A 57,671-nucleotide genomic window follows, 5' to 3' on the forward strand; every position below is an offset into this window, starting at 1 on the left:
GGTCGCCATAGCGTTGTGGAACCACCTGATTCCATGCCGAACTCAGCCGTGAAACGCAGCAGCGCCGATGATAGTGTGGGGTTTCCCCATGTGAAAGTAGGTCACGGCCAGGCTTCTTATTTAGAACCCAGCTTCTTTGCTGGGTTTTTTTTTGCCTGCGATTTAGGGTTCATGGACAGGCCATTTCCCGCACGTTCCCTGTGATGATTGAGCGCTCAGTGCAGCTGTTTATACCGCCCCATCTTGCCATCCTGTTTTCAAGCTTACCTTCTCGGATGATGTTTCCGGGAGAAGATACCAATCCTATGGACTGCACAATTTGCACTGCAACTCTGTCGGTATCAAATAGATCTTCGCTTATGAATTATTTCCCGATGGGTTACTTTGCATTGAGGCGATTAATCATTGATTATACTGATGGTTGAAAAGGTATAGCGGCAGGTGAACGAGATAAAAAGCTGTATCATTTCATACGCACTTCAGCTTTCGATAATGTTCTTAGAATCATCTCATTCTAATGCTGCGTTTAATATTACTGCATCGGATATTAAAAACACCGATACGGGTAGCGTGTCATCACAAACGGATCTCACCTTAAAGGCGACAGGTGGGGATATTGATAATGATGGCGCACTGTATGCCAGCCATGCTTTAGCGCTGCTGGTCATGCTATTTTAAATCTCGGGTAGGCACTGGAACCATTGACAGTGATGGGAGTATTACCAGCAACAGTGCGGATTTCACAAATAACACTACCGTTGCGCGCCTAGTTCTAAAATAACCGCAATTTGAATGGGCATCCGTATGTATAGAGCTGGGCTAAATTTTTCAGCCTAGCTCCTTGTTTATCAAACAGGGTTGCTATTGCTCATCTGCTAAAAAATAACCGTAGTTTATGGCAAGATTGCGTTACTTTGCTTGGTTAATTCTCAATTTTCAGATCGCCCGGTTTAATCCAACCTTTATGGCGCATCCATTCACTGATTAAAAGCGCGATAAGTGCAGGGAGAATAAAGTGGGTAAGCAAAATCGGTAGTAACGCTTGTGAGCCCATCACTTCCAATGTGGCAAATTGCCCAACAAAACCGCTTGAACCCATGCCTGCACCAATCCGATTACTCACCATATGAAACCCAAGTGTCCCAATGGGACCGACGATGGCGCTGGCAATGATCGCTGGTAGCCAAATTTTTGGGTTTTTAACAATATTAGGCACCTGTAGCATACTGGTGCCCAGCCCTTGACTAATTAACCCTCCCCAGCCATTTTCACGAAAACTAATGACGGCAAATCCGACCATTTGACAGCAGCAGCCAATGACGCTCGCTCCCGCTGCCAGCCCTGATAAGCCAAGGCTGATAGCAATCGCCGCGCTAGATATTGGTAAGGTGAGAATGATCCCCATAGTCATTGCGATCAAAATACTCATCGGGAATGGATATAAAGTGGTCAGTAGATTGATGAAGGCACCTAGTGTACTCATCAGCTCAGCGACAAACGGCGCTACAAACGACCCGATCAATCCGCCCACAATAATAGTGCCAGCAGGCACCAGAAGAATATTGAGTTGGGTTTTATCTTGGATGAACTTGCTGCACAATGCGCCGCCCCAAGCTGCGAGTAGGGCACCGACAGGCTCCCCAATATGCAGTGTTGGCTGTGCTCCACTGATTGATACACTGCCAGCGCCCAGCGCACCCACAATGAGGCAAGCAATAATGCCAAGCGGGCTGGCTTTGAGTGAATAGGCGACACCGACACCGATGGTTGGCCCCATCATGTATTGAGCGATTTGACCAAATTGTATCAGTGCTATGAGATGGGTATAGACTCCGATCTGTTTGAGGATCAGACCAATAATTAAGCTGGCAAATAACCCTAAGGCCATGCCATTGAGTATATCGATCAAGTATTGTTTGGATTGTGCAAATGATAAACGCATAGATCATTCCGTGATTGCGAATAAGGATGAAGGTTTAGCTATCGTACGAAATCCAGACATAATAACAATAGGGTTTTGGCTAAACAGCGGGAAAAGATAAACAGGATCAATAAACCCAGCCTTCAGATAAGAAGGCTGGAATTGTTCTTTACTTCATTGAATCAGTAAGATGAGGACGAAGTTTCGATAACATCACTTTTAACACGTGGGAATTGGCAACTACGATATTACCGGTTTTGAAAAAGTTATAACCGCCAGCAACATCAGTGACTAATGCGCCAGCTTCGCGAGCAATCAGTTCACCTGCGGCTAAATCCCAAGGTTTTAACCCGAGTTCAAAATAGCCATCGTGACGCCCTGCGGCAACATATACTAGATCAAGTGCAGCAGATCCTGCACGGCGAATATCTCCACATTCGCTAAAAATAGCGTTGAGCATTCCGAAGTAATTTTCAGATAGGTGTTTTTGTTTAAATGGTAATCCGGTTGCAATAATAGCGCTGTCTAGATCGTGTAATTTATTGACGCGTAAACGATAGCCATTTAGTTGAGCACCTTGACCGCGACTGGCAGTGAATAGTTCGTTGCGCAGGGGATCATAGACAACACCATGTTCAGTCTTACCTTTCACTCGAAGGGCAACAGAAACAGCAAAATGAGGGATACCTTTGATAAAATTGGTGGTGCCATCAAGTGGATCGATCACCCATTGATAGTCATTATTTTGACCATCAGTGATCCCACTTTCTTCAGCGATAATGCCATGCTCTGGATATGATTTTTGGATGGTGTCGATAATAGCGCGTTCAGCGGCTTTATCGACATTAGTTACATAATCATTTGCGCCTTTGCTCTGGGTCTCGACTTTATCGAGATTCTCATAAGCTTTAATAATAATATTCCCAGCATTACGCGCAGCGCGAATGCCTATGTTGAGCATAGGATGCATAGTTTATCCACCAAATTTGAAAAAGAACGGTTTAAAAGCAGGGGGATTATAGGTGAAAGCGCACCAATCGGCAAGTCAGGGCTGGGCAATAATGCCGTTGGATCAACCAACGGCATTAAGATTATCGTGCAAACAATAAATGGGGTAATCCCATGGTGATGCCTGGGAAGATAACGAGCAACACGACAAAAGCAAAGAAAGCGATGAGATAGGGAACCGAGGCTTTGACAAAAGCAATAGAGCTACAGTTAAGAATACCACAAACCGTATACATGCAAATTCCCACCGGTGGTGTATTGGCACCAAGCAGTGTTAAGACAACGAAAATTATGCCGAAATGAACAGGGTCAAAGCCAAATTGGCGAATAATTGGCAATAATATTGGCGTTAATAGCAAAATAATCACGCTACCATCAAATAACATGCCCGCAAAGGCAATAAATACCAGCAGTAAAGACAGAATACCGTAACGATTGGTGGTGATATGGGTGATCATATTTGCTAGATGTTGCGGTACTTGATCAAGGATAGTGATGTGCCCTAATATGGCAGCAGCCATAATCAGAATCATCACTACTCCAATATCGCTGACTGTTTCACCCAGCACTTCCCAGATTGCCTGATTAGTGAGTTCTTTGTAGATATAACGGCCAATGATAAAGGCATACAGAATAATAAAGGCACCAGCCTCTGTTGTTGTGAAAAAGCCGAGTCGAATCACAAAAATCAATACGATCGGAAACATCAATGCCCAAAAACTGCGTTTAAAACTCTGTCCTAGTTCATGCCTGGTGGGTAGATGTTTCATCTCAGGCTCGATCTGCATTCGCCGCGCCATAATGGAGTTGGTAAACATCAAAATTGCGGTTAACAGAATGCCTGGGACAATGCCTGCAATGAACAGTTTGCCAATAGAAACGTTGCCGACAAATCCATAAAGTATCAGTAAAATACTGGGTGGAATGGTTGCAGTTATGAGTGAACTAAAGGCAATTACTACTGCTGTGAATGCTCGAGGGTAACCTCGTTCGATCATCGAAACCCCTAACACTCGCGATTGCATCGCAGCATCTGCTGTTGCCGAACCTGATACGCCGCCTAATAGCGTTGCAAGAAGTACATTAATCTGAGCAAGTCCTCCTATCATCCAACCTGAGACCATCTGGGAAAAATCCAATAGTCGGTACGTGACCCCTGTTTTATTCAGCATATTCCCCACGAGTAAAAACAGTGGTGTTGCAAGGATCGGAAATGATTGTGTCGGTGCAGCAAATTTTTGAAAAGCGATACCAATCGGCAAAAAGTGTGCGGTGAAAAAATAAGCTAGACTAGAGATGCCGATAACAAACCCAATTGGCATACCGATGAGCATTAGAATGACAAATAATATAACGGTAATAGTCATAGTTTAATCCAACGATTCTGATGCGCGCTCAATGCGGCATGAATGAATAATATGTTCAATGGTTGTTATAGCCATGAGTACGCAGCCAGTGGGGACCGCAGCGTTGAGAATATAAAGAGGAAGCTGAGTGACTGGCAAAACTTGATTGCCGGTGGTGATGGTAAAACTATAGCCATACCAAATACCGCAGATTAAAAAACCTAGGATGATAAGTTGATTCATCAGATTCAGTCGGCGCTGGGTTCTCTGAGATAAGTGTATGGTTAATATATCGATACCAATATGCCGCTGCTTTTGTAATGCTTGATCAATCGCTAACATACTGACCCATGCAAAAATCACCATCGAAATTTCAAGTGACCAGATCACTGGATGATCTAGCGTTCTTGCGATCCCCCCAATTAGAATGAGCAAGGCCATTGCTGCCAGGCTTATTTTCGCTAATGCCAGTTCTAGTTGTCTTAGTTTGCCAATCATTATCTTCTCCTTTTACCTCAAAGGAACATCGAAAAGAACATGCTTGAGGTTCCCTTGAGATACGATGGACTAATGCAATTTTTTCCCGAGCGCTAGAGTTATGAATGAATAACGCGTTCGACATCTTGAGCGGCTTTAGTCAGCCCCATTTGATTGACAACATTCGCACAAGCTTTCGCAAAGGGTTTAGTATTGACGCTTTCAATCACAACCCCTTTTTGTTGCATTTGAGCTAATCGCTTCAAGCCGATTTTAATGGTGGCTTGAGAGGCTGATTCTCCGGCTTTTTCAGATTGATCAATGAGGATTTGTTGATATTTGTCTGGCAGGCTGGCAAACCACTTGTGTGAAACGACGATGCCTGTTTCTAAATAAAAGTGTCTCGTTTTGGTGATGTATTTGGATATCTCATAGAGTTTAGATCCGTAAATTGCCGTTGGCTGCGCTTCGGCTGCATCAACGACTCCAGTTTGCATTGACGAATAGATTTCTGACCAAGCTAACGGTGTCGGTGAGCCACCCATACAACTGATCGTTTTGATTGTCATCGGTGCTTCAAGCGCTCGCACACGAACACCATGGAGATCAGCTGGAGATTTAATCGGCTTTTTAGTCACCAGCATGCGAGCCCCTTGAAACCAGTTAAAAGAGAGGACATTCAGATTGGCTTTTTTCGGTAACTCGCCGATCCACTGGTGAAACACCGGACTGCCCACAAACTTTTTGATAGAAGCATAAGAAGGAAACAAAAATGGTGCAGTGAGCACCCCTAACTGTGGGACAAATTGGGCAAGACGCGCGCCATCAACGATAATGCCAACATTACTGCCTGCTTGGGCGTATTGCAGAATGTCATTATCTGCACCCAGTTGGCCACTAGGGAACAATTTGATCTCAACGTGGTGGTCAGTCGCTTGCTCCACTCCTTTTTTAAATGCTTCAAAGCCTTGGTAACTCGGATCATTTGGCGTCAGAGAGGTACTTAGATTTAAAGAGTACTCAGCGGCTAGCACATTAGAGGCTAATGCGAATGATACACCTGTCGCGATGAGTGATGTTTTGAGCAGGGTTTTGACTGCGTTGAACGTCTTTGTAGGTAACATAGATTGAGTCCTATTATAGAATTTTTTGTATCGATGGACGATGGGCATAATTAACAATTCAATGCCATGTATGACTACCATACAAGTGATGATGCATCATGAATACAAGCAAACAATTTTTTTATGATTCAGTTCACGCTGTTTATTCATTAACCAATTCGTTGGCTGTTGTCTCCATTATTTTGGCCAGTCAAGGTCCGTCACCGGTTTATGGTGTTGAAATTGACTCTTGTTTAAGGCATCTCGACGACTAACAGTGGGGATGTTTTTATGCTTAAAAACCTGAGTTATTTTGTAATTTGCAGTTCAATGTTAGCCATGATCAATCAGTTAAGTGTGTGAGTAAGCTGTGATATCATGTGACGGTTTTTTTAAAGGAGATGACGATGCTAAATAATGTACGTGTGGTTTTGGTTGGAACCAGTCACAGCGGCAATATTGGTTCGGCGGCACGTGCGATGAAAACAATGGGAATTTCTCAGCTGGTGCTGGTTACTCCTGATGCTGAAATTGACGGTAAATCGGTTGCTTTAGCCGCAGGTGCCAGTGATGTATTGGCGAATGTGATCATTGTAGATACGCTAGAAGAAGCGATTGCTCCCTGTGAATTAGTGATCGGTACCAGTGCACGCAGCCGCACGCTTGAGTGGCCACTAATGAGTGCTCGCCAAGCCGGTGAGCGTGTTGTTAAAGAAGGGGGGCAAGGACAGGTCGCGATGGTATTTGGCCGTGAGCGTACCGGACTGACCAACGATGAGCTCAAGCACTGTCATTATCATGTGAATGTAGCAACCAACCCCGACTATAGTTCATTGAATCTTGCTATGGCAGTGCAGATCCTTTGTTATGAAGTTCGCATGGCTTATCTGGATAGCCCAGAACCTGAAATGCGCGCGTATCCGGAGAATCAAGATATGGAGAACTTTTATAGCCATTTTGAAAGAGTGCTTCATCAAATTGGTTTTATTGTCCCTAAGCATCCTGGTAAGGTGATGGACAAATTACGACGCATGTTTAATCGGATTCGAATGGAGCAAAACGAGCTCAATACCATGCGCGGTATTTTGTCGGCGATTGAACGAACCGCCCGAGGCGAAACAATTCAGGAAAACGACAAAGTGTCTAAACTTGACTAAAATAGTCGGGTAAATACTTGACCAAAATACTCGGGTATGTAATTATTTATCTCAGGTTTAGGCTAGAGAGATATATTTATGCGCTTGACATCAAAAAGTCGTTATGCGGTGACCGCCATGTTAGATGTGGCGCTCCATGCGGGCAATGGGCCAGTGCCTCTGGCGGATATTTCAGAACGTCAGGGAATTTCCCTATCTTATCTTGAGCAACTATTTTCGCGCTTGCGCAAACATGGGTTAGTTTCCAGTGTTCGAGGCCCCGGTGGAGGGTATCGGCTTGGTTTGAACGCCAATGAAATTGCAGTGAGTATGGTCATCCATGCGGTTGATGAATCGCTCGATGCAACTCGCTGTAAAGGCAAAGGGGATTGCCAAGATGGTGACCGTTGTTTGACCCACTCGTTATGGGAAAACTTAAGTAATCGTATTGCTCATTTTTTAGATGGAATTACGCTTGGCGAGTTGATGAATGAACGCTTCGCTGAGCAGTCGAGCCACACACATAGTCAGCCGCGTGTCAGTGGAATGAGCAAATCACATGGCTCATTAAATATCGACGTAAGATTATAAATCTGTCACGGAATAGCCGATGACAGGAAAAGTGCTTTGGAGAACATAATGAAATTGCCGATTTATTTTGACTATTCGGCAACCACACCGGTTGATCCGCGGGTTGCTGAAAAAATGATGGGATATCTGACTGCTGATGGTGTATTCGGCAACCCTGCCTCCCGTTCGCACCGCTTTGGTTGGCAAGCTGAAGAAGCTGTGGACATTGCGCGTAATCAAATCGCTGATTTGATTGGGGCCGATCCACGGGAAATTGTATTTACTTCAGGGGCGACTGAATCAGATAATTTAGCGATTAAAGGCGCTGCCCATTTTTATGGTAAAAAAGGCAAACATGTCATTACTTGTAAAACTGAGCATAAAGCCGTACTTGATACCTGTCGTCAGCTTGAGCGTGAAGGTTATGAAGTCACCTATTTAGACCCTCGGGCTGATGGATTAATTGATTTAGGCGTACTTGCCGATGCCATGCGTGAGGATACTGTACTGGTTTCTCTGATGCATGTGAACAATGAAATTGGCGTGATTCAAGATATCGAAACCATTGGCAATATGTGTCGTGAACGTAAGATCATTTTTCACGTTGATGCAGCGCAAAGCGCTGGGAAACTGCCGATTAATTTGAGTCAATTGAATGTCGATTTGATGTCTCTATCAGCTCATAAAATGTACGGCCCTAAAGGGATTGGTGCATTGTATGTGCAGCGCAAACCACGAGTACGTTTAGAAGCACAAATGCATGGTGGTGGCCATGAACGCGGAATGCGCAGCGGAACATTACCAACTCATCAAATTGTCGGAATGGGTGAAGCCTGTCGACTAGCCAAAGAAGAGCTGGAAAGTGAAGCGAGCCATATTTTAGCGCTACGTAATCGTTTTTGGGCTGGGATTCAAGACATTGAAGAAGTTTATGTCAATGGCGATCTAGAACGGCGGGTACCAGGCAACTTTAACGTCAGTTTTAATTATGTTGAAGGTGAATCGTTGATGATGGCGTTGAAAGATTTGGCTGTTTCATCTGGATCAGCGTGTACTTCAGCAAGCCTAGAACCCTCATATGTACTTCGTGCACTAGGGCGTAATGATGAATTAGCTCATAGCTCGATTCGTTTCTCATTTGGTCGTTTTACCACTGAAGAAGAGATTGATTATGCGATTAAAGTCATCCACCAGTCGATTGGTCGCTTGCGAGAAATGTCACCGCTTTGGGATATGTTCAAAGCTGGAGTAAACCTTAGCGAAGTCGAATGGTCAGAACATTAATTACGCGGTAAAATTTGGAGAAATAGAATGGCTTACAGCGAAAAAGTAATCGATCATTATGAAAACCCGCGTAATGTGGGAGCTTTCGAAGGCGATGATGCGTCTATTGGGACCGGCATGGTTGGTGCGCCAGCTTGTGGGGATGTGATGCGTCTGCAGCTTAAAGTAGGTAAAAATGGTTTAATCGAAGATGCCCGTTTTAAAACTTATGGATGTGGGAGTGCTATTGCGTCCAGTTCGTTGGTCACCGAATGGGTCAAAGGCAAGACTCTCGATGAAGCATCTAAGATTAAAAATACTGTCATTGCTGAAGAGTTGGCGTTGCCACCAGTTAAAATTCACTGTTCAATTTTAGCTGAAGATGCGATCAAAGCCGCAATTGCCGATTACAAAAAGAAAAACGCGCAGTAATTGTTAAGGAGTTGTTATGGGCATAACAGTAACACCAGCCGCTGCGGACCATATTGGACATTTTTTACAAAACCGAGGCAAAGGCGTTGGCATTCGACTTGGTGTGAAAACATCAGGTTGTTCGGGTATGGCATATGTGCTTGAATTTGTTGATGATTTAACCGAGGAAGATATCGTTTTTCCGAGCCACGGTGTCAAAGTGATCGTTGACGAAAAAAGTTTAGTCTATCTCGATGGTACTGAACTGGATTTTGTCAAAGAGGGATTGAATGAAGGTTTTGAATTTAACAATCCCAACATTAAAGGTGAATGCGGTTGTGGTGAAAGCTTCAGCGTTTAATCACTTTTCACAATCCGGGATATTATCATGAGTTATTTTGAACTTTTCTCGCTTGCGCCCGGTTTTGCCATTGATAAAAACGCGCTTTCAGCGCGTTTTCGTCAACTGCAAAGTCAATATCATCCAGATAATTTTGCCAGCGAAGACGACCGTCAAAAGGCACAGGCATTACACAAAGCATCAGAAGTGAATGATGCCTATCAAACACTATTGCATCCTGAACGTCGCGCTCAGTATTTGTTAAAACTGGCGGGGATAGATATTGCCGATGAGCAACAAACCATGCATGACATGGATTTTTTGACGACGCAGATGACCCTGCGTGAAGAACTCGAAGCGATTTCATCACAGGATGATCCTGAAGCCGCAATTGACGCATTTTCTGCAACGCTCAAGTCAGCACAACAGCAACTTGAAGAGATTTTCGTGGCGAACTATCAGCATTCGCAATTTGATGTTGCAGCTGATAGTGTGCGAAAAATGAAGTTTTATATCCGCTTGCGTCAGCAATTACGGCAATTAGAAGACAACCTTCTCGATTTATAGGGCACTATGGCGTTACTTCAAATTGCGGAGCCCGGTCAGGCGGCCGCACCTCATCAACATAAACTCGCTGTCGGTATCGACTTGGGAACAACCAATTCGCTTGTTGCATCGGTTCAAAGTGGTAAAGTTGATACACTTGCCGATGAGCAAGATCGGCATATTTTACCCTCTGTGGTCCGTTATCAGCATGATCAAATTGATGTTGGTTATGCTGCACGTGAGCATGCAGTCGATGATGCGGCTAACACAATTGTTTCAGTGAAGCGTATGTTGGGTAAAAGTATTCAAGAATTTGACCCTAACTACTATCCGTATCAGTTTGACCTTACTCGTGATCTACCGACAATTCGCACGGAATATGGTTTCGTCAATTCGGTACAAGTGTCATCACAGATCTTAAAAACGCTAGCTGATCGAGCGACACAACGCTTAGGTGGTGAGCTCGATGGCGTGGTGATTACCGTTCCTGCCTATTTTGATGATGCACAGCGTCAAGGTACCAAAGATGCAGCACAGCTCGCTGGTCTACATGTTTTACGACTATTAAATGAACCGACCGCAGCAGCAATTGCGTACGGTTTAGATAGCCAAGAAGAAGGCATTATTGCGGTCTATGATTTAGGCGGCGGAACCTTTGATATTTCTATTTTACGACTGAGTCGCGGTGTGTTCGAAGTGTTAGCCACTGGCGGTGACTCTTCATTAGGTGGTGATGATTTTGACGGCGTCATTGTCGATTGGGTCACAGAGCAAGCTGGGATTGCCGACTTAACTCAGATAGGGCTGCGCCGAGAACTGCAGCGTATCGCCACGCAAGCTAAAATAGCACTCTCTAGTGCGGATGAAACTGAGATTGATCTGCGCTATGGTGATTGGCACTGGCAAGGTGTGCTCACCCGAGCCCAGTTTGAAGCACTGATTGCTCCATGGGTTAAACGTACGATGAGTGCGTGTCGGCGCGCAATTCGCGATGCTGATATTGAAGTGGACGATATCGCCAATGTGGTGATGGTGGGGGGTTCAACGCGCGTCCCTCTCGTGCGCCAGCGTGTCAGTGAATTCTTTGGGTTACAGCCATTAACGAGTATTGATCCTGATCGCGTTGTTGCGCTTGGCGCTGCACTACAAGCTGATATCCTAGTCGGCAACAAAAAAGATAGTGAGCTGCTGTTGCTCGATGTGATCCCTTTATCACTTGGGATTGAAACCATGGGTGGTTTGGTGGAAAAAATTATTCCTCGCAACACCACCATTCCGATTGCACGAGCGCAAGAGTTTACGACCTTTAAAGATGGGCAGACTGCTATGGCCATTCATGTGATGCAAGGTGAGCGAGAGCTGGTGGATGCTTGCCGCTCGCTGGGCCGCTTTGTACTCACTGATATGCCACCGATGGCTGCAGGTGCAGCCCATATTCGGGTTACTTTCCAAGTAGATGCCGATGGCTTGTTATCGGTGAGTGCAATGGAAAAAACCACTGGGGTGAATGCCTCTATTCAGGTAAAACCATCCTACGGACTAGGGGATGCTGACATCGCAGATATGCTCAAAGATTCGATCTCGCATGCGCAAGCCGATGTGCAAGCGCGTATGCTAAAAGAGCAGCAGGTTGATGCCGCCCGTATTCTAGAAAATATGCGCTCGGCTTTAAATGCTGATAGACATTTGCTCAGTGAGCAGTCGCGCCAGCAGATAGAGCAAGCGATGCAACAGCTTGCGAGTACTGCAGCAGGCAGTGATGCTCAGTTGATTGAAACGGCAATTAAACAATTAGATAAAGTGTCGGCTGATTTTGCTGCCAAGCGAATGGATCATTCGATTCGTGAAGCCCTTAAAGGGCAAAATATTGATAGGATATAAGCATGCCTAAAGTTATTTTTCTTCCTCATGAAGAGCTCTGTCCAGATGGGGCTGTGGTTGAAGCAAAAGCAGGGGAAACAGTCTTAGATGTTGCATTGCGTGACGGCATTGGTATTGAGCATGCGTGTGAAAAATCGTGTGCGTGTACTACCTGTCACGTGCTGATCCGTGAGGGATTTGACTCGTTAGAACCCGGTGATGATCTCGAGGATGATATGCTCGATAAAGCCTGGGGGCTTGAGCCTGAATCACGGCTTGGGTGTCAGGCCGTGATCCGTGATGACGATCTAGTCGTTGAGATCCCTCGTTATACTGTCAATCAAGTATCTGAAAATCATTAAGCGTCAGCTAAGGAGAGAATAATGCAACTTACATGGACGGATGTTCAAGATATTGCGATCGAGTTGTATGAAAAATTTCCGCAGCAAGATCCACTTAAAGTACGATTTACCGACCTACATCGCTGGATCTGCGAGCTCGATGAATTTGATGATGACCCGCAGGGCAGTAACGAAGCGATCCTTGAAGCAATCCAGCAAGCTTGGATTGACGAGACACAATAATAACCTGGGCCAATACCCATGAACGCAACATGGCAGCTAATCAAAATAAGTGTTCTAACAGATATGCTCAGTTGCATTGCGTGTTTGTTCGTGACGGATTGGCGAAGGTTGAGTTAACATTATGTATAAAGCCACAGTTTACTGTGGCTTTGTTGTATCTATCGATTAAGGAATAACTATGTCACAAATGTATGTGTCACTTTCTCATCAAGCTGCTGCCTCTAAATGGGGTGAAGGCGCGACGCTGTCGTTCACCAGCGATGGCGCAATTATCCATTTGCTGAGTGAACATTTAGGTGATCAACTTAGAACTGTGCAAAAAATGGCCCGTAAGCTAAGTAATCAGGGGATTAGCGCTATTCAATTAGCCGGTGGTTCTTGGGATCTAGAGTTCTGCTGGTCATTTCAGCAAGGCTATTTCACCGCCAAACAAACTGGCCAAGTGGACTTTCCAGTGCTTGATGATAGTGCTCAAAAAGAGTTTGATGCTCGGCTGAAAACGGTTAATTGGGCACGTCAGATCATCAATCAAGGGCCTGCGCAACTTTACCCACAACGCTTGTGTCAGCAAGCGGCTGAACTATTGCAATCACTGGCCCCAGAACATGTGACTTACCAAGTGATTGAGGGAGATGCACTATTAGAACATCAGTATGTTGGGATCTATGAAGTAGGGCGCGGTAGTGATAAGGCCCCCGCGATGTTACAACTCGATTATAACCCAACGAGTAATGCTGATGAACCAGTTGCTGCAGCACTAGTAGGTAAAGGGATCACCTTTGACTCTGGCGGATATAGCCTCAAACCAAGTAGTGGTATGGATACGATGAAAAGTGATATGGGGGGCGCCGCTACATTAACTGCCGCATTAGGGTTAGCGATTAGCCGAGGCTTAAACAAACGAGTTAAACTGTTTTTGTGTTGTGCTGAAAACTTAGTATCAGGCAATGCTTTTAAACTGGGTGATGTGATTACTTACCGTAATGGTAAAACAGTTGAAATTTTAAATACCGATGCCGAAGGGCGACTGGTCTTAGCGGACGGATTATTGTGCGCTAGTGATACCCAAGCGCCTCTAATTATTGATGCTGCAACGCTGACGGGCGCCGCCAAAGTTGCGTTAGGTCGTGATTTTAACGCTGTTCTTGGTTTTGACCAAGAATTGGTTCATCAAGCTCTCAGTGCAGCCACTGCTGAGCATGAATTAGCATGGTCGCTCCCGCTAGAGCACTGGCATAAAGATCGTCTCAGTTCTGCATTTGCAGATATGGCCAATGTGCATGCAGGGGAAGGAAACCCAGGAGCCAGTACTGCAGCAGCATTTTTATCGAATTTTGTGCGGACTCCAGAACAAGGTTGGTTGCATTTCGATCTCTCTGGTTCTTATCAAAAATCAGCGTCAGATTTATGGTCTACTGGCGGGAAAGGCCATGGCGTACGTACAATTAGCCGTTTGTTAACAGAGCTGGCATAATTATCTAACAAGAGGGTGGATGACCACCCTATTCATGTTGGTTTTGAAAGGACATTTTATGGCATTAGAACGTACATTTTCGATGTTAAAACCGGATGCGGTCAAAGCAGCTCACATTGGTGATATTTATCAACAGATTGAGGCAACAGGTTTAAAAATTGTTGCGGTTAAGATGTTGCAGCTATCGCGCGAACAAGCTGAAGGCTTCTATGCGGAACATCATGGTAAATCATTTTATGAACCGCTGATCGCATTTATGACCGAAGGACCCATTATGGTTCAGGTGCTTGAAGGTGAACATGCCATTGAAACTTATCGCAACCTCATGGGTGCGACTGACCCAAGCCAAGCTGCGCCAAATACGCTGCGTGCTAATTATGGGTCAGGAATGCCAGCTAATGCAACGCATGGCTCGGATTCACCTGAGTCAGCATCACGAGAGATCGCCTTTTTCTTTAGTGATGATGAGATCTGTGGATAAGCTGCTAGTATTCTGTTTTGCTAACCCCCCGCATGATGTGCGGCGGGGTTTGTTTATAAGGCCTGCAGATAGAGCGCTCTAATTTGCTCGGCAGTTGCGCTTCGCGGCGCGCTCCCCCCACATGGATCGCCCAGAGCAGGTGCAATCCAGCGTTCAATATCTGTTTCCTTGATAGCTAGTGCGCCCAGTCCACTAGGAATACCCACTTGCTCAGATAGATGTCGAATCGCTGCTATAGCTGCCTTTGATGCTTGTTGTTCGTCCATTTTTTGGGTATCAACGCCCATTGCCTGCGCAATATCAGCAAATCGCTGAGTGCGAACCTCACGGTTAAACTCACATAAAATCGGAAGCAAAATTGCGTTACAGACGCCATGGGGGAGGTTATGTGTTGCCCCTGGTTGATGAGCCAGTGAATGAACTAGGCCTAATCCTGCGCTATTAAAAGCCATACCGGCTAAAAACTGACCATTGGTCATCTGTTCGCGAGCAGCTAAGTCTTGGCCATTTTGCACTGCTTTAGGCAGTGCTTTGGTAATTATCTTAATCGCTGCAAGTGCGCTGTGATCGGTTAGTGGATGCGCGGCAGTTGACACATAAGCTTCAATAGCGTGGGTGAGCGCATCCATGCCCGTTGCTGCGGTAACATCTGCTGGCAATCCCAGTAGTAATGTTGGGTCATTAACCGCAATATCTGGAATGATCGCGCTGTCTATAATCACCATCTTCACGTGTCGGCGCGTATCGGTTATCACCGCATTACTGGTGACTTCAGCCGCGGTGCCTGAAGTAGTACTGATACAAACTAAAAGTGGCCCAATCTTTTGCACATGACCAATGCCTTCGAGATCATGAACCTGTTTATCAGGATTTGCGATCAGTGCGCGCACCACTTTCGCTGTATCCATTGCGCTGCCACCCCCAAAACCGATGATGCAATCACAATAGTGCTGTTGATAACATGCTAATGCGTGAGCAACCACATGATCGGTTGGGTTGGCAATTACTCCGTCGAAGATCACCGGATCAAATCCTTGCATTTGTAGTTGGCTGATAAGCGTGTCGTGCAGCCCTAGCTGCATAAGCGCTTTTTCGGTCACAATTAAGGGGTTACGGGCGGGCTGTAAGCGTAATTGCTCGACTAATGCGCAGAGTGCATCGGTTCCACTTAAGCTTATTTGAGGTAAACATAATGCAAAAGCCATATAAAGTATCCTTATATGATGAAATTATTTTAATTCATCATAGATAGAGGTATATATATGGCCTTAGTAAATAAGACATTAAATTGTAAATGTGGCGAAATATTAAAGATGTTTAAATTTATTTCGATATTGCACGGGAGTTAGGTTAAATAACTGATGAAATTTATTTGAAAAATAATTACCATCATTGAATCCCGATTGGTAAGCAATATCTGTAATGCTTTTTTTGGTATTTGTTAATAACTTTGATGCCTGGCAAAGGCGGATTCTATTTAAATAGTGGTTAGGTGTTAATCCTACAGTTTCTTGCATTTTTCGATTAAGTGTTCTTAACGATAACTGATATTTCGAACACAACTCATCCCAGTCTATCTTGGTTTCATATTTTTCATTAATTTCATTTAATAACATAATCATAGCGTGGTTGGATTTTTCATTCGCATAACTTGATTCATGCTGAACTCGCCAAAATAAAATGGCCAATTGTGAGAGCAAATTCTCAATCATCAATTCGCTGTGGTTATCTACATACTGATTTTCTTGATGAATTTGTTGAAGGATCTGTTCTGAATAATGAAGCACATCTTCTGGAATGAGAAGCTGCTTGACAGGGGAACGACATGATTCACAAAGAATATTTAGAAATATGTGATGCTTCAAGCGCTCAGGATTGAAAATAACATTTACAAGGCAAAGCCGCTCCATGTGAGTAAAATTGTGATGAAACTCTGGATTGTTAATGAAAAATACACTGCCCCGACCGATCGGGGTCGCTTCACCATCTTTGATATGAATAGCGCATCCTGATTTGACCAATACCAACTCATAAAAGTCATGGCTATGTTCAGGGAAAGGCAACTGCGGTTCCCGAGGTAATATATTGATCATTTGATTAGCAGTAAAAAAGTCATCACAACTAAGATGTTGGCTAAACATATTATATTATCTCTCAGTTAAGATAACGAATGATAATTGCTTTCCCTCATAATTAAGTCAATTCAAATAACATATTTTTGTGATGTCACTCACTTAGGTGAAAAAGTAAATAGAATAAATGCTATTAATAAGTGATCTAATTCACACATCAATGTAAATAAGCTAACTTCTTCGATTTTTTGCCATTCATAAACATCTGCTGACCAATTTTCCAAGGTTTCAAATTCATAGACTCGATAGTTTTAATAGCACAATAAGTGTTTAGGGAATCAATTATGTATCAAGTGGTAGCTGTTGATCTAGGTGCGACAAGTGCACGCGTGATGCTGGCTCAATTTGACCCATTAAACCAAAGCCTAAAGCTGCAGCAGATTCATCGATTTGCCAACCATTTGGTTAAGCGACATGGACAACTATGTTGGGATATTGAGCATCTTGAAAACGAGATTTTTACAACCCTAAAAGCTCTGGTGGTAAAAGGGAAACAAATTGATGCCATTGGTGTTGATTCTTGGGGCGTTGATTTTATCTGTCTCGATAAGTTAGGGCATCGATTAGGGGAAGCGGTGTCTTATCGTGATGCTCGTACTCATCAGAGCAGCCGAGAGTTTTGTGAGCAGCTTGGGTTTGAAAAGCTCTATCAGCAAACTGGCATTCAGTTTCAGCCGTTTAACACATTGTTTCAGCTCAAAGCCTTAAGCCAAGAGTCAACAGAGTGGTTTGATCAAATCGATAAGGTCTTGATGCTGCCCGATTACTTCCACTATCGTTTAACTGGGCAATACCATTGGGACTACACCAATGCCAGTACGACTGGCATGTTGAATTGCCATAGCGGTCAATGGCTTGATGAACTGGTGCGCGCTGCGGGTGCAAACCCTAACTGGTTCGCAACCACCGAGCTTCCTGGCACTGTGATCGGCCGCTGGGATGTGGATGACGAACACTCGATTGCGGTGATCTCACCCCCGACGCATGATACGGCCGCTGCAATTGCCGCCGCGCCACTGATGAATGACTCAACCGCTTATATTAGTTCAGGAACATGGTCGCTGATAGGCATCGAAAGTCCTGAACCGTTGACCTCGTCGATAGCACAACTTGCTAATTTGACTAATGAAGGGGGAGCGAATCGGCAGTTTCGAGTGCTCAAAAATGTGATGGGTATGTGGCTAATTGAAGGCATCTTAGTTCATTGGCCTGCGCTTGATATTTGCCAGTTGTGTCAGCAGTCCAGCGAGGAAAAGGGCTTTGTCAGCTTGATTGATCCTAATGATCCCTGTTTTATCAACCCTCACTCAATGGTCGAAGCCATTGAGGACTACTGTGTGAGTCATGGACAACCAGTGCCCCAGAGCGCTAGCGCTCTGGCTCGGTGTGTCTTTGACAGCCTAGCGCTGAGCTACCGTGATAGCTTGCAACAACTCGAGCAGGCCAGTGGTCGGCGTTTCAATGCGATTCGAATTGTCGGTGGCGGCTCGCAAAATCATCTATTGAATCAGCTTTGTGCTGACGTTTGTCAGCTTCCTGTGACCAGCGGGCCTGTAGAGGCGTCCGCGCTTGGCAATATTGGTTATCAATTGATTGGTCTTGGCGCGATTAAAGATGCTCAGACGTTGCGCCATATCATTGCCAATAGCTTTGCAGAAAAATCATTTTTCCCTCGTCTAACCCCAAAACTGAACTCGGCGATCACGCGTTTTCATCAGCTATCGCAAGTTTCCCCCAACAATTTGCAATCTCAAATGAAGGAATATGTATGAATACTCAGATTGAAAGTGCCTTTGCGCTGGCTAAACAGCGCTATGGCGAGCTCGGTGTCGATGTCAGTGAAGCGATTGTTGCGATGCAGCAGATCCCCGTCTCGATGCATTGTTGGCAAGGCGATGATGTGGTTGGCTTTGAACAAGGCGCAGGCGCGCTAAGTGGTGGGATTCAAGCGACTGGAAACTATCCAGGCAAAGCGGTCAATGCCGCGCAGCTGCGCCAAGACTTAGAAGTTGCGATGCATTTAATTCCGGGCGCTAAGCGATTGAACTTGCATGCTATTTATCTTGAAACTGAGCAAGCTATCGCACGCGATAAGATCCAACCAGAACACTTTCAAGGTTGGGTGAAATGGGCTCAGCAGCAACAGATTGGGCTTGATTTTAACCCAACGTGTTTCTCTCATCCCAATAGTGGGGATGGTTTTACCCTTGCGCATCAAGATGACCATATCCGTCAGTTTTGGATTGACCATTGTAAAGCTTGCCGACACATTTCAGCCTATTTTGGGCAAGCGCTAGGCCGTGCATCGGTGATGAATATCTGGGTGCCTGATGGGATGAAAGATCTTCCCGTTGACCGTTTGGCGCCTCGCCGCCGATTGATGGAATCACTCGATGAAGTCATCTCCGAAAAATTAGATGAGCGTTATCACATGGATGCGGTAGAAAGCAAACTCTTTGGGGTTGGACTTGAGTCGTATACCGCCGGTTCCAATGAATTTTATCTGGGTTATGCCGCCAGCCGCGACATTATGTTGTGTCTTGATGCGGGTCACTTCCATCCTACAGAAGTGATTAGCGACAAAATATCATCTGCTTCGTTGTATGTGCGCCAACTATTACTGCATGTCAGTCGACCCGTGCGTTGGGATAGCGACCATGTGGTGCTGCTTGATGAGGAGACCCAAGCGATCGCTCATGAAATTGTCCGTAATCAGCTTTTAGATCGCGTCCATATCGGGCTGGATTTTTTTGATGCATCCATTAACCGAGTGGCAGCTTGGGTGATTGGAACGCGCAATATGAAAAAAGCGCTCTTAAAAGCCTTACTTGAGCCAACAGAGCAGTTGCGGCAAATGGAACAGAGCCAGGATTACACCAGCCGATTAGCGTTGATGGAAGAGGGAAAAAGTTTGCCGTGGCAAGCTGTGTGGGATTATGCCTGCGCGCTTGAAGATGTTCCAGTGGGCAGCCATTGGCTTGCTAATGTCAAACAATATGAACAGCAAGTCTTAGCGCTGCGAGGTTAATCATGACTATTCAATTAAGTATGAATGAAGCGCCCTTTGTTAAGGCGATGTGTAAGGCAACTCATGATGCTTGGCTAAAAGGATGGGATGAGCGAAACGGCGGCAATATCAGCTTATTGCTGGATGATGAAGTGGTTGCTCCCTATATCGATTTACTGACAGGTCAGCGAGAGTTGCAACTCCCCGAATCAATGCCTGAATTGGCCAATCGCTACTTTTTGGTGACCGGGTCAGGAAAGTTCTTTCGTAATGTACTCATTGAGCCAGAGGCGAATTTAGGTTTACTGCAGATTGCTGCCGATGGCTGTCGTTATCGCATCTTATGGGGGCTGACTGATGAGGCGGTTCCAACCTCTGAAATGTCGGCACACTTTCTCTCGCATGTCGCCCGTCTAAAAGCAAGCCAAGGGCGTAACCGCGTGATCATGCACTGCCATGCGACCAATTTAATTGCTTTGAGTTATGTGTTGGAGCCGAGCTCAGCGGTCATGACCCGCACCCTCTGGGAAGGGTCAACCGAGTGTTTGGTGGTCTTCCCGGAAGGTGTCGCTTTGTTGCCGTGGCTGGTACCGGGAACCGATGAAATTGGGCAAGCAACCGCCGAAATGATGTTAAACCATCAATTAGTCTTATGGCCCTTCCATGGCGTGTTTGGTAGTGGATCAACCCTTGATGAGGCATTTGGGCTGATTGATACGGCGGAAAAATCAGCGCAAGTCATGGTGAAAGTTCGCTCAATGGGAGGCGCTCATCAACGTATCACGCGAGATCAGCTTTTGGCATTGGCGGATCGCTTTGGCGTAACTGCGAATCCAGAAGCGCTCTACCAATAATTATAACAATAATGTGGGCACCGCCCATTCACCTCTATCACTACAAAAAGGCTGACTATTATGATAGGAACAATTATCTCAGGCATTGGCTGGCATACTGTCGGTGCTGCATCGGCTGCTTCTTTTTATGCGCCAATTAGTAAGGTAAAACAATGGTCATGGGAAACGACCTGGGCCATTGCAGGTTTATTCTCGTGGATCCTTCTACCATGGGTTGTTACTTGGTTTTTAGTTCCTGATTTTGCAAGTTTTTATGGTGGAATTACCGTCAAGGCGTATCTTGCAATGTTCTTTTTTGGAGCGATGTGGGGGATCGGCAATGTGAACTACGGGTTGACCATGCGCTACTTAGGCATGTCGCTGGGGATCGGCGTTGCTATCGGCGTTACCTTAGTGGTAGGCACATTGTTACCGGTGATTGTGAATGGCACTTTTGGCCATCTGGTGACGACTCAAAGCGGTCAAATTACGATGCTGGGTATTATGATTGCGTTGGTCGGTATAGCGGTAGTGACCTATGCGGGCCATCAAAAAGATAAAGTTCTTGGACAGACTGCTTCAGAATTTAATCTCAAAAAAGGTCTGATTCTGGCGGTTTTTTGCGGAATTTTTTCGGCGGGGTTTGCTTTTGGCCTCAACGCAGCTGAACCGGTTAAAGAGGCATCGCTACAGATCGGTATTAACCCACTTTATGCGATGTTGCCTAGCTATGGCATTATTATGGGTGGCGGCGCATTGATTAACTTCTCCTATTGCCTTATTCGATTAGCCGTTAAGTCGGATTTATCGATTCGCCATGACTTTTCATTTCCTGTTAAAAGCCTATGCATTAATGGATTGTTGGCCGCAACAGGCGGTGTCATGTGGTATCTGCAGTTCTTTTTCTATGCATGGGGTGAAGCGAGTATCCCGCAGAGTTTATCGTTTGTGAATTGGATGCTCCACATGAGTATCTATGTTTTATGTGGTGGGTTAGTCGGGTTAGCGCTAGCTGAATGGCGTGGCGTTGGGTCTCGACCGGTCCGTATTTTGTGTCTAGGTATGATGATTATCGTCATTGCGGCTAATGTTGTTGGTTTGGGAATGGCGACGGCTTAAATGGAGATCGAATAATGATTCGTAAAGCGAGTGTGATGTCTGTGAATGTTGATTGTCATGATGAGTATCGTCGTCGCCATGACGAAATTTGGCCCGAAATGGCGCAACAACTAAAAGCCCACGGGGCACATCATTATAGTATTTACTTGAATGAAGCCACAAGCGAGCTTTTCGCCTATGTTGAAATTGAAGATGAACAGCGCTGGCTGGCAATGGCTGATACTGAGGTCTGTCAGCGCTGGTGGGCGATGATGTGTGACATTATGGCGAGTGATCCTGAAGATCACAGTCCGATTGCACATGAGTTGCAGCCGATTTTTTATTTGGACTGATAAGCAGTTTCAATAGGTTGAGTGAGTCATCATGAGCCGGTGGATGCCGGCTTTTTTTATTTTTTCATCCCTAAGAGCATATCCACTGCGCGACCTATTGAGATGTGTAGCCACGTGATTTGTGCCTCTATCAATGCTGCTGGTAGCTTACTTAGGTACGTTGGATCCAACAGGGATAGTGGTTGAGCTTAAAATCTCATGATCACCTATTCAATGCTGTTCGGTGAGGTATTTGTCATAATAGATTTGAATCCGAGCTTTCATTTAATGTCTTATCGCATGCGTTGCCATAGAGAATCTTGTTTAAACATTTACTCATAATAATCTTAAATGTTGTTTTTAAGTCGGATCATAAATCCAACCAATCGCGAGTTCGTACTTTTAGACAGGATAGAATGATTGAAAAGTCCTCAAGAGTGAGTGGTTCAAGCCGGTTGTGAAATGGCTCGACCCCTTGCTTTTCTGTATCAATCCAAATGATTTGTCCATACTATCTTCATCATGTCTATTTTGAACCTGTTGTCAGGTCGGGCGTGGCAAGGTTGCATATCAGGTCGTCTGGTTTCTATTTGCCAATGTTGACTTATCTGAACCTAGATGACCGCGAAGATATGTAAATTGAGGGCGATGCCAGAGTGCCTATGAATAGGATAAACTGTCTGCATTGACGTCACGAATTGGTTACTGGTTGACGGTCAATATGACATGCTACAAAGCGCTAAAATCTACGCTGGGCAGGTGCTCAAATCCCGGTTTAGCGAACAGATAGCCTTGCATAAGTTCAATGCCTGCATCTTGTAACCAGCGAAACTCTTCATTGCTTTCAACCCCTTCGGCAAGGGCTGTGATGTTGAGATCGTCAAACATCGCTAAGCAGTGGGTCACGATGATTTGGCGGGTGGGATGAATATGGATATCGCGAATTAGGTCCATATCTATTTTAACGATATCGGGTTGAAACTCGGCTAATAAATTTAGCCCAGAGTTTCCAGAGCCAAAATCATCGGTGGCCGTTTTAAAGCCAAGTGACTGATAATATTTAGTGATATTCTTAATATGATCGGTGTTGTTAAATTTTTCTACCTCGGTAAATTCAAACATAATCTGCTCGATGGGGAAATCACATTGACGGGCTGTCGCCAGTGTCGTGTGAATGCAGCGTTCAGGTTGATAAATCGCATTTGGTAAAAAATTAATACTCAACATTGTCTTGAGCCCTAGTTGAGCGGCCAGCCTAATGGCTTTCACTCGACATTGTTGATCAAAGGCATAACGATTATGTGCAGCAACGTTCGTCAAAATTGAATGAGCCGATTCATTGTGTAAACCACGAACAAGGGCTTCATAGCCAAAAATACGCCGAGTCTTGCAATTAATAATGGGTTGAAAAGCCATGGTAAAGTCGAATGATAGCTGATCTGCATCACAGCAGTGTTGGCACTGCAACTTAGAAGTAGTTCCCACTATATTCTCCATATACTTAGCTCGTCGCTCTTATCTACGTGCAAGACTAGTCGCTCTGGAGCACGAACGCAACGATCTCGAAATAAACTGCTTAAGACGTTAAGACTCAATGAGTATGGTTAGATTGGGCCATTGCTTTAACCATTGTTTGTGTTTGATCCGCTGTTCAAAAATTGCTTTTGCACGCTTGGGGTTGTGGGTCACCGTTAGCGCAAACAAGGCATCAAAGCCAAAAGCACTGGCACACTCAAATTGCCCACTAGCAACTTGACGGATGGCAACTGCTGTTTCTTGTTCAGGCCAATAGCGCATTGCATCGAGTGAGCTGAGGTAGGGCTGATCGCCATTACGCTGATGCATCAATGCTTGGTTGCGAACTTGCCAATTAAGTTGTGGCATGGCTTCGCGCAGTTTCGCCTCGTAATAAAGATAACGGGTTGGCTGTGTTTCATGGCGATTAAAGTAGATCAGATCAACATCGTTTAACGGTGTCGGGGAGGCCTTATGGTGAAGGTGATCCCACACCATATTACGTACAAAGCCAGCAGCTAAATAATGATCGGGCAATTGCAACTGGTTAGCACATGCCAGTGCTTCAAGACGGAGTGGGTCATTTTGAACTAATTCGATAACTCGGTGCATAGGCAGAGATTTTGATAAGTGAGAGATGATTTCAGATTTGATACTAACGGACTCGTTCTTTTATGCCAAATAGTATTTGTTAATCGATCTGAGTGGTATTTTTTACACGAAAAGGTTTCTATTAAATAAAACAGCAATATAAAATGAATATTTCCATAGTTATCTGTAAGATACAAAAATATAGAATATCATTCTCATAGTTTTTATAAATTGAATTGTAAATTTAGGATGGCTGCTTTATTGGAACGATAATCAGTGATTTTTCATTCCGCTATTTCTTTACTCACGTACCTGCCTAATATAGCTATTCTATAACTAATATTAAAGATTAAGTACAATCGGTATCGGGTTGTTAGACAAATTTTTAAACAGAGCTGAGTGCATGGAAACCAAGGGTGTTTAGCGCCTCAATGGATATATGATGAAAAGACGAGTTATTCAGACTAGAAAAATAACCACTGATGAAGCTGAGCGGTGTGCAACAGAGGCGCTTCAAGTCATTGGAACGATCCAATCGCACGGATTTCAATTAGTGTTCGATCCCGACACGCTGTGTATTGTGCAACACTCTGATAATTTGCTTGATTTACTCAAATTGACCACAGCTCAACATCCATCCAATAACATTCCTGTTATAGGAACTTCTCTCGAACAATGGCTCTGTTTGGTGGATGAGCATAGTTTGTGCGCATTATCATCTAAGCGTACAACTACGATTGCTCTGCAAGAGTCAGGGGTGATTAAAGGTTCTCAGTGGAGCTGCCGTGGGCACATAAGTGATAGATGGATCAGTTTAGAGTTTTGTCCTAATACGCATGAGATCTATGATCCAAAGGTGTTAACATCCCAATTAGATCGATTGCTCGAACTACTTAAAGCAGCTCACGATGAGACGGAGCTCTTTAAAACGCTGGTATGTCAGATGCAACATTATACGCATTATGATCGTGTGATGATGTATCGTTTCTTACCGGATTGGTCGGGTGAGGTGGTTGCTGAGTCCGTTTCTGAACGTGAACGGGCCAAATATCTCGGTCTGAGATTTCCCGCTGAAGATATCCCCAAGCAAGCGCGTCAGTTGTATACATTAAACCCCATCCGTCTGTTTGCCGATATTAATGCCCCTGCTTCAACGTTAGTGCCCGCATTTTTGCCCAGTGGAGAGCCGTTTAACCAAAGCTTTTCTATTTTGCGCAGCATGTCAGATATGCATCGCTGTTATTTGAATAATATGGGGGTTCAATCGTCGTTATCATTGTCTATCAAACAAGGCGAGAAACTCTGGGGGATGATCGTATTTCATCATAATGAAGCCAAGATCCCGCCCAATGATATGTTGGTACAGTTACAGACATCGGGTGAGTTGTTTAGCGAAATGATTACATCTTATTTGCTTCCCGCAGCTGATATTAAACGGCTCACTTATTTGATGAATGTCAAATCGCATATTGATGCAACATTTGCTCAAGCGAAAATGGCCGATGTGTCAAATGCTTTATTTGAGTCTGTGTTGCTCAGATTGTATGAAGTGACAAGCTATAGCTTCATTGGAATTATTTATGGTAGACAGTGTTATTGCATTCATAACGGCACATTTTTAACGCCAAGGATTGAGACTATTCAGGCATTGCAAGAGCTGTTAGCGGATTCGAAAAGTAGTACGTTTCGCTCCGATAATCTATACAAAAGCGTTGGTATCATTCCAGGCCTTGATAATATGGCTGGGATCTATCTTCTTCGTTCTCAAATTCCGAATGACTTTTATGTTTTTATCGGTAAAGAAGAAATCGTCAAAAGTATTAAGTGGGGTGGGGTGCCTCAAACCGTCGATATTGTGATTAAAAATAATCAACGCTATTTAGAACCACGCAGCTCATTTGCACTGTGGCGCCAGCAGGTCACTGGAGAATGTTCGGCCTGGGAGGAGAAGGATACGCTCCTTTTAGAGATGATTTTTAGCGCAGTCAAAGACTTTTTAAGCGCCAAACACAGCCAAATGCGTATGGAGCAACTGGAAAAAAGTGTTTATTTTGATCCACTTACGGGGCTTGCGAACCGTATGCATTTAAAATATTTTATTGAAAACTTTAAAGAGCAGTCTTCAGTTCAATATATCTCGGTTCTCTTTATCGATTTAGATAATTTTAAAGATATCAATGATTTTATGGGCCATGAGACGGGCGATCGGATCTTGATGACCGTGGCTCATCGCTTAAGCGAGAACGTTAAACCCAGCGATCTGGTCGTTCGTTTAGGGGGCGATGAATTTGTCGTGGTTTTAACGCATCCAGTCCTGCCAGAACCCTCATTGGCGAGATTAGTGGCTGAACGAATCACCCATCGTATCAGTCAACCCATACTTGATAATGCCCATACAATAGTGATCACTCCGAGCATGGGAATTATCACTGAAGATGTGACCCAGTTAGATTTTAATGAAACGTTAAAACAAGCCGATATTGCCATGTATTCGGCAAAAAATAAGGGTAAAAATTGTTTTCATGTTTTTGATTCTCGTGATCAGGATCTATTTAATAAAAAAGCAATTTTAACCATGGATCTCAGAGAGTGTATTGCGCAAAATGGAATTGAATTGAGCTACCAACCACAGGTGAATAGTCAAAAAATGCTCTGTGGTATTGAGGTGTTGGCGCGTTGGTTCCATCCTAAATTTGGGAACGTAGGACCTGATACTTTTATTGAAATTGCGGAAAAGAACAGTTTAATCTACTCACTGGGGCTACAGATTTTTGAAAAAGCATGTCAGCAATTAGCGCTGTGGCAAGATAACGATAAACTGCCGGATAGCTATACACTGTCAATCAATATCAGCCCTATTCAATTGATTGAACCGGCTTTCGAACGGGATATCTTACAGCTATTACGTCAATATAATGTGCCTAAGCACTCGATTCGCCTTGAGATCACCGAATCTGTTTTTATGAATAATTATCAAACTGCGATAGGGGCATTAAGTCGATTAAGAAAACATGGTATGACTATTTCTTTAGATGATTTTGGTACGGGGTTTTCCTCACTGAATTCCTTATGGAAACTGCCCATCGATGAATTAAAAATTGATAAATCTTTTGTTTCTAATATGAACATAGATGATAATTTATTTACGATGGTTGAAAGTGTGATGTCGTTGTGCAAAAAATTGCAGCTAGAAGTGGTCGCAGAAGGCGTTGAGCGGAAAATCGAGTACAGCATCCTCAAAGGATTAGGATGTGATATCTATCAAGGCTATTTTTTCAGTAAACCGTTATCTGCAGAAGATTTTGCAAAGGAATATCTCAATGGATAAGCAACTACTAAGTGAACAACTAAAAACTCGGACTTGGCACTTACATAATCAGTTGGATCATCAGCCGATTTTAAAATGTTTAATTGCTAAAGATATTGATGTGGTCGCTTATCAAAAGGCAATGCGTTGTTTTCATAATTGCTTTGTACGATGGCAGCTTGATTTTGAGCAAGCTGCAACATTATTCTTGCCACCAGAATTTGCGCGTATTGATTGCCAAATTAACAGCCTTAAACAAGATGTTGCCTACAGCCCTAATGCATCACCAGAGGAAGCCTTGCGGCCTTCGGCGTTAAAACTGCAACGATTAGAAGATTACTTGGGATACAGTTATGTCATGCATGGTTCGCATATGGGTGGGAAGATGATCTATAAACGCCTTAGCCAAGCGAGTGCTTTGCAGGGACTTCCATTGGCTTATTTTTCGGCTTTGGCTCATTCTCGTCCAGCCATAGAAGGCTGGGATGTATGGAAACATCAGTTTGATCAATATGTTGAAGAACACACACTTGATCCCAGCGCCATTATTGATGCTGCTATTGACTGTTTTACCCAGTTAGTTGCTTGGTTTGCTGATGAGCACCAGTTTGAGCCAATCTCCTAGTCAATACAATTGGTGACAAAGTTTTTAATACCCTTTTGCCTGGCATCATGTTATTGGCTTTTTGCTGGGATGATTTGTGGCTATTGATCGTTATGTTGTCTACCTAACCAAGCGGCTCCGCGGATTCCACTACTATCACCATGCACCGCCGTACGTATGGGGGTGTTATGGTAGTGACCGAATGTATATTGGCCAATCCGCTGATTAATCCCATCGAATAGTTGCGGAACATTTGATAAACCACCGCCAATGACAATCACATCCGGGTCGAGTAGATTAATGAGCATGGCAAAACAGCGGGCGAGTTGATCTTGGAAGCGTTCGAAACACTGACTGGCTAGCTTGTTTTGGTTTTGCAGTAACTGGTTAAAAAAAGTAACACTATCTACGGGATAACCATAGTGATAGGTGAGCTGGCGGTTGATACCTGTTCCAGATATAAACGATTCAATACAGTTCAATTGGCCGCAATAACAAGATACACTTGGTCCATCCACAGATTCGCGGTAATGTGGTAGAGGAATGTGTCCCCATTCACCGCAGTTGCCATTTTTCCCTTGTTGTAGTTGGTGGTTGACAACATAGCCACCCCCACATCCTGTTCCAAGAATGACGCCAAATACACTATGTGCATCTTGCCCCGCACCATCGACTGCTTCAGATAGTGTGAAACAGTTAGCATCATTACTAATACTAACCGGGCGCTGGAAGATCTCTTCTAAATCATGCTGAAAGGGGTGCTGGTTGATGACTAAAATATTGGAATTTTTGATAAGTCCTGTTGATGGGTCGATACTACCGGGTAAACAGATACCCAGATTACAGGGATGATCAAGGGTTGATTCCGCTGAGTGAATCATTGCAACGATATGCTGAGTGAACTCATCATAACTGGTTTTACAAGTTGCTTCACGGCGCTTGTAGATACCCAGTCCTGATGAATCAAAAACTTGGATTTCTGTTTTGGTCCCGCCTATATCTAATCCAATATTGAACATTTTTCGCCCTTACGTATTGATTAAATGTGTTATTTTTTCCACAAAAATAGCAGATTATATGCTGTTAAATCATTCAAGTTTAGGTCAGCTTTTGCAATAGCTGGAAATGTGGTTTGCGAGAGTGCTCACAGTTGCACTGACAGCCGTGTTATGAACACTTAAAAATGAAAAATGTAAACAACCACTGAAAATAGGGCTGTTAGGGTATGATGGATCAAGGTGATTATTTATTAGCTTATAGGGAGCTGCCTCGCATCATGCCGAGCTGAAATGTGCTTGTAAGCGTTGCGGGGAAAGGCTAGAGCGATCGGTGGTGGCATGTTTATCATCTTAATTGATCATTGGTTTTGCCTGCTATTTTTATACGAATAATAAACCTGCTTATCGCTAGGTTGCCTCATCAACAGTAAGGGAAATAATGAGTTTGTTTAAGTCAGTGATGACTAAGGCCAACATGGATTAAAAAGCCCTTGTGCCAGTTTTTCACTGACTAAAGTCCTATTTTTTGTAAGCGGCTAAAATGGCGATAGCAGCTTTATCTATATTCTTGATAGTTAGAGTTTCCTATTAGCCATTCATTTTTGAGAAAATAGTTTCTTCAGTATGGTAATTTAATGTAAGAAGCAACGTTGATTTCACATACATGACGTCACATAAAGAGACCTACTACTTAAATCAGGAAAGGATTTTCAGTTGATGCCCCTCCCTTCATTGAACGACATTAACCCTGTAGCCGCATCACTCGAAGCGTCGTCGATTCGTGCTATTGCCAATTTCGGTATGACACAAGAAGGGGTGATCCCTTTGTGGTTCGGTGAATCAGATATCGTCACACCGGAATTTATTTGTCAGGCTGCATTTGATAGTTTGGCAGCAGGCCAAACACGCTATACCCCCAACAATGGCATACTGGCGTTACGTCAGGCATTATCTTCTTATCAAACAACGCTTTTTAATCAATCGTTTGATGAAGACAATATTGTAGTGACGGTCTCTGGCACCAATGCGGTGATGTTAGCCGCACAAACAATCATTAGTCCTACCGATAAAGTCGTGGTGATAACGCCAGCATTTCCGACACTGATGGCAATTCCTCGCTTACTTGGTGCACAAGTCATTGAATTTCCTCTCACGCAAATGCAAGGACGCTTCGAATTAGATCTCAATGGTTTATTCAAAATCCTTAAAGGGGCTCGGGCATTGGTGATTAATTCCCCAGCGAACCCGACAGGTTGGGTTGCCAGTTTTGCTCAACTTTGTGCGATTGCAGAGTTTTCTCGTCAAATGGGAATTTGGGTGATTTCTGATGAGGTATACAACCGTCATGTCTATCAAGGTCAATGTGCGCCATCTTTTGCTCAGATTATGAATGAAGATGATAGAATTATTATTTGTAACAGTTTTTCTAAGGCGTGGTGTATGACCGGATGGCGCTTAGGTTGGTTAACACTGCCCAAAGTATTAAGGCCAACGATCACTAAACTCATTGAATTCAATGTTTCTTGTGCACCAGCGTTTGTACAAGCGGCTGGATTGGCCGCAATTACTCAAGGTGAGGTATTTTTACAGCAAACATTGGTGCGCTTTCGCCAATCCCGCACTATGGTTTATGATGCTTTGAATGATGTGGACGGTATTACATTATATGACATGCCTGCTACTTTTTATGCTTTTATAAAAGTGGATGGGCTGGCGGATGACAGTCAAGCTTATATTCTTAACATGATCCGAAATGAAAAAGTGGGCGTTGCACCAGGCGAAGCTTTTGGTGAAGCAGGAAAGGGGCATCTACGCATCTGTTATGGTCAAAATCATCAATCATTGGCGCTTGCATTGCAACGTTTGAGACGATACTTATCCTGTTACCATAATTAGCCAGTTTGTGGATGTTCGATTATCTATTTGTATTTTCAGACGAGAAAATACTGGTATCGCCTAGGTGATTACTGCCATTATCGAATATTTATAAGACTTGTTTAAACCGAACCGCTTTATAGTTTATCCGTCTATTTACGGCGATAGCCTCTTGGCCTCATTTTCATTGTTAAAGCGGGTTCTTCGTGACCGGGCGTTAACTGGAATTGCACGGCGTCCGTCATGAGAAATCCCAATCGCTCATAAAAATGAACGGCATCCTTGCTGACTTGAAGTGCCGTGACTTGAAGTGTGTTTTGGTTCAATCCTCTGCCTATAATCAATTCGACTATATTGCGGCCAATGCCCATGTGCTGTAGCGCCTGAAGCACATAGAAAGCCCAAATATACGTAATGTCATGTCGTGTGGCGTACACGCAACATGCAACAATATGCTGGTCTTCCATGACCACAATAACTTTTTCTTCAACCTTTTCTTTGTTGCACGAGAGTATACCGCCCAAACTTTCGTCACCGAGCCCTGCTATTATCGAGGATGTCACCTCGTCGCCTATTTGAGCCCGATAAGTTTCGGCCCAACTCTTCTCGAGAAAGTGTCGCAATAGGTCTTTATTTGAAGGATTGCTCACATCAAAATCGCTAATATAATTTATCAGTTGTTACCCACTTTTTATGCATTCCGAAGTCGTTAAAACGGATCATACTGCAAAATGAGGTTTAACTAAAACGGATATGGAGGCTGCTGTATACTAGATCTGCCGTTAAAGTGCTCGTTTGTAATGTATTTCGTATTTGATTCGGATAAATTTAGATCACGGCAATCGCTTTATCTCATTATCGTCAAGATCACATTATTCAATGATGGCCGTTATATGTGCGCTCATATGGATTGAATCTAAGCTTTCATCGTCATGGATTCAAAAGCACAATGATTGGTCTTGAATATAAAGTGATTTCCAAGCGACTAAGGCTTCATTATGATTTTTTCTTGGTAATCCAATAAAAAGTGTTTAATGTAGGTGAATCTCACTGAATAGGATTTCTTTTGGATTTCTCATCACCGTATCAACCTTTTCAACCGACTTTAACGTGTGTGGGTCAAGATCGATTTGGATTGAATCTACAAATTCAAAAGCCCAGTCCGTCATTATCTGAGACGATCTATGCCTTTGTTGAAGTAAAAACTGACCATCCTACGATGTATCCTATTGTGCCAGATGGAACCAATATTCTGTTTTTCTCTGTGTGTTCTGAATTATTTGGAGGCACACAATCATCTATTTTAGATGTTCCTCTGAATGAAGAACGAAGGCCTTATTTTGGTATTTGGTTTCAGCCTGGAAAGGTACGTAGTTTCTTTGATGTTGATGTTTCAGAGGTAACTAACAAATTAATAAATTTAGATTTTTTGGAAAATAGCGCGTTTTTATCATTACAAGAAAATTTGTATGAAAAGAGCTCATTTAAGGAGCGTGTTGCTTATAGTGAAGCACTACTGCTAAAGCATGTTGCACCTAGAAGCCTGCCTGCCCAATTGAAATATGCATTGCTTCTAATTTATCGTGAGAGCGGTATGACCAGCATGACTCAATTAGCAAGCGAAGTAGGCTTGAGCACTCGTCATATGAATCGCCAGTTTTTACTATATACGGGGCTGACCAGTAAAGCGTTTGCTCAGACCATTCGTATGAACCAATATTTAAAACGATGTTACCAGGATGTCGGCTCATATCTACATCATGGGTTGGATCTTGGATTTTTTGATCAGTCCCATCTCCTTAAAACCATCGCTCAACATGGCATTTATTCGCTTTCTGCAATTTCGCAGCAATTCATGTCCAATTTTTACAAGCCTCGTGGCTAAGTTACTCGCATACTCGTTAACTGTTATTTACTAAACGAACGTGAGGGAAGTATGAAATTTTCTAAATCGGATATTGTCACTATGTCGCAAGGCGGCTTTTTTGGTGAAGGCAATGCGCAATTGCCCAGTGATCAAATGTTGATGATTGACGAAATTTCACATATTGATACCATCGGTGGTCAATACAACAGGGGCTTATTAACCGCAGGTCTAGTGATTAGACCTGATGATTGGTTCTTTGCTTGCCACTTTCAAGGCGACCCTGTGATGCCAGGTTGTTTAGGGTTGGATGCACTTTGGCAACTATTAGGTGTGTTTTTAGGGTGGTCTGGTTTACCGGGAAAAGGTCGTGCTTTGGGTGTAGGAAAAGTACGTTTCACCGGACAAATTTACCCCGATGCCAAGGCTATTGAGTACCAAGTGCATATAAAACGAATCATCAAAAAGCCGCTTGGGATGGGCATCGCTGATGGCATGGTTCTGCTCAATGGTGATGTGATCTATGAGGCAACAGATTTGAAAGTGGGGTTAATCACATCAGCTTAGTTTTAGATGCCTTTTAAACGATCAATGTGCCGTTCATCTTAAGTATTTGTTCTCTTTAAGAGGGCGGAAGTTTATTCGCCAAATGCGCGTTTCACAACGCGTCGCGACATGTTCAGTGTCGATGGTTCGATGAAAAAACATCACATATCGTTATTCATGGGCATTATGGCATTTTCTTGATCGCGTACTTTATTTCAATTTTCTTCGCAATCCCCTAAATTGATCGTAGCTAAGCCCTAGGGACTTCGCTGCGAGCCGCTGGTTGTGTTTGTTGTCATTGAGCGCCTGTTGGATGAGCCGTTGTTGAAGCTGCAGAGTTTGCTCTTTTAACCCCATTGATGCGGTTAACGATTTGGATTCTAGGTATGTTTCCTGTTCCTTTAATACGGCATTGTTTGAACGGGGAACCAAATAAGTAAAAGGATTCAGTACAATCTGATCTACTGGTGTGTGTTGAAAACCACAGCGATAAATCGAACGCTCGATCACATTTTTTAGTTCGCGGATATTACCAGGCCAATGGTGTTGTTGTAATACCGCTAGCGCGTTTTCACTAAAACCTTGGAAGTATTCCCAGCCTAATTCACTACTGAGTTTCATGGCAAAAAAGTTGGCCAACTCCTCGATGTCCTCTTTTCTATCGCGCAGCGGAGGCACCTGAATCACATCAAAGGCTAGGCGATCCAATAGGTCGGCGCGAAATTTCCCATGCTCACTGAGAACCGGTAAATCCGCGTTAGTCGCGGCGACAATACGTACGTCAACCCGTTGGGTCTTACCACTGCCAAGCCGCTCGAATTCACCATATTCAATCAGTCGTAATAACTTTTCTTGCACTCGCAATGACATGGTCGCGAGTTCGTCGAGAAATAAAGTGCCCCCATCTGCTCGTTCGAATCGCCCCTGATATCTTTTTGTCGCCCCCGTAAAGGCGCCTGCTTCATGACCAAATAACTCACTTTCCATCAGGCTATCGCTAATAGTTGCACAGTTTAGGCTAATGAAAGCTTGATCCCAGCGGGGGGATAGATAGTGCAGGCGCTCGGCGATCAGCTCTTTACCGCTGCCTCGTTCACCACAGATTAAGATGGGGCGATTAATTTGCGCCAGAATGGAAGCATGATCAAGTGCGTTTGCCAGTGCTTGTGAGCTACCGATGACTCTTTGATTATTCTCCATAGATCGGCCTAATGTTTCCAATGAATGGGGTTAAATTAACCAATTTAATTGGTTAAAAATACCTTTATTTGGTTTTTTTGACCGCAGAAAATTTATCGTAATAGAGTGATAAGCCAATAAGTTTAATTTAATCAATATATTATAGATATTGGCACAAAAACTGTACTAATAAAGCTGTAATCGCAAAAGTAGTTATTCATTAGCATTAAGAAAGAGGATAAGTCGATGGGCATTTTTTCTAGAATGACAGATATTATTAACAGCAATTTGACGTCTATATTGGATAAGGCTGAAGATCCCAAAAAGATGATTCGAATGATGATTCAAGAGATGGAAGAAACCTTAGTTGAGGTGCGTTCTAGCTCTGCACGGGTGATAGCCGATCGTAAAACTACCGGTCGCCGCTTAGAACGTATGCGCAGTGAAGCGACCGAGTGGGAAAATAAAGCCATGCTGGCTATCAGCAAAGGGCGAGAAGACTTAGCTCGCGCTGCTTTGGCAGAAAAGCAGCAACTTGAAAAAGAAATGATGTCCATTGATCAAGAGCTGGCCGTGTTAGATGATCACCTTGAACATTTGCATGAAGAAGTGGGTCAGCTACAGAGCAAATTGAATGATGCGAAGGCTAAACAAAAAGCCATGTTACTCCGTCAATCTAGCGTACAAAGCCGGATTCGTGTTAAACGTCAGAATCACAAAGAAGCGTTAGATGACGCGTTTGAAAAATTTGAGCGTTTTGAGCGTCGCGTCGATAATCTAGAAGGCCAACTTGAATCCATGGACATCGGGATGGAGCCCAAAGCCGATCTCAAATCACAGATTGATGCCTTGGCATATGATGACGATATCAATGATGAATTGGCCCGATTGAAAGAGAAAATGACCAAGGCAAACTAAGCTGAAAACATATCAGCCCAGAGAACGTAGGGAATTGTATTATGAGTATGGCCGCATTTTTGTTTGTCCCCACCGTCATCTTTATGTCGGTGGTCGCACCCATCTGGTTGGTACTGCATTACCGCAGCAAGAATCGTGCGGTGAAAGGTTTGGATGAAGGTGATAAGCAGGAATTGGAATCTTTGCTGATGCAGGCGGATAAACTGACGGAGAGAGTGCAAGCATTAGAGCGTATTCTCGATGTAGAGAGTCCAAATTGGCGCCAACGACAAGGATGATGTATCTCCTAATCATGAACAGAATGCGCATGCGCTGGTGGATGGAAAACTAAGAGGATCGAGATAATGAAATATAAAGATAAAAAATCCCATGGTTGGGGGCTGAATTTATATCGTAATGAGGAACAAGGACGCATAGGTGGTGTGTGTGCAGGCCTTGCCGATCATTTTGATGTGGCGCCATGGGTCGTGCGACTATTTACTTTTGGTAGCTTTTTTTTCCTTGGTGGATTTGTCGTCTTTGCGTATCTCGCGTTATGGTTTTTTTTAGATGTGCGACCAGCGGGCGGCGATGGCTACGAATATGAGTACGATGAGCATCAGCGAAGCTATCGCCCAAAAAAGATGTTTAAGTATTCCGATAGTGCCAATTCACGCTTGCGCCGTGCTAAAGAAAAATTAGATGATGTCACGGGGAGAGTGAGCGATATGGAGCGGCACGTCACGTCAAGAAAATTCGATTTAGACCGTGAGTTTTCGAAAATGCATGATTGATCTTGCATAGAGCATGTCTAGATAATCTGCCAAACCAAAGGCAAGGTATATTGACGGGCATATTGAAACGACTAGATAGAAGCACCTATTGTTTCCCATGAGATCCAAGGACAGCTTCTCTAAGTTGATATGCTAGTTGCTTTTATGGTGCTGAAAACCTTGTATAGCATGAGTGCCACATAACTTTGAGTGTTTCAGTAACGGAGTCAGTAAGGAAAACTTGGCATAAAACGTCACGTTTTCCAAATAGACATATTGTAACGAGCCTGAGAAGTATAGCGGGTAGACGGCTTGTCAAAGAATCTGCATGAGTTGGATGCTTTGAAGCGACTAACTACAGCGGAAGATCTAAGGTGATCAATTTCAGCTCACTGATATAAAAAGTTTAATGCGTTGAACGATGGCCGTCATAGGTCAATGCCTACTGCAAAAATTTGAGTCTGACGTATCATATCGAAAGATATTATTCAGGGTGATTTACCAATCAATACCTTGTCGAGCTTTGAGGCCATGATCAAAAGCATGCTTACGTGATTGCACTTCACTGACTGTATCAGCTAATGCCATTAAACGTCGATGCGCCCCGCGTCCGGTAATGATGACCGACATGTCGATGGGGCGATGTTCAATAACCTCAATTACTTCATCTAAGTCGATGTAGTCGTAACTCACCATATAGGTGAGCTCATCAAGAAGAACCACATCTAAATTTGGATTAGCAAGCATGGCTTTGCCTTGCTGCCACACCGCCTGGGCCGCGCGGCGATCATGCTCTTTATTTTGCGTATCCCAAGTAAAACCAGTGGCCATCACCGCAAACTGTACGCCATGTTGGGCTAGTAGATTGCGCTCGCCACACGCCCATGTCCCTTTGATAAATTGCACAACGCCAGCTTGTTGACCATGTCCAACAGCACGGGCCACGGTTCCAAAACCAGAAGTCGATTTACCTTTGCCATTACCCGTGATCACCAGCACTAACCCGCGCTCGTGTTGCGCGCTAGCTATACGCTCATCAATCTGACTTTTGAGCTTTTGTTGACGTTGTTGGTAACGATCGGTATCGCTCATGTGATTTGTTCCTGTTATTTCTCTGTTGCTTGCGCGCGAATATATGCCCACATCTGCTCGAGCGGCTCGGCAAAACTGGCATTTAGCAGAGGGAACCGATGGAATGTTTTAGGATCCAAGGAAATTTGCTCAACATGAAAGCCTGCTCGAGTGCCATAGCGTTTCCATGGATTACGACAGAACAAGCGAAACCAGCGTTCAATAAATTGACCGAGTTGCTCAAGTGAATAAACCTGACCATGGCCTTGCATTAACAGATCAATCAGAATACTTTTGGGCCACATTTGCCGGATCAAATAACTATCCATGATGCTATCGCAAATGATATAAGGCATGAGATCTTCTTCGTCCGTTTGTTCAACAGGACGCAGCTCTGCAGTCGGTTGCTGTACATTGATCTGGCCCATTGCTGGAATGGTTAAGCGATGAAAGCCATGGAATCCCTCTACAGGGAGGCCTTGTTTTTCCAGCCAATGGTTAATCTTGCGAATGCGTGTTTTTGATAACCCTGAAACGACTGAAAGTACTCCAGAGGTATCGCCATCCATCGTGGCATATCCGAGAGCTGATTCGGATAAGTTGGATGTGGCTATCAGCAGTTTATTCTCACGGTTAGCCAACATCCAGACGCCTGGACTACGACTACGGGCTTGAATGTTTTGCAGCGCGATATCGTCATCTTTCCAGTTCAGCGGGCGTTCAGGGTAGATCTGGTTTACCAGCTCGATGTAGTCATCGACGATGGTTTGTACGTTCCAATGTTGGAAATTAGCGCCGATATTCTCTGATACAGCTTGGGCTGCATTAAAGGTAATTGCCGAACTATTGTCAGTTCCTTGATAGAGACAGAGCAAGACCTTGGGCATGACATATTGATGTAACCAATGCGTATAATCACCGAGTTCATCGCTGTATTGTGGAATGTCGTCAAGCCAAATCGTTGGTAGAGCTTGACGATAGTCGTTTGCGCCCAGTTGGTGCAAAGCTAGATAATGAGACAGATAGACTAACGTCGCCGCCAAACCTGAATCGGCACCACCTGACATACTCACGACAAAGCCATGCGTATGGGTGCGTTGCATCCAATCCCAAAGCCCATTGGCTAACGCATAGCAAATCTCGCTATGGATGCGATCATCATGGCTGAGATCGTCCCAAAATTCATTCATCTCATCGTTGGCTGGAAGCGACTGTTCAGTGACCTGCCAAGGCGGTGTGGATGTGGTGAGCAAATAAGGTAGCGTGATGTCAGACTGTGCCTTAAAAATATTAATGGACTCGCTACTGAGAATGCGTGTCACTCGGTTGGCGCTGAGATTGACTAAGGCATGATTGAGCAGTACCTCTTGGCAGTTAAGGCGTTCGCCATAAGAGACCATGCGTCCTTCAGAGGCGATCATACATCCTGCATCAAATATACTGGTTCCATTCTCGGTGCCATTGAGGTTGGCATAAGCGTAAACGACCCCAAAGGCTCGCGATCCTTCTAAAATAAATTGCTCACGAACATCAAATTTACCGCTGGCAAAATGAGATGCGCTCGGGTTTAAGATTAAATCGACATTGCGTTGATACAGATCGCGTCCAGGGCGATTACTGATCCATGAGTCTTCGCAGGTTTCAAATCCAATGCGCACGCCGTGAGAGTCTATCACCAAATCCCCCATTGGAACTTGATAATGCGGGTGCTGAACGACTTGGCCACGCGGCCATGCTTCAAACCAACGGGGTTCGTAATGTAACCCGTTGCGAGCTAAAAATTGTTTACAGGAAAAACCATGTAAACCATCGGCGCTGAAAATGGCTGACGCGTTATACACTTGCCCACCGGGGTAGAGCAGTGGAAGGCCAAGGCTAATGAGCATCGGTTGCTGATCTTGGCCTAGGGTTTGGGCGGCTTTGAGTACATCTTGCAACGCGGCCATGGCCGCTTCATGAAATTCTTGAAAGGTGAAATTATCTTCACAACCATAACCGGTTAACGCCAGCTCTGGCATCAATAATACGTTGCTACCGCATTCATAGCCTTGCTCAATTGCGCGTATGATCCGTGCGATATTACCTTTAAAATCAAATGGAAGCTGGCGCAAAGAAGCCGTTGCAATCGTTAAATAATCAGCCATGATTGATTCCTTATGAGGCCCAAGTGACACGGTATACTTTTTTTAGATAATCGACGAACTGTTCATCTTCACATAGGTTTTTACCGGGTGCATCAGAGATTTTCGCGACGGGACGACCGTTGACATGGACAAGTTTCATGACAATATTCAGCGGAGACACATCATCCAGATCGCAGGATAAATAGGTTCCGATGCCAAACGAGATTTTAATACGCCCTTCAAAGTAGCGGTAGATACTGACCATCTGCTCAAAGTTGAGACCATCACTGAAGACTAATGTCTTAGTCATTGGATCAATATTGAGGTTTTCATACATCTTAATGGCTTTATCGCCAAATATGCGCGGATCACCCGAATCATGGCGTAGGCCATCAAAAAGTTTGGCAAAATAGAGGTCAAAATCGCGAATAAATGCGTCCATTCCGATCACATCAGTCAACGCGCAGCCGAGCCGTCCACGGAACTCTTTCACCCAACACTCGAGCGTATGCTTTTGCGAATTTGCCAGTTGAATCCCAACTTGTTGAGAAAGCATAAATATTTCATGAGCCATCGTGCCAATGGGCGTTAACCCCATGGCTTTGGCCATGTACATGTTGGATGTTCCGCTGAAAACCCCAGGTAACAGCTCTTTAAACTGGCTGACCATGCGATATTGAGTGGCTGAGCTAAACCGTCGACGGGTACCAAAGTCAGCAAACATTAAGTTTTTCATCTGGTAACGTTCGATTTGTTCTTTTAACCAATTTACTTTGGTGGTGATCTTTTGATCAACATCCGCAATGGTTTTGTTACCGTGGTTGTTGCGGTTATAAACTTCAGAGATAGTGGATAAAACCGGCATTTCAAAGTGGTTGATGTGCATCAACGGGCCACGAGTGCGTACTGAAAGTTGGCCATTTTCTTCGCTAATTTTTAAAAATCGCGTTTGATAAGACCACATTCTTACCCACTCGATGAAATCTTTGGTGTACCAAGGAACCTTAGCAAGCCATTCAATTTCATCATCAGTGAACTTTAAGCCATTTAAATTTTCCAGTTCTTGTTCGATTTCATCTCGATAGGGGCGCAAGTCAACGTCACTTCGTACGACTAGTTTGTACTCTGCATCTTCCACATAGGGATACTGATGCATGAAGCACTGCCACATATTCATTTTGTAGAAATCATTATCTAATGCGGAAAAATTTAAATGTTCTCGAAATAAGGGTACTGATGACTGCATAACTGTTCCTTGGTTGACTAACAAGTCAACTAAATAAATTGCTGTACCCCGCAAGATACAACATGCGTCTGGACTCAGTGTCAGGCTGAAGTAGCGTTGCCTATACGGCAACTTACTCGATTAATTACGGTCAGTATTACGCCATATAACGGCAAAAACAAAATGATATTAATCATTAATTTAACCCAATAATCGACTTCAGCGATGCTTACCCAATGGGCGGTCATAAATGGATTACTGCCCGCATAAAAAGCAACACTAAAAAAGATAAAGGTGTCTGCTAAATTGCCAATTATTGCTGAACCTGCTGGCGCTGCCCACCATTGTCTGAGTCTACGTAATCGTCTGAATACTATGATATCAAGAAGTTGTCCTGCAAGGTAAGCAGAAAAACTCGCCAGAGCGATTCTTCCGGCAAAGCTATTAAACTGACCAAGCGTCCCAAACCCTTGCCATTGGCCACTAGCGAACAATACATTGAGTAGATATGAGGCAGCTAATGCTGGGACCATGGCTTGTATGATGACGCGTCTTGCCAGCGGGTAACCGTATAAGCGTACGGTTAAATCGCTCATGACAAAAATAAATGGAAAACAAAATGCCGCCCAAGTGCTATGCCAATTGGCGAATGTAAGCGGAAATTGAACCAGATAGTTACTACAAATGATGATAGTGACGTGTGCAATAGTCAGGCCGGCACGAAGCCGTGGGAGTGAATGGGTACTCATTGATTTGTCCTTTTTAGTTGATGCATCTGGGGTGAGGGAACCCAGTGAGGGGCGCAGCATACCGTTTAAAGGCTGTTTGTCAATGGCTGTATGAGCGCTTAATAAATAAGTGGGTAATACTTATCTTTTTATGGGGGATATCAAGACAGATGATCACGATAATAGTGCTAATAGCGGCTTAGTTCTCAACTTCTTATTTATCGAGGTTGTTAAGATGAATAGCGCAATTGACCGAAAATTAGCAACTGCGCTGAGGAGTACACTCTCTAAGCCTGTACCCAAGTATCGTCGCACGGTCGTATATACTGATATATTGCGATGGGCGAGATCATCAAAAGTATTTCGAATTATTTAAACGCGTTGAGCGTGTTCATCGGACGCATTGTATTGGGATCCCACGCGCCCATGGTATATTTTTGAAAATTAGCTGCTTCGGGTTCCCAATACAGCAGCCCTAAGCCACGATTGTTTTTGACTCGATAGACGTAGTTGATCATGGTTGCAACGATTGATTGACTCTCTTTGGCATTCCAAGGTGCACCAATTTCAGAGATGATCACATTTTTATTATAGCGAGAGACCATATCATTGAGGTTGTTATAACACTGTTCTTCTGCGAGTTGCCAGCTTTCACCTGAGACATTGGTGGGATAAATTGATGCACCAATAATGTCGTACTTAGCGCCATACTTACCGATGCCATCAAAGATCCAACGAAATGTACTATTATTTTGGCAATTCGCTAAATGCACAATGACCTTTGCGTTAGGAAAGACGTTTTTTGTCGCGTCATAACCGGTGTTAATCAGCCAAGCAAAGTTGCGCATATTTGCAGAAGCTTTGCCTAGTGGCCACATCATGCCATTGTTAGTTTCATTTCCGACCTGTACATAGGCAGGGGTAATACCGGCATTTTTAAGTTGTGTTAGCGCATCGTGTGTATACCACCACATTGCTTTCATCAAACCATTTAAATCGTAGTTTTTCCAAGCAGATGGTGTGCTTTGGTGACCCGGATCGGCCCATGTATCACTGTAGTGAAAATCAATCATAATTGCCATGCCAGCAGTTTTGGCTCGTTTTGCCTTCTGTAATACATCCTCGATACTATTGTAATAGCCTGAATTGACCCATACGCGTAAACGGATGGTATTTATTCCGTATGATTTTAAAATTGCAAACAGATCTTGGCTTTGCCCCTGACTGTTATTGAAACGATAGCCAGCTGATTCCATTTGTGATACCCAACTGACATCGGCCCCTTTAACAAATGCGTACGCATTTGTTTGGCTAAACATCAATGCCGTTCCCATTACAATAGATAGTAAACGATTCCATTTCATTGTGGCGATCTCCGTGATTGGCGGTTAGCGGACAGATGCGTTATTTTAATTGCTATTATTTAAATTTTTACCCAATGGTTCAGGGATGGTTGCAACTGCTCGATAGTTATCGAAGCATCATCGCAGTGGATTAAAGCATAAGATGATATTTGGATTATTTAACAAGTGTCACAATTGTATGTAATCGATTACAATTTTAATGCGAATGGTTAAATTGATCACAAAATTTTACATGTGAGATACATGTATCGTGAATGAAAGTTAGTATTGAACTCAAACGAACGCTGTTCGGATCGACCTATATTCGATGAGCGTTTTATTTATGTGTGTTGTTTAGTACGTTAGTTATCTTTTTTATCTGGAGCGTGTTGACATTTCAAGGCTACTTTTATAGCAAGTTGGTTGGCTCTTAGGCAAAGACCTTGTTGATGGTAAAAAATCCCCCATAGGGTGTGGAGAAAAACAATGATAAAAATAAATATCTTCCAAATACGCAGATAACAGCAAGGCTTTAAGTCAGCAAATCCACACAACCGTGGGAATGTTTGTCAACTTATCGTGACACTTAGAGACGCGACATCAACTTTTGAAAGTCAAAAGGTCTTGTGTATCTCATTTATGTCATCAATAATAATGATTAATTACGCAATAGTTGATTATGCTGAGTTGCTCTCAAACAATGGCAGTTGTTAAGCCATAAAAACTATCTTGAATGCAACATGAAAGTACAGTTTGTTTTGCCATTTTTAATAGTGTGATTCTTGATGGTCACTATTTAATTTGGTTGTCTATAAGCATGGGAAAGATTATGTACTTTAAAAATATTTTCTCTCAAATGGATACATTCACTAATATCTTTGTTGGTTTAACTGCGCTGTGGGGATTCTCACTATTGTTCTCTCATCTGTTTTTAGGATTGGTTGTCCTTATTTATTCAGGGGTTATTGGGTTGGTCACCGTGTTTGGGTTTGGAATGTCATATTCAATATTTCAAGTCGGTGAACAAACGATACTAAATGATGATGAACTTTATTCATCAGTTAAAATGAACGAAATGACACATACAAATAAGGCTAATGAATTTATCCAAATTTATGTTGAAAACAAAAATGAATTCGAGAAGAATCCAGTATTAAAAAAAGTATTTGATAATTTATCTAACAACCTACTGCTTGAAAATACCTCCAACATTGAATATGCCATCGGCATCATGCTGACACAATATACGGCGGTCACGGATTTTCAAATAGTCGAATCCATCAATAAATAGTTCATTTTTATCAATGGGTAACGATTAATTTTGATGACCAAAGACTGGCTCAACATATTGAGATTATGTGTTCGGACACTACGCTTGGTCCAAAAAGCAAGGCATCTTTGGAATGGTATCTCAAGCGATATGTCATTGTTTCAACTATACGGTCAAAATTGTTTCGCAAGCATTTTAATAAATGGATGTGCTTCATTGACACATTGAGCAACGGTTAAATTGTCATCATTGATGGAAAAACCTTGTGTTTTTACCATCGCAACCATTGGTGCACGATCCCCCATACATCCCCCGTATGGTTAGTGTTAAAGTTAGCATCGCTGGCAAACAAAAATGCGGATTGATGGATTCAGCAAATTTAACACAGACTTTACAAGCAGGGTTAACAGCCATGACGTCACCAGTATTGCAGGCTAGATCTCTATCCAGATTGTTGAATCTCATAGCTCAAATTATTATTAATTATATTATCATCCATGCAAATTGACATGTTCGTGTTAGCTTTTGTCCTCTCATCAAATGGCGTCTACTTTCAAGGTCAGTTCAGTGTTCGTTATGGGTCGCTTAATACCTTTAGTGTCTAAATTATAAATACCATAGCCATGAAGTTCTGTGAGGGGATGAAGTCTGTCTATGACTGTCGGTACTTTGCTTAAGTGAGTCATTCTTCGTAAGATCAGTGCGCCACGATCGGGGGCTTCACTCAGTTTTTCCGCAAGTGTGCATCTTTCAACTATAGGTAAGCTGCTCGCTAAAGAGTGTTCAGAAGTCAAACCTGAATTGTGATCAATCGGGTGGGGCGAGCTGTCCTATTGCCGAGTAATCTTGGCAATTGACCTAGACACTTGGTTGCGATTTTATCAATTAACAAATCCTATTTAGGCGTATGATCTGCTTGCAATGGATCACGCTGAGTGTGTGATTTCGTGCGCAGGAATATGAAAAGGCGTATTGAAACGGTTTTAAAAAATGAGGCTACTAGTTGATACCTGATGCGTTACTATTTGTCTTTTATCAACTTTGGTAATTTATCGGATGTGTCTTAAATGAGGCGTCATCATTGTTACACCATTTCAACGGCAACTGATTAAGCCGTTTGTTTTTTCAAGGGATTGCCATGCTCAATGTTTTTATCGTTGTTGTCGGACTCAGTTTGGCTGGGTATCTCGCGTTTTCAAAACGGCTTTCTAGCTCAACCACTTGGAAAGCGACTATGACGCCACTGGCCTCGATCATGGGTAGTGGTTTTCTCGTTTGTGCACCATTATTGGCGGGTGTTGTTGGCAACTTAGCGCTTGTGTGTATGGCTCTGCTCTTAGTCCTTGCTTATGCAGTCGGGGGAGCCATTCGCTTTAATATTAAGCACTTCGAACCGATAGAAGAGCAGGCGGGAATGGTTCAAAATATTGCTTTTCTTGCGCGGATTGTACTCGCCGGTGCCTATTTTATCTCAGTTACCTACTATATTAAATTGCTGGCGGCGTTTGCTCTGAATGCGTTTAACATCCATGCTGAATTGACAGCTGATGTGGTTTCGACACTGTTACTGCTGACCATCACTGGCGTAGGAATGTGGCGAGGACTGAGTGAGTTAGAAAAGGTCGAGTCATATTCAATCAGCCTCAATCTTGGTATGATTGGCGCATTGGTCTTGGGACTTTGCGTCTATAACGTTGGGCTTGTTACCTCTGGCCATTGGACGCTCCCTGATATCTCCTCAGATATCAGTTTTCATGATATGCGTGTACTTTTAGGGCTATTGATTGTCGTCCAAGGGTTTGAAACGTCTCGTTACCTTGGCGAAGAGCACTCGGCGAGCCAAAGAATTACAACCATGCGTTTGGCGCAAATCATATCAACACTTATCTATCTTCTTTTTATCTCGTTGGTAACCGTGCTATTTCACCAAGGGATCGGGGCTAACGTTACCGCCATTATCAGTATGGCTGCACCTGTGGCAGCTGTTTTACCACTGCTTATTTCGATTGCCGCGATCGGTAGTCAGTTTAGCGCCGCTGTGGCCGATACATCTGGCGCGGGGGGATTGCTTGAAGATATCACCCATCGACGATTCCCCATTCGCTATGCGTATGTCTTGATCCTCATGGTGACACTGGTGCTAACTTGGGTAACGAATGTAAATGCTATTATTGGTTATGCCTCACGTGCCTTTGCTTTGTTCTATGCACTGCAGTGTTTGGTTGCTTTTTTAGTCGCGTGTAGGGTCGAACAGTTGTCGCGTCGCCCGTTCTGGTTGCTCAGTTTTGCTTTGCTTACCATCGTTTGTTTGTTGATCTTCGCACTAGGCGTGCCCTCGGCATAGCAAGATTCTTTGAAAGAGTAAGACTCGGTTGTAAGCAACTGGGTACTTAGTTTTTCTAATATTCACAGGTGAGAGTGGTGGTTGTGTCACGAGAGTGGATGAAAAACAAGTGCAGCAAAGGCCGGTTCAACCGGCCTTTAGTTGGTTTATTTGAGTTTAAACTGCTGAATTAAATCTGTGAGCTGTTTCGACTCACTTGATAATCGGTTTGCCGCCTCGGCACAACGTTCCGAGTTGTTACTGTTTTGCTGAGTGACTTCATCAATTTGATTGATCCCTTGGCTGATCTGCTCGGCGCCTTGAGCTTGTTCACTGGCGGCGCTGGCAATCTCATTGACTAATGAGCTTGATTCTCCGACTCGGTGCACAATCGATTCCAAAGCTTCGGCTGTTTGTCGTGATAACACAATCCCGCGTTGGGTTCGCTGCGCGGAAATATCAATTAACGAGGATGTTTGTTGGACCGCTCCGGCACTACGTGCAGCCAATTGACGAACTTCATCGGCAACTACGGCAAAACCGCGCCCCTGTTCGCCTGCTCGAGCCGCTTCAATTGCAGCATTTAAGGCGAGTAAGTTAGTTTGTTCTGCAATCGATTCAATGGTTCGGATAAGATTATTAATGTCCTTCCCTGAACTTTCAATATCTTTCATCGCTTGTTGCAATTCAGTCATGAGCTGATTGCCGTTATCAGCTGAATCCATTGATTGTTGTGACAATGTACTTGCTGTGTCAGCATTATTTGAACTTTGTTTAATCTGTGCGGCAATTTGAGTGATAGTTGCACTAATTTCCGTGACCGCTGCCGCTGATTGAGTCGCACCGCTGGCTAAGTCATGACTTAGATCAGAGACATTATCAGCGTTTGAGCCGATTACTTCAGCGCGCTGTTTAATTTGTCCAACCAAACGATTTAAGTTAGTCATCATCCCTGATAGGGCCTTACCTAACTGATCTTTTTCTGAGGCAAGATTGACTGAGAAGCTGAGATCGCCTTTTGAAATTTTCTCTGCAACGCTCGCCTGCTCTTGTAAACTATCTGCCATATTGTCTAACGCGCTAGCTAATTGACCGATTTCATCATGACTGGTGTATGTCAATCGTCCGCTAAAATCACCTTGCGAGATTGTTTGAGCCATTTTTACGGCCCGCATAATCGGCAATGCTAAGTTTCGAGCCATCGTCGCCAAAACAGCCATCGCGATAATAGAGACCATCAATCCAATAGCGATTTGCCAATTCCTAGCAGTCTCATTGGTCTGGTTTATTTGTTTGCCTAACTGAGTCACGTCCGCCATTACGAGATCGCGGTTCACTGTGATAATAATCGACCAAAGAGCGTCAGTTGTTCCGAGTTTAATAGGCGAAAATACTTGTATGTTGCTTTGGTTAGGATCGTTAAATACAGTGTCTTGCCCGGATTGAACCGTCGCGAGAACGCGATCATATTGGTCATTAAATAGTGGCCGCATTGATCCGCCGATAGCATCAGGGTTAGCGCTGTCTGCAATGACTAATCCTTGTTTCGTTACAATTGTCACGGAGGCTTGACCGCCATAAAGTTTGTCGTCAACTTGTTTGCTTAATGACTGCACAAAATCCAGATCATAGTCGGCACCAAATACCCCAAGAAATTTACCATTGACGAGAATAGGGGCGGATAATGTTGCCAACCAAACATGTTTTCCCTGGACAATATAAGGGAGCGGTGCTGTGACAGCTGATTGATGTGTTTCACGGGGGACAATGTACCATCCACCTTTAGCGACGCCATTGGCGTGTTTCTCTTGTGAGTCATACTCAACTAAAGGCTGCACCGCAATGTGACCATTGCTGCTACGTGTCCAATAAGGCGTAAAGCGCCCAGTTTGAGGGTTATTCCCCATTGAATCAGTGTGATTCTGCGCATCTTGACCATCAAATGCATTAGGTTCCCAAGCACTATAGATACCGTTAAGATCTTTGTGAGCAGCGAGCACGTCATGTAAAATTCTGTTGAATGATTCACGGGTATCAACCTGTGATTTTCTTTCTTGTTCGTAGACTTTATTGGCCGCGGTGGTTTTAGCCAATGTTTGCGCGATGATAAGGCCCGGCTCTAAACGGCGGCTAATGGCATTAGCATATGAAGACGCGGTGGTTTTGAGACCATCCAACGTACTTTTTTCCACTAAATTAGTGACTCGATTGGACACCAGATTTTTTGTATTTGATGCTGAATAGACATTGTAGCCGACTAAGATACTGGCTGTAACCAATAAGCAAAGACCAGCCACTACTACAATCTTTCCTTGTATTGATTTCAACTTCATAGGAAATTTCCTTTAGTAAATATGATCCATTGTAAATGTATAAAATAATGAACTTTTCATCTTAATTTTAGTTACTTATTTTTTAGTTAATTATTTTTATAAAAATAATGACCTAATGACAGATTTTCGTAATTACTTAGTCCTTTTAAGTGTAGTAGAACGACCGGATGTACAGATAAAATTTGGCCATCTTTACATATCTTCGGCAATTATATGGCAAGGAGAAAAAGTAGCTGATATGTTTGTGAAATATTTAATGTTTAATCAATGAGTTCGGATGATCATCCGTATCTCACCTTAAGTTAAGGGACGAAACAAAAAATAAAAAAGCATGACATATTCTAAATTTACTCAACCTTGTTACGACTATTTTAACTAAAAATATCTTTATTTGTGCAATATATTGTAACAATTTTGTCATATTAATAAATACATTGATATCATGATCGACGCCTCATTGTAAGTTGCGTGTTGTCGGCCAGTGTTCAAGCTCCTGTCATTTTTTATCAGCAAACCAGCCCTATGCAAAAATATAGGGCCTACTTTAACGATCATCGCTGTTATCACTGCGGTGATGCAAGCCTACCTGTTGACTCGACAAGCTTTATAAAGCGTGTATTTCTGATGTTAAAGTGCAACTCGTTGCGATGACAACAATCATGTTGGAATGACATCATGTCTGGATACTCAAGTGGTCATTAAGAAGGTTATGTCGCCTACTTATTTTGCATCACTGATTTCTCAGTGTATTCGTCCATACTAAATTTTGAACAACATGAGGTCAGCCTTGAATGTGTGGGTAAGTGTTAAACTATCCAATAGATTGAATGAACTGACTTCTGAAAGCTCGATTAAATCGACTCCAGCAAAGCGATTGTCTTTTCTAAACTATAAAAATGCACTATAAAGTCAGCATCAATATTTATTAAAAGCGAGTTTCATACGAGGTGATTAATTAGTTGGATGCATGATCAAACAGTGATCCATAAATAGTTAGGTGTCGGCTGGTGATGTTATTGATAGCCAATGCTATAGTTATTATTAATTATATATAGATGTTGTTTAAAAAGGCCTGCATTTTTTAATACACACTGTTTAAGATCATTGTCATCGACTCATGTTATAGGTTGGATATCAGTGAATGAATCAGAATCATATTTCCTATTTGTTTATTCGCAGATAATCGTGACGAGCTGCTTCAGTGATGACGCTCAAAGATAATCACCTTGGATGATAAGGTCATTTCGGCATTGAATGTTAAACATAACGAACTAAACTCTCTTTGCGACAGCAATCAAGTTGCCATGCTCGCTCTTTTACATTCATCTGCTAGAAAATGGCGTGAGGCAGGCGGTGTGGAGTCTGATTAACATGGCTTATCCTTGAGTCGTGCGGATCTGTTGAACATAGTCGAGCCATGCCTTAGCTTGACTTTGTAGCAAGGATGAACGCTTAGCAAGATGAAATAGAGCAGTGGCCTTAGTGAATTGGTTCAGCTCGGTGGCGGCAATACCGGCACTGAGATCAAGCGCTGCACTTTTTTGTCCATGTTGATTGGCTTGCTGATGAATAATCATTACTCGTTGCCACTTTTTTTGTGCCAGCAGCATATCAATGTAACTCTGATAATGCAGATTGCTGGGGTAGCGAGTTGCCAGTTGATCCAGTGATTTTAATGCTTGAGGATATTGTTTGGCACTGGTCCATAAACTGGCGAGTTGTTGTAAGTTTTCTGCATTGTTTTTTAATTGCTGTTTTTTGATGCCATCGGCATAGACGACGGCTGCTAGATAGGGAATGTGTTCTGACAGTGCCAGTTGGCTGAGCATACGATAGTGATCGGGCATAGCGAAGAGGTGCCGTTGCCACGCTAAGCGCAAGGTTGCAAGAGCCTGTAGTGGTTGTTTTGCGTTGAGCTCTAGATTCGCTAGTTGATACCAATTTTGCATTTGACTTGGTGCCAGCGATACGATCTTCTGTTGCCATATGATACTCCGGTGCCACTGTTTTTTGGCAATGGCTAAAGCAACCCCTAGTTGATACCAATCAAGTGGCGCGTTAGCGCGTTGGGTTAAAGCTGTGTTTATTGAATCAAGCCCACTATGCCAGTCATTTAGGTGATAGTAACCAATTGCTAACAGATAATAATGGTTGGCTTGATGGTGTGTGTTGGGGGCTACCTTAAGCCATTGCTTGAGACTATCTACCCCTGCTTGCCATTGCTCAAGATTCAGTTGTAGCTGCGCAATCGTCATTAGCAGTGCTTGTTGCTGAGCCTCTGGCTGCGTTTGGCTTTGGTAAGCTTGCTTAAATGCAGCAAGCGCTTGTTGGGGGTTTTGCAACGCCAAGGCCGTGCGTCCAAGTGTAATCTGAGCCAGCGAGCGAGCGTATTCGTTGCTGGGTGATTTAGCGAGTTGTTGTAGCCATTGTTGTAACTTTTTTTGTGCTTTTTCTGGCTGTTGCGCGGCCAAGAGCGCTTGCGCGGCTTGCAGAGTGCGATAATCAGATTGGCTGATGGATTCGCTATGACCAAGCGGGGCATATAACCCTACAAACAAAATGATCCAATAGGCAGATAGTCTCATGGCAATTAATTCTCTAATGAAAAAGCGATATTCTGCTGGGCTCGATAAGCGACGGCTTGGCCTTGCTGCATTTTGGGCTGAAATTTCCATCCGTAAATAGCCTGTTTAACCGCATTATCAAAGATATTCGGTGGCTTTGCGGCTACTATTTTAATACTTCCTGGTTTCACCTGACCGTTAGGTTGAACGATAAATTCAGCCGTGACTTCCCCTTCAATATTGCGCTGCTGTGCTCGTCGTGGATATAGCGGCGCCAAGCGTGAAACAACCACTGGATGAGCATCAATGCCAAGAGCTACCTGTACGCCATCGAGGCTGCCCACTTGTGTATTAAGCGTAACTGGGGTATCTAGATGTGACGTTGGCGCGGCGACATTCAAGCCATTTGGAATGGGTATAGTTTGCGCTTGAGGTTGGCCAGCTGTGAGTGTTGGTAATAGCAACATCGTTGCCGCGGTTGGTGGCGGTGGTGGTGGCGGCATTGCACGCGAGCGGGTTTGCAGCGATGGTTTGTCGTCCAATGCGGTTAAGGTGACATGAACTGGCTGCGAATAGTGATGTTGGGGGGCTTGCACACCGATCAGTTTGCCGAGCAGGATAAAAAAGCCAGAACCAATAAGAAGTGCCAAAGGTGTGCATATGAGTAATCTGCGCATGATTAGTTGGCTTGACTTTTTTGCGTGGCGACACGATAAGGGATACCGGCTTGGCGTAATATATCTATCACACTGATGAGCGCACCAGTCGTTGCCCGCTTATCTGCTTCAATAATCACGGCGAATCGAGGTTGAGAGGCTTTTATTTGGTTAATAGATGCCGACAGTAGACGCACATCGATGCGTTGATGATTAAGCCAAATCTGACCATTTTCACTCAGGCCTATGACCTGAGCACTTTGGCTTTGCTTGGTCGCTGTACTAGCAACGGGACGCTCGACTTTTACCCCTGATTCCTGCACAAAGGAGGTTGAGACGATAAAGAAAATCAACATGATAAATACAATATCGAGCATCGGTGTGAGGTCGATTTGAGCTTCTTCAGTTGTTTGTTGTTGAAATAATCGAGAGCGTCTCATAGATAATTTACGGCTCCAGTTTGTTGGCTGAGTGCATGGCGCTGGCGCTGGCTCCAACGCTGTAAATGGGTATAAAAAATCAATCCGAATACGGCAATAGCCATACCGGCCATAGTTGGCAAAGTGGCTTTGGCGATCCCTGATGCCATCAGTTGCGGATTTGCTCCCTGATTTAGGGCTAAGCCATCAAATACTTGAATCATGCCGGTGACGGTTCCGAGTAATCCAATCAATGGACAGAGGCTGATCAATATACGGATCATCGGTAAGTACTGTTGCAATTGTAGATCGAGCTGACAGTAATCCCGTATCCATGCCAGTGAGTGTGGTTTCTGTTTGGCTGTTTGCAGCATCTGCTTTTTTAAGCGGGGATACAATTGTAGCCGAAACCAGTATCGCTCAAGCATCAACAGCAATAGTACCCAGCATAAGATCAGTAACCCCGATAAAACCCAGCCACCGGCTTTTAAAAAACTTAGTAGTGTGTGCAAATCAAGCAGATTCATCGGCGGGCTCTTGTTTAAGGCGATCGGCGAGCAATGCCAAGGTTTGTTGTTGTAGAATCTGACTAATTCGTCTTGCGCGAGTACTTAATAAATTATGAGCAAAGAGCAATGGAATGGCAGCAACTAAACCGAGCACTGTTGTCATCAATGCTTGAGAGATACCGCTGGCCATCATTTTGGGATCGCTTGTGCCAAACAAGGTGATCGCTTGAAACGTGCCGATCATTCCCGTGACAGTTCCAAGCAACCCTAAAAGTGGTGCAACCCCAGCGACTAATTTGACTAAGGTATGACTGCGCTCTAATTTTGGCAGTTCAATACTTACCGCTTCATCAATGTAGACTTCAAGTGTATCGAGTGTGTGCAATCTGTTGGGAATGCATGCCAAAATTCGTCCAAGGGGGTTATCATCACGAGGTTGTAAGCTGCGTAACTGGCGGTTCACTTTACGCTCTATAGAAACTAAAGTAGCCAGACGATACAAGGCAATTAATAAACTGATCAAACCTAAAGTTATAATCACATAACCGATAGCACCGCCTTGTGCGATACGCTGCATGAAGGTAGGCAGTTGAGCTTGGATGGCTAATAACTGGCCTCGAGTTGGATCAATGAGGACCCGATTACTATGGCCACTGACAAAATCTCGTGCTGATGAAGGCTGTTTGGCGATCACTTCCAATGTTTGCGTGGGCGATGACCAACTGAGGTATTGACCTTGTTGGTTGAATAATTCAAATTCGCCCAATCGGGTGACTCGCTGCGTCTGTTGTTGGCCATCTTGAGCGATAACTGGGCGCTTGAATTGGCTGATGCGACCTGAAGCGAGGAGCTGCGTGAGTAGTTGCTGATTGAGCGTACGCAGATCTTGGCTGGATGGGATCTGATCTTTGCTTATCCATGCAAATTTCTGATGGCGATCACCAAACTCGGCGCTGGTCAGCGACTGCTGGAGGTCGTGGCGAAACCTATCCGCTTCTGTGCGTAGCACATCAAACACTTTCCCGAGCTCACCGCTGCGTTGATGTAATTGTTCACTTAACTGTGTTAAGCGTGTTTCGTTATTTACAAAGCTGGCTTTGAGTGTGGCTTGGCGTTGCTTGGCTTTGATTAAACGTTCATGACTTTGTGCTAAAAGTTGGCGCTGCTGTTGTAAATGCGTTAAAAATTTTGTCTGTCGCAACTGATTCAGTTGGGTGTCCTGTTGAGATATCGTCTGCGCACTTGTTGCAAATGATGGTGAATTAGCAGCACTGGCACTGAGACTGATGATAGCCAATAAGGCGGCCATATGTTTCATGACTTTGGCTCCTGTGGCATCGGTAAGTCCAACAGTTGTGGAATATGCTGTTTGTTGGCCATTGCAATCGCAATGGATAGCTGTTGATTTTCACTCCGACTTAGCTGTTGCCAACTGTGGCGCTTAGGTTGCCACAATGCGCCTTGCGAGCCATCTAATGTTTGATAGTAAAGTGCTAGTCGGCCAAGGCGAAAATACTGGACTTGTTTGGTGGTCGTGTTTGAGTGTAATGGGCCTTGGTAGCTGCCGATCGATTGGGCATAGTCTATTTCTACTTGATAGGCGTCGAGAACTTGGCGGTATTTTTCGGCCAAAGAGACATCAGCCCGATTGATAATCTGTTGCAGTCTTACCAGTCTCTGCTGACGTTCCTGAGGTAGAAAGGGGAGATCCTGATGAACAAAATCAGCTAGCTGTTGATAGAGCGAGACGAGCATAGGTAGTGCTGTTTGCTCGGTTTCATTGAGCGAGGCGATCTGTTGGCTGACTCGTTTTTTTTCCTGTTGCTGTGAGTCGACCATTTTTGCTAATTGGCGATTGTAAGCCTCTATAAGGTCGGCTTGTCGCTGATTTTGTTGGTATTGTGCGAGCGCCTGGCGGGTTTGCGCATCGATTTGATCCAGCTGTTTTTGGCTAGTTGTATCTTGTTGGTGGGTCTTTTCGACCTGTTGCTGAGAGCTCTGCAGCGGATTGGCGCGAACGGTCAGGCTTGGGAGAGCCAAAATCAGTGCGAGTGTCATCGCATGTCGGGTGTGAAGAATATTCATCAATGTGCCTGTTCTAAACCGCGATTGTTTTTTGTCAAAGAAACAACAATCACTTCATGTGCTTAACTATAGGCCCCAATCTTAGCAATCTAAAATAAGAAATCAATCTAAATAATAATGGTTATCATTTTTAATTGGGAAATAGTCACTGAAATGGTCAGTTGTTGTTGAAATACGTATTTAAGCTACCATATTCTGTGTTAATCGGGGGTAGTTTTAATGGGCAACTTGGCGGCTGATCGTCATTCAGCTCATCGGTAGTCGAGACCGTTAGCCGTGCACTTGAGGTGTTGTGGTGTTTTTATTGAGTGTGCTGTGCGGCAATTGATAGTAGCGTATCTGTAAATGATCAGCAAATACGCGGCAACAAATTGCCGCGTTCGGAATGTCTGAAAGTGTCTTTGAGTGAGCGGGACGGATTAATCGCTAAACACCGTCCAAATTGGCGCATGATCAGATGGTTTTTCAATACCGCGCAGCACATAGTCGATATCACTGTCAATCGCTCGCTTGGCTAACGCTGGGGTCGCCAGAATAGCATCAATACGCAGTCCGCGGTTTTCATCAAACCCGCGAGAACGATAGTCAAACCAACTATAGCGTGCAATTTGTTCGGGATTTAGTTCACGATAAGTATCGGTCAGCCCCCAGTCTAGCAACGTTTTTAGCCATTCACGCTCTTCCGGTAAAAAGCTACATTTTCCCGTTTTTAGCCAGCGCTGTGCATTTTTTTCACCGATGCCAATATCTAGATCTTGGGGCGATATATTGATATCTCCTACCACTAAAATATTTTGTTCAGGCGTATGCGATTCACTGAGATAGCGGGTTAGGTCAGCATAAAAACGGCGTTTGGCAGGAAATTTACTCTCGTGATCGCGGCTTTCACCTTGAGGAAAATAGCCATTAAAAATTTTGATAGGTTGGCCATTGGCATCTTCAACCGTGGTAACAACCATGCGTCGCTGGGCATCTTCTTCATCCCAAGGGAGTCCTTTTTCCACTGCAATCGCTGGTTTTTTTGTCATCGTGGCAACGCCGTGATGTGCTTTTTGGCCATGATAGTAGACATGATAGCCCAGCGCCTCGATAGCTTCTAATGGGAATGCATCATCATGAACTTTAATTTCCTGCAGTGCGATAACGTCAGGTTGGTGCTTATCAATCAATGCGGCCAACTGGTGCAGACGGGCACGTAGGCCATTAATATTAAAAGAGACAATTTTCATATTGGGTCACGTATCAGTGGATGTAGTTGCGATAGTAACAAAATATCAAAACTCTCGGAATGGCTTTGCCTCTCGATAGTAACGGTGTTGTGTGTGAGGCTTCGGTAGCGGGTTGCTTCCCGACAGATCGTTTTAGCGCTTAATAAAGAGGGGAACTATGTATGGGTATGGCCACGCAGTAATGCTTCAAATTCATCTTTGAGCGTTTTTAATCGTTTTGCGTGTATCAGGGTAAGTTGAATCCCTTCTAACGATTGAAACCCCTGCTTACATAATTCAAACTCATTTAGACTGCCATTTGGGGTTGATGCCAAGTGTTTTAAAAGCGACTGAATTCTATTGAGCATGACACCAGTATTCCCTGGTGCGATCCGCAGCGCTTTATGAAAAAGCTGGGCTGCTTGCTGGTAATTACCCTCACTATGCGCTTGAATGCCACGCTGGTTGAGTTCGTGAAAATTGTTCATTTGTGCACTGAATTTTGGGTTTTCAGCTAGCCGATTGGCTGCTTTACGAGCAAGTGGATTGATTGCATCTCGCAATCGAAGCTCTTCAATAATAGGGATCGCATATTCATACTCCCCAACACTATGCAGCGTTAAAAAGGTATCTGGAAGCAATATGTTAGGGACATGTTTCGGTGTATGGATATAGTCTTGATTGCTTGAAAAGAGCACTTGTTTGGCTCGGTGTATCTCGCCTTTGGTGGCAAGTACTCTGGCTTGACTTAAGCCCTCAAAGGCTTCGAAGTCGAATTGGTTATCAAGGCCTTCTTCATGGCGGGCTTTAAATAGTACATTGCCAACTTCTTGTAAGAGGCGATTTTTTCGATAGAGATCTTCTTCATCTTGTGCCTCGTCAATCAAGCTGCGTATAAAATTACATAAGTGTTCTGGGCCGCGATGAACAGAGCGGCGGGCTAACGTCAAAATCTGACCAAATGCTTCTTTGGCGAGCCGAAGATTATTGGTTTCAAGCGCCAAGTCGGCCATGATTTGTTGTCTGCTGACCGATAAAGGCGAAATCTCATTAGCGCGGCTAATGATATTAAGAGCTTTATCCGGTTGGCCATTGTCGCGAAAAGCAAGTGCTAAACTGTCATAGGCACTGAGTAAAAATGGGCTATCACGAACGATATTAGAGAGTACTTCAATTGCTTTTTGATAGTTACCTAACAGGTAATCAACGTGACCTAAAGTGGCTATGACCGATGTTTGTATTCCTTTTTTTAATTGCTCTTGTAGAATGCTTCGCGCGCCTTGATAGTCTTTTTTATGGATCATTGCTTCAACCATTAAGCTTTGACATATGCTGTGATAGCGGCCCTTATCAGCCATATATTGCTGACAATATTCAATCGCCCGCTGGTATTGTTGCTCGGCAAATGCAATATAGATTGGGAGTAACTCTTGGCGCTTTTGTGACGCGCGTTGCACCCGATGGTTTAATTGATTTTGCGAAAAAGGTTTCGTTAAAAAGTCATCGGGCTCCATTTCTAGGGCATTAAGCACGATACTTTTATGGCTTTCACCGCTAATGATTAAACACAGTGTTCCAGGTGCAATGGCATCCGTTTGGCGCAGCTCTTCAAGTAACTGCGCGCCATTTTGCGCATTCCCTAAGTTGTAGTCGATTAGCAGAATGTCATAACTATTTTTCTGGCACATCCGGATAGCCAGTTCAGCTGAATGGGCAAAATGGATATCGCTGGCGCCAAAATTT

54 protein-coding genes and 1 rRNA gene (1 of these 55 running past the window's edge) are annotated in these 57,671 nt (G+C 43.8%); 28 read left to right on the top strand and 27 right to left on the bottom strand.

All coding sequences use genetic code 11. The features are described 5' to 3' along the window. Window positions 1-113: ribosomal RNA gene (rrf, locus tag ABUE30_RS07950) — 5S ribosomal RNA — on the top strand; the annotation flags it as partial. A 379-nt stretch (window positions 114-492) separates the two neighbouring features. Then, complete coding sequence (locus ABUE30_RS07955; RefSeq protein ID WP_408623209.1) at window positions 493-678, top strand: hypothetical protein; 186 nt, start codon at window positions 493-495, stop codon at window positions 676-678. A gap of 244 nt (window positions 679-922) precedes the next feature. On the opposite strand, the gene ABUE30_RS07960 is transcribed toward ABUE30_RS07955, so the two are convergent. The 5 genes from ABUE30_RS07960 to ABUE30_RS07980 form a co-directional block, all read right to left on the bottom strand. Next, entirely contained in the window at window positions 923-1,942 is a 1,020-nt protein-coding gene (locus tag ABUE30_RS07960) for a PTS transporter subunit IIC (RefSeq protein ID WP_408623210.1), read from the bottom strand. A gap of 148 nt (window positions 1,943-2,090) precedes the next feature. Beyond that, entirely contained in the window at window positions 2,091-2,891 is an 801-nt protein-coding gene (gene suhB, locus ABUE30_RS07965; protein ID WP_408623211.1) for an inositol-1-monophosphatase, read from the bottom strand. A gap of 121 nt (window positions 2,892-3,012) precedes the next feature. Then, window positions 3,013-4,296, bottom strand: a complete 1,284-nt coding sequence (locus ABUE30_RS07970) for a TRAP transporter large permease (RefSeq protein WP_408623212.1) — start codon at window positions 4,294-4,296, stop codon at window positions 3,013-3,015. Between the two features lie 3 nt (window positions 4,297-4,299). Then, window positions 4,300-4,773, bottom strand: coding sequence for a TRAP transporter small permease (locus ABUE30_RS07975; RefSeq protein ID WP_408623213.1), 474 nt, complete (start codon window positions 4,771-4,773; stop codon window positions 4,300-4,302). Between the two features lie 98 nt (window positions 4,774-4,871). Then, complete coding sequence (locus ABUE30_RS07980) at window positions 4,872-5,876, bottom strand: C4-dicarboxylate TRAP transporter substrate-binding protein (RefSeq protein ID WP_408623214.1); 1,005 nt, start codon at window positions 5,874-5,876, stop codon at window positions 4,872-4,874. Between the two features lie 386 nt (window positions 5,877-6,262). Here ABUE30_RS07980 and trmJ point away from each other — a divergent pair, with 386 nt between their 5' ends. The 11 genes from trmJ to ndk all read left to right on the top strand — a co-directional run bounded on the left by trmJ (window position 6,263) and on the right by ndk (window position 14,520). Beyond that, window positions 6,263-7,012, top strand: a complete 750-nt coding sequence (trmJ, locus tag ABUE30_RS07985) for a tRNA (cytosine(32)/uridine(32)-2'-O)-methyltransferase TrmJ (RefSeq protein WP_408623215.1) — start codon at window positions 6,263-6,265, stop codon at window positions 7,010-7,012. 78 nt (window positions 7,013-7,090) lie between these two features. Further along, window positions 7,091-7,582, top strand: a complete 492-nt coding sequence (gene iscR / locus ABUE30_RS07990; RefSeq protein ID WP_408623216.1) for a Fe-S cluster assembly transcriptional regulator IscR — start codon at window positions 7,091-7,093, stop codon at window positions 7,580-7,582. A gap of 48 nt (window positions 7,583-7,630) precedes the next feature. Then, complete coding sequence (locus ABUE30_RS07995; protein ID WP_408623217.1) at window positions 7,631-8,845, top strand: IscS subfamily cysteine desulfurase; 1,215 nt, start codon at window positions 7,631-7,633, stop codon at window positions 8,843-8,845. A 27-nt stretch (window positions 8,846-8,872) separates the two neighbouring features. Continuing rightward, window positions 8,873-9,256, top strand: coding sequence for a Fe-S cluster assembly scaffold IscU (iscU, locus tag ABUE30_RS08000; protein ID WP_408623218.1), 384 nt, complete (start codon window positions 8,873-8,875; stop codon window positions 9,254-9,256). A gap of 16 nt (window positions 9,257-9,272) precedes the next feature. Next, entirely contained in the window at window positions 9,273-9,596 is a 324-nt protein-coding gene (gene iscA, locus ABUE30_RS08005; RefSeq protein ID WP_408623219.1) for an iron-sulfur cluster assembly protein IscA, read from the top strand. A 27-nt stretch (window positions 9,597-9,623) separates the two neighbouring features. Continuing rightward, window positions 9,624-10,142, top strand: a complete 519-nt coding sequence (gene hscB, locus ABUE30_RS08010) for a co-chaperone HscB (protein WP_408623220.1) — start codon at window positions 9,624-9,626, stop codon at window positions 10,140-10,142. Window positions 10,143-10,148: 6 nt separating this feature from the next. Next, window positions 10,149-12,002: a Fe-S protein assembly chaperone HscA gene (gene hscA, locus ABUE30_RS08015; RefSeq protein WP_408623221.1), complete on the top strand. Its 1,854-nt coding sequence runs from the start codon at window positions 10,149-10,151 to the stop codon at window positions 12,000-12,002. Between the two features lie 2 nt (window positions 12,003-12,004). Continuing rightward, on the top strand, window positions 12,005-12,343 hold the full coding sequence (gene fdx, locus ABUE30_RS08020; RefSeq protein WP_408623222.1) for an ISC system 2Fe-2S type ferredoxin: 339 nt from the start codon (window positions 12,005-12,007) through the stop codon (window positions 12,341-12,343). 21 nt (window positions 12,344-12,364) lie between these two features. Continuing rightward, the gene (iscX, locus tag ABUE30_RS08025) at window positions 12,365-12,565 is read left to right on the top strand and encodes a Fe-S cluster assembly protein IscX (RefSeq protein ID WP_408623223.1); all 201 of its coding nucleotides are present in this window, start codon (window positions 12,365-12,367) and stop codon (window positions 12,563-12,565) included. A 178-nt stretch (window positions 12,566-12,743) separates the two neighbouring features. Next, window positions 12,744-14,039 (top strand): aminopeptidase PepB, encoded by a 1,296-nt coding sequence (gene pepB / locus ABUE30_RS08030; protein WP_408623224.1) that lies wholly within the window; start codon window positions 12,744-12,746, stop codon window positions 14,037-14,039. A gap of 58 nt (window positions 14,040-14,097) precedes the next feature. Then, on the top strand, window positions 14,098-14,520 hold the full coding sequence (gene ndk / locus ABUE30_RS08035) for a nucleoside-diphosphate kinase (RefSeq protein ID WP_408623225.1): 423 nt from the start codon (window positions 14,098-14,100) through the stop codon (window positions 14,518-14,520). Window positions 14,521-14,573: 53 nt separating this feature from the next. On the opposite strand, the gene ABUE30_RS08040 is transcribed toward ndk, so the two are convergent. Further along, window positions 14,574-15,725, bottom strand: coding sequence for an iron-containing alcohol dehydrogenase (locus tag ABUE30_RS08040; RefSeq protein ID WP_408623226.1), 1,152 nt, complete (start codon window positions 15,723-15,725; stop codon window positions 14,574-14,576). A gap of 102 nt (window positions 15,726-15,827) precedes the next feature. After that, entirely contained in the window at window positions 15,828-16,661 is an 834-nt protein-coding gene (locus ABUE30_RS08045) for a helix-turn-helix domain-containing protein (protein ID WP_408623227.1), read from the bottom strand. Window positions 16,662-16,936: 275 nt separating this feature from the next. Between ABUE30_RS08045 and rhaB the strand changes: the two genes are divergently transcribed. From rhaB to rhaM, 5 genes are read left to right on the top strand one after another with little or no spacing between them, the layout of a single operon-like run. Next, on the top strand, window positions 16,937-18,424 hold the full coding sequence (gene rhaB, locus ABUE30_RS08050) for a rhamnulokinase (RefSeq protein ID WP_408623228.1): 1,488 nt from the start codon (window positions 16,937-16,939) through the stop codon (window positions 18,422-18,424). Beyond that, complete coding sequence (locus ABUE30_RS08055) at window positions 18,421-19,680, top strand: L-rhamnose isomerase (protein WP_408623229.1); 1,260 nt, start codon at window positions 18,421-18,423, stop codon at window positions 19,678-19,680. Before rhaB ends, ABUE30_RS08055 begins: the two co-directional genes overlap by 4 nt. A gap of 2 nt (window positions 19,681-19,682) precedes the next feature. Continuing rightward, on the top strand, window positions 19,683-20,513 hold the full coding sequence (gene rhaD / locus ABUE30_RS08060) for a rhamnulose-1-phosphate aldolase (RefSeq protein WP_408623230.1): 831 nt from the start codon (window positions 19,683-19,685) through the stop codon (window positions 20,511-20,513). A 60-nt stretch (window positions 20,514-20,573) separates the two neighbouring features. Beyond that, window positions 20,574-21,611 carry an L-rhamnose/proton symporter RhaT gene (rhaT, locus tag ABUE30_RS08065; protein ID WP_408623231.1) on the top strand — a complete coding sequence of 346 codons (1,038 nt, stop codon included), beginning with the start codon at window positions 20,574-20,576 and terminating at the stop codon, window positions 21,609-21,611. A 14-nt stretch (window positions 21,612-21,625) separates the two neighbouring features. After that, window positions 21,626-21,943, top strand: a complete 318-nt coding sequence (rhaM, locus tag ABUE30_RS08070) for an L-rhamnose mutarotase (protein WP_408623232.1) — start codon at window positions 21,626-21,628, stop codon at window positions 21,941-21,943. Between the two features lie 708 nt (window positions 21,944-22,651). Here rhaM and ABUE30_RS08075 read toward each other — a convergent pair. Beyond that, a complete protein-coding gene (locus ABUE30_RS08075; RefSeq protein WP_408623233.1) occupies window positions 22,652-23,419 on the bottom strand; it encodes an EAL domain-containing protein in 768 nt (255 codons plus the stop codon). 87 nt (window positions 23,420-23,506) lie between these two features. Then, window positions 23,507-24,049 (bottom strand): nucleotidyltransferase family protein, encoded by a 543-nt coding sequence (locus tag ABUE30_RS08080; RefSeq protein ID WP_408623234.1) that lies wholly within the window; start codon window positions 24,047-24,049, stop codon window positions 23,507-23,509. 421 nt (window positions 24,050-24,470) lie between these two features. On the opposite strand from ABUE30_RS08080, the gene ABUE30_RS08085 reads away from it, so the two are divergent. Together ABUE30_RS08085 and ABUE30_RS08090 are read left to right on the top strand one after the other, a co-directional pair. Beyond that, window positions 24,471-27,356, top strand: a complete 2,886-nt coding sequence (locus ABUE30_RS08085; protein WP_408623235.1) for a bifunctional diguanylate cyclase/phosphodiesterase — start codon at window positions 24,471-24,473, stop codon at window positions 27,354-27,356. After that, window positions 27,349-27,960: a biliverdin-producing heme oxygenase gene (locus ABUE30_RS08090; RefSeq protein WP_408623236.1), complete on the top strand. Its 612-nt coding sequence runs from the start codon at window positions 27,349-27,351 to the stop codon at window positions 27,958-27,960. Before ABUE30_RS08085 ends, ABUE30_RS08090 begins: the two co-directional genes overlap by 8 nt. Before the next feature lie 80 nt (window positions 27,961-28,040). Here ABUE30_RS08090 and ABUE30_RS08095 read toward each other — a convergent pair whose 3' ends face one another. After that, window positions 28,041-28,958 (bottom strand): ROK family protein, encoded by a 918-nt coding sequence (locus tag ABUE30_RS08095; RefSeq protein ID WP_408623237.1) that lies wholly within the window; start codon window positions 28,956-28,958, stop codon window positions 28,041-28,043. A gap of 696 nt (window positions 28,959-29,654) precedes the next feature. On the opposite strand from ABUE30_RS08095, the gene ABUE30_RS08100 reads away from it, so the two are divergent. After that, a complete protein-coding gene (locus ABUE30_RS08100) occupies window positions 29,655-30,833 on the top strand; it encodes a pyridoxal phosphate-dependent aminotransferase (RefSeq protein WP_408623238.1) in 1,179 nt (392 codons plus the stop codon). A gap of 131 nt (window positions 30,834-30,964) precedes the next feature. Here the strand turns inward: ABUE30_RS08100 and ABUE30_RS08105 are convergent, their stop codons facing one another. Continuing rightward, window positions 30,965-31,462, bottom strand: coding sequence for a GNAT family N-acetyltransferase (locus ABUE30_RS08105; RefSeq protein WP_408623239.1), 498 nt, complete (start codon window positions 31,460-31,462; stop codon window positions 30,965-30,967). A gap of 416 nt (window positions 31,463-31,878) precedes the next feature. Here ABUE30_RS08105 and ABUE30_RS08110 point away from each other — a divergent pair, with 416 nt between their 5' ends. Continuing rightward, the gene (locus ABUE30_RS08110; RefSeq protein ID WP_408623240.1) at window positions 31,879-32,697 is read left to right on the top strand and encodes a DUF6597 domain-containing transcriptional factor; all 819 of its coding nucleotides are present in this window, start codon (window positions 31,879-31,881) and stop codon (window positions 32,695-32,697) included. A gap of 51 nt (window positions 32,698-32,748) precedes the next feature. Continuing rightward, window positions 32,749-33,243, top strand: coding sequence for a bifunctional 3-hydroxydecanoyl-ACP dehydratase/trans-2-decenoyl-ACP isomerase (gene fabA, locus ABUE30_RS08115; protein WP_408623241.1), 495 nt, complete (start codon window positions 32,749-32,751; stop codon window positions 33,241-33,243). 189 nt (window positions 33,244-33,432) lie between these two features. Here the strand turns inward: fabA and pspF are convergent, their stop codons facing one another. After that, complete coding sequence (gene pspF / locus ABUE30_RS08120; protein ID WP_408623242.1) at window positions 33,433-34,422, bottom strand: phage shock protein operon transcriptional activator; 990 nt, start codon at window positions 34,420-34,422, stop codon at window positions 33,433-33,435. Window positions 34,423-34,647: 225 nt separating this feature from the next. Here pspF and pspA point away from each other — a divergent pair, with 225 nt between their 5' ends. The 3 genes from pspA to ABUE30_RS08135 all read left to right on the top strand — a co-directional run bounded on the left by pspA (window position 34,648) and on the right by ABUE30_RS08135 (window position 36,092). Beyond that, entirely contained in the window at window positions 34,648-35,319 is a 672-nt protein-coding gene (gene pspA / locus ABUE30_RS08125; protein WP_408623243.1) for a phage shock protein PspA, read from the top strand. A 41-nt stretch (window positions 35,320-35,360) separates the two neighbouring features. Next, window positions 35,361-35,597: an envelope stress response membrane protein PspB gene (gene pspB, locus ABUE30_RS08130; protein ID WP_408623244.1), complete on the top strand. Its 237-nt coding sequence runs from the start codon at window positions 35,361-35,363 to the stop codon at window positions 35,595-35,597. A 66-nt stretch (window positions 35,598-35,663) separates the two neighbouring features. Next, window positions 35,664-36,092: a PspC domain-containing protein gene (locus ABUE30_RS08135; RefSeq protein WP_408623245.1), complete on the top strand. Its 429-nt coding sequence runs from the start codon at window positions 35,664-35,666 to the stop codon at window positions 36,090-36,092. A gap of 477 nt (window positions 36,093-36,569) precedes the next feature. Here the strand turns inward: ABUE30_RS08135 and cobO are convergent, their stop codons facing one another. From cobO to ABUE30_RS08160, 5 genes are all read right to left on the bottom strand, one after another. Then, complete coding sequence (gene cobO, locus ABUE30_RS08140; protein WP_408623246.1) at window positions 36,570-37,163, bottom strand: cob(I)yrinic acid a,c-diamide adenosyltransferase; 594 nt, start codon at window positions 37,161-37,163, stop codon at window positions 36,570-36,572. A 14-nt stretch (window positions 37,164-37,177) separates the two neighbouring features. Next, window positions 37,178-39,286: an NAD(+) synthase gene (gene nadE / locus ABUE30_RS08145; RefSeq protein WP_408623247.1), complete on the bottom strand. Its 2,109-nt coding sequence runs from the start codon at window positions 39,284-39,286 to the stop codon at window positions 37,178-37,180. Window positions 39,287-39,296: 10 nt separating this feature from the next. Then, complete coding sequence (pncB, locus tag ABUE30_RS08150) at window positions 39,297-40,511, bottom strand: nicotinate phosphoribosyltransferase (protein WP_408623248.1); 1,215 nt, start codon at window positions 40,509-40,511, stop codon at window positions 39,297-39,299. Window positions 40,512-40,591: 80 nt separating this feature from the next. Beyond that, window positions 40,592-41,239, bottom strand: coding sequence for a 7-cyano-7-deazaguanine/7-aminomethyl-7-deazaguanine transporter (locus ABUE30_RS08155; protein ID WP_408623249.1), 648 nt, complete (start codon window positions 41,237-41,239; stop codon window positions 40,592-40,594). 347 nt (window positions 41,240-41,586) lie between these two features. After that, window positions 41,587-42,582, bottom strand: coding sequence for a glycoside hydrolase family 53 protein (locus ABUE30_RS08160; protein WP_408623250.1), 996 nt, complete (start codon window positions 42,580-42,582; stop codon window positions 41,587-41,589). An 808-nt stretch (window positions 42,583-43,390) separates the two neighbouring features. On the opposite strand from ABUE30_RS08160, the gene ABUE30_RS08165 reads away from it, so the two are divergent. Beyond that, a complete protein-coding gene (locus tag ABUE30_RS08165) occupies window positions 43,391-43,852 on the top strand; it encodes a hypothetical protein (RefSeq protein WP_408623251.1) in 462 nt (153 codons plus the stop codon). 152 nt (window positions 43,853-44,004) lie between these two features. Here ABUE30_RS08165 and ABUE30_RS08170 read toward each other — a convergent pair whose 3' ends face one another. Continuing rightward, the gene (locus tag ABUE30_RS08170) at window positions 44,005-44,136 is read right to left on the bottom strand and encodes a hypothetical protein (protein WP_408623252.1); all 132 of its coding nucleotides are present in this window, start codon (window positions 44,134-44,136) and stop codon (window positions 44,005-44,007) included. Between the two features lie 833 nt (window positions 44,137-44,969). On the opposite strand from ABUE30_RS08170, the gene ABUE30_RS08175 reads away from it, so the two are divergent. Further along, the gene (locus ABUE30_RS08175; RefSeq protein WP_408623253.1) at window positions 44,970-46,175 is read left to right on the top strand and encodes a hypothetical protein; all 1,206 of its coding nucleotides are present in this window, start codon (window positions 44,970-44,972) and stop codon (window positions 46,173-46,175) included. Window positions 46,176-46,321: 146 nt separating this feature from the next. On the opposite strand, the gene ABUE30_RS08180 is transcribed toward ABUE30_RS08175, so the two are convergent. From ABUE30_RS08180 to ABUE30_RS08220, 9 genes are all read right to left on the bottom strand, one after another. Beyond that, window positions 46,322-48,487 carry a methyl-accepting chemotaxis protein gene (locus ABUE30_RS08180; protein WP_408623254.1) on the bottom strand — a complete coding sequence of 722 codons (2,166 nt, stop codon included), beginning with the start codon at window positions 48,485-48,487 and terminating at the stop codon, window positions 46,322-46,324. 1,376 nt (window positions 48,488-49,863) lie between these two features. Further along, entirely contained in the window at window positions 49,864-51,072 is a 1,209-nt protein-coding gene (locus ABUE30_RS08185) for a tetratricopeptide repeat protein (protein ID WP_408623255.1), read from the bottom strand. Between the two features lie 5 nt (window positions 51,073-51,077). Further along, the gene (locus tag ABUE30_RS08190) at window positions 51,078-51,728 is read right to left on the bottom strand and encodes an energy transducer TonB (protein ID WP_408623256.1); all 651 of its coding nucleotides are present in this window, start codon (window positions 51,726-51,728) and stop codon (window positions 51,078-51,080) included. Window positions 51,729-51,730: 2 nt separating this feature from the next. Further along, window positions 51,731-52,147 (bottom strand): ExbD/TolR family protein, encoded by a 417-nt coding sequence (locus ABUE30_RS08195; protein ID WP_408623257.1) that lies wholly within the window; start codon window positions 52,145-52,147, stop codon window positions 51,731-51,733. Next, window positions 52,144-52,653, bottom strand: coding sequence for a MotA/TolQ/ExbB proton channel family protein (locus ABUE30_RS08200; RefSeq protein ID WP_408623258.1), 510 nt, complete (start codon window positions 52,651-52,653; stop codon window positions 52,144-52,146). Before ABUE30_RS08200 ends, ABUE30_RS08195 begins: the two co-directional genes overlap by 4 nt. Further along, window positions 52,640-53,953: a MotA/TolQ/ExbB proton channel family protein gene (locus ABUE30_RS08205; protein ID WP_408623259.1), complete on the bottom strand. Its 1,314-nt coding sequence runs from the start codon at window positions 53,951-53,953 to the stop codon at window positions 52,640-52,642. Before ABUE30_RS08205 ends, ABUE30_RS08200 begins: the two co-directional genes overlap by 14 nt. Continuing rightward, a complete protein-coding gene (locus tag ABUE30_RS08210; RefSeq protein ID WP_408623260.1) occupies window positions 53,950-54,720 on the bottom strand; it encodes a DUF3450 domain-containing protein in 771 nt (256 codons plus the stop codon). Before ABUE30_RS08210 ends, ABUE30_RS08205 begins: the two co-directional genes overlap by 4 nt. 419 nt (window positions 54,721-55,139) lie before the next feature. Next, complete coding sequence (xthA, locus tag ABUE30_RS08215) at window positions 55,140-55,949, bottom strand: exodeoxyribonuclease III (protein ID WP_408623261.1); 810 nt, start codon at window positions 55,947-55,949, stop codon at window positions 55,140-55,142. 155 nt (window positions 55,950-56,104) lie between these two features. Continuing rightward, window positions 56,105-57,671: the 3' portion of a response regulator gene (locus ABUE30_RS08220; RefSeq protein ID WP_408623262.1), read on the bottom strand. The gene runs 89 nt beyond the window's last position; the window shows 1,567 of its 1,656 coding nt (coding positions 90-1,656); the start codon falls outside the window, past its right edge; its stop codon occupies window positions 56,105-56,107.

This window comes from Celerinatantimonas yamalensis (assembly GCF_046054155.1).
In the GTDB taxonomy this organism is placed as follows: Bacteria; Pseudomonadota; Gammaproteobacteria; order Enterobacterales; family Celerinatantimonadaceae; genus Celerinatantimonas; species Celerinatantimonas yamalensis.

Bases quoted from the DNA above. Each gene is read 5' to 3' on its own strand.
- ABUE30_RS08200 (WP_408623258.1), bottom strand. From the start codon at position 52,653: ATGAATCTGCTTGATTTGCACACACTACTAAGTTTTTTAAAAGCCGGT.
- iscX (WP_408623223.1), top strand. From the start codon at position 12,365: ATGCAACTTACATGGACGGATGTTCAAGATATTGCGATCGAGTTGTAT.
- ABUE30_RS08040 (WP_408623226.1), bottom strand. From the start codon at position 15,725: ATGGCTTTTGCATTATGTTTACCTCAAATAAGCTTAAGTGGAACCGAT.
- rhaM (WP_408623232.1), top strand. From the start codon at position 21,626: ATGATTCGTAAAGCGAGTGTGATGTCTGTGAATGTTGATTGTCATGAT.
- pspF (WP_408623242.1), bottom strand. From the start codon at position 34,422: ATGGAGAATAATCAAAGAGTCATCGGTAGCTCACAAGCACTGGCAAAC.
- ABUE30_RS08055 (WP_408623229.1), top strand. From the start codon at position 18,421: ATGAATACTCAGATTGAAAGTGCCTTTGCGCTGGCTAAACAGCGCTAT.
- ABUE30_RS08080 (WP_408623234.1), bottom strand. From the start codon at position 24,049: ATGCACCGAGTTATCGAATTAGTTCAAAATGACCCACTCCGTCTTGAA.
- ABUE30_RS08085 (WP_408623235.1), top strand. From the start codon at position 24,471: ATGAAAAGACGAGTTATTCAGACTAGAAAAATAACCACTGATGAAGCT.
- suhB (WP_408623211.1), bottom strand. From the start codon at position 2,891: ATGCATCCTATGCTCAACATAGGCATTCGCGCTGCGCGTAATGCTGGG.
- ABUE30_RS08190 (WP_408623256.1), bottom strand. From the start codon at position 51,728: ATGCGCAGATTACTCATATGCACACCTTTGGCACTTCTTATTGGTTCT.
- ABUE30_RS08160 (WP_408623250.1), bottom strand. From the start codon at position 42,582: ATGAAATGGAATCGTTTACTATCTATTGTAATGGGAACGGCATTGATG.
- ABUE30_RS08095 (WP_408623237.1), bottom strand. From the start codon at position 28,958: ATGTTCAATATTGGATTAGATATAGGCGGGACCAAAACAGAAATCCAA.
- fdx (WP_408623222.1), top strand. From the start codon at position 12,005: ATGCCTAAAGTTATTTTTCTTCCTCATGAAGAGCTCTGTCCAGATGGG.
- ABUE30_RS08135 (WP_408623245.1), top strand. From the start codon at position 35,664: ATGAAATATAAAGATAAAAAATCCCATGGTTGGGGGCTGAATTTATAT.
- ABUE30_RS08045 (WP_408623227.1), bottom strand. From the start codon at position 16,661: ATGTTTAGCCAACATCTTAGTTGTGATGACTTTTTTACTGCTAATCAA.
- pspB (WP_408623244.1), top strand. From the start codon at position 35,361: ATGAGTATGGCCGCATTTTTGTTTGTCCCCACCGTCATCTTTATGTCG.
- hscB (WP_408623220.1), top strand. From the start codon at position 9,624: ATGAGTTATTTTGAACTTTTCTCGCTTGCGCCCGGTTTTGCCATTGAT.
- iscR (WP_408623216.1), top strand. From the start codon at position 7,091: ATGCGCTTGACATCAAAAAGTCGTTATGCGGTGACCGCCATGTTAGAT.
- ABUE30_RS08185 (WP_408623255.1), bottom strand. From the start codon at position 51,072: ATGAGACTATCTGCCTATTGGATCATTTTGTTTGTAGGGTTATATGCC.
- pspA (WP_408623243.1), top strand. From the start codon at position 34,648: ATGGGCATTTTTTCTAGAATGACAGATATTATTAACAGCAATTTGACG.
- ABUE30_RS08210 (WP_408623260.1), bottom strand. From the start codon at position 54,720: ATGAATATTCTTCACACCCGACATGCGATGACACTCGCACTGATTTTG.
- ABUE30_RS08205 (WP_408623259.1), bottom strand. From the start codon at position 53,953: ATGAAACATATGGCCGCCTTATTGGCTATCATCAGTCTCAGTGCCAGT.
- iscU (WP_408623218.1), top strand. From the start codon at position 8,873: ATGGCTTACAGCGAAAAAGTAATCGATCATTATGAAAACCCGCGTAAT.
- fabA (WP_408623241.1), top strand. From the start codon at position 32,749: ATGAAATTTTCTAAATCGGATATTGTCACTATGTCGCAAGGCGGCTTT.
- ABUE30_RS07980 (WP_408623214.1), bottom strand. From the start codon at position 5,876: ATGTTACCTACAAAGACGTTCAACGCAGTCAAAACCCTGCTCAAAACA.
- ABUE30_RS08195 (WP_408623257.1), bottom strand. From the start codon at position 52,147: ATGAGACGCTCTCGATTATTTCAACAACAAACAACTGAAGAAGCTCAA.
- ABUE30_RS07975 (WP_408623213.1), bottom strand. From the start codon at position 4,773: ATGATTGGCAAACTAAGACAACTAGAACTGGCATTAGCGAAAATAAGC.
- ABUE30_RS07995 (WP_408623217.1), top strand. From the start codon at position 7,631: ATGAAATTGCCGATTTATTTTGACTATTCGGCAACCACACCGGTTGAT.
- cobO (WP_408623246.1), bottom strand. From the start codon at position 37,163: ATGAGCGATACCGATCGTTACCAACAACGTCAACAAAAGCTCAAAAGT.
- iscA (WP_408623219.1), top strand. From the start codon at position 9,273: ATGGGCATAACAGTAACACCAGCCGCTGCGGACCATATTGGACATTTT.
- trmJ (WP_408623215.1), top strand. From the start codon at position 6,263: ATGCTAAATAATGTACGTGTGGTTTTGGTTGGAACCAGTCACAGCGGC.
- rhaD (WP_408623230.1), top strand. From the start codon at position 19,683: ATGACTATTCAATTAAGTATGAATGAAGCGCCCTTTGTTAAGGCGATG.
- nadE (WP_408623247.1), bottom strand. From the start codon at position 39,286: ATGGCTGATTATTTAACGATTGCAACGGCTTCTTTGCGCCAGCTTCCA.
- ABUE30_RS08100 (WP_408623238.1), top strand. From the start codon at position 29,655: ATGCCCCTCCCTTCATTGAACGACATTAACCCTGTAGCCGCATCACTC.
- ABUE30_RS08090 (WP_408623236.1), top strand. From the start codon at position 27,349: ATGGATAAGCAACTACTAAGTGAACAACTAAAAACTCGGACTTGGCAC.
- ABUE30_RS08075 (WP_408623233.1), bottom strand. From the start codon at position 23,419: ATGGAGAATATAGTGGGAACTACTTCTAAGTTGCAGTGCCAACACTGC.
- ABUE30_RS08175 (WP_408623253.1), top strand. From the start codon at position 44,970: ATGCTCAATGTTTTTATCGTTGTTGTCGGACTCAGTTTGGCTGGGTAT.
- pepB (WP_408623224.1), top strand. From the start codon at position 12,744: ATGTCACAAATGTATGTGTCACTTTCTCATCAAGCTGCTGCCTCTAAA.
- rhaB (WP_408623228.1), top strand. From the start codon at position 16,937: ATGTATCAAGTGGTAGCTGTTGATCTAGGTGCGACAAGTGCACGCGTG.
- ABUE30_RS08155 (WP_408623249.1), bottom strand. From the start codon at position 41,239: ATGAGTACCCATTCACTCCCACGGCTTCGTGCCGGCCTGACTATTGCA.
- ABUE30_RS08170 (WP_408623252.1), bottom strand. From the start codon at position 44,136: ATGGGGGATCGTGCACCAATGGTTGCGATGGTAAAAACACAAGGTTTT.
- xthA (WP_408623261.1), bottom strand. From the start codon at position 55,949: ATGAAAATTGTCTCTTTTAATATTAATGGCCTACGTGCCCGTCTGCAC.
- rhaT (WP_408623231.1), top strand. From the start codon at position 20,574: ATGATAGGAACAATTATCTCAGGCATTGGCTGGCATACTGTCGGTGCT.
- ndk (WP_408623225.1), top strand. From the start codon at position 14,098: ATGGCATTAGAACGTACATTTTCGATGTTAAAACCGGATGCGGTCAAA.
- ABUE30_RS07970 (WP_408623212.1), bottom strand. From the start codon at position 4,296: ATGACTATTACCGTTATATTATTTGTCATTCTAATGCTCATCGGTATG.
- ABUE30_RS08165 (WP_408623251.1), top strand. From the start codon at position 43,391: ATGTACTTTAAAAATATTTTCTCTCAAATGGATACATTCACTAATATC.
- hscA (WP_408623221.1), top strand. From the start codon at position 10,149: ATGGCGTTACTTCAAATTGCGGAGCCCGGTCAGGCGGCCGCACCTCAT.
- ABUE30_RS08180 (WP_408623254.1), bottom strand. From the start codon at position 48,487: ATGAAGTTGAAATCAATACAAGGAAAGATTGTAGTAGTGGCTGGTCTT.
- ABUE30_RS07955 (WP_408623209.1), top strand. From the start codon at position 493: ATGTTCTTAGAATCATCTCATTCTAATGCTGCGTTTAATATTACTGCA.
- ABUE30_RS07960 (WP_408623210.1), bottom strand. From the start codon at position 1,942: ATGCGTTTATCATTTGCACAATCCAAACAATACTTGATCGATATACTC.
- pncB (WP_408623248.1), bottom strand. From the start codon at position 40,511: ATGCAGTCATCAGTACCCTTATTTCGAGAACATTTAAATTTTTCCGCA.